The organism is Pseudomonas sp. PWP3-1b2, assembly GCF_049896045.1.
Lineage (GTDB): Bacteria > Pseudomonadota > Gammaproteobacteria > Pseudomonadales > Pseudomonadaceae > Aquipseudomonas > Aquipseudomonas antarctica_B.
In genome coordinates this window covers 54,617-109,796 of record NZ_JAFCTN010000016.1, presented here as the reverse complement: position 1 = coordinate 109,796, position 55,180 = coordinate 54,617, and the positions used below count along the sequence as shown (strand labels likewise).

The window sequence follows — 55,180 nt, the reverse complement described above, 5'->3', positions numbered from 1 at the left end:
CAATCCAGAGCCTGCGCGACAAGCCAGCTACCTCTGAAATTGCTGCTGGTCCTACCACTCTGGGCGACCTGTTGCGTGCACAAATGGAAAAACAGAACTAAGTTCTGTCAGACCATAGAAAAAGGGCGACTTCGGTCGCCCTTTTTTGTGCCTGAAATTCGTTGAATCAACAAGCGAGAACGAAGACGTATAGCTCAGTGTCAGAACTGACTATAGTTTAAGAAAAGCAATTCTCGTGTTGTTGCTTCAATAAGGATTTGAATGAACAGGCTTATTTTAGTGTTTGCGGTGATAGTGCTTACAGGGTGTACCGCCACCAGTGCCAAGACCCACGTCAAGCGAGGCGTCAGTGGCATTGAGGTTGACTGCTCGGGGCTCGGCTCTAACTGGGGGAAGTGCGAAGAGCGCGCCGCTCGTGAGTGCAGGATGCAGGGCTATAAAGTTGTCACCCGGTCCAGCGACGCCAGGGACGAAGAGGGTGATTACCCATTCGGCTGGAACCCCGCTGGTGCTGTCACTCGCACCATGTTGGTGATCTGCAAATGAAGTTGAAACGCGGCCCTTGGGAGCGTTCATGTTCGGCGCAGATAAGTTGTTCGGTGGGCTGTTCAAATTCACCAAGTCATGCTAAAACCTTTGAAGCGCTTTTCCTAGCTGCTTGAAAAAGAAGGGAAAAATATGACGAAGTCGGAGTTGATCGAACGAATTGTCACCCATCAAGGGCTGCTCTCATCCAAGGATGTGGAGCTGGCTATCAAGACCATGCTTGAACAAATGTCCCAATGCCTGGCGACTGGGGATCGAATTGAGATCCGTGGCTTTGGTAGCTTTTCCCTGCACTACCGCGCGCCGCGTGTAGGTCGTAATCCGAAAACCGGACAGTCCGTCAGCCTCGACGGCAAATTTGTACCTCACTTTAAGCCGGGTAAGGAATTGCGAGATCGGGTGAACGAAGAAGAGGAAGAGGGCGTCTGAGTGATTTTGGTGGGAGGAAAGCTTATGCGTGGGATCAAGCGTGTTGTAGCAGCGTTGACGATGTTAGTCGTTGTGCTGTTAGTTGTAGGGTTTGTGCTGGAAAATCAGCAGAGTGTGTCTCTGTCATTTTTCGGGCTCTCCTCTGCGCAGATGCCAATTTCCGTATTCGTCGTGTTGGCTTTAGTTGTTGGAATGATGATAGGTCCGTTGCTGGGTGTCTTGTTTCGCACGCGGCGTCATAGAGGGTTGGCTGCGGGGCATCTTTAACAGACTAAGAAATGACGATCGGTAAATCTGGCGCTACCGTCTGTCAGATAGATTTCAAAAAAAGACATTCAATTGTCTCGCGAGTTTGCGCTGTTGGATCTTAGCAGCCAGCAAATCCAGCGGCATCATTGAGCACCGCATCGCTCATTCAGGCTTTTCTTTTTTTACCCCTGATCGGACAGGCAGCGGGGCCATTTTTTAAGCTTTCTAGGATTCATCCTACAGGCGTGTCAAGACTTGTAATGTCTTAAATAGATGGCAAAATGAAATCTGTTCTCGATAACTGACAATTGTGCGCTTTAAGCTTGGCAGAGACGCTTGGCTTTGGCGATTGGCTGCATAGAATAAAAATATACACAATATGGTCTGCATAACGAGCCCGCAGTTTCTCTTTGAAGGCAGGTCTTTGTTGTGAGTAGTAGCTTCCGCGCTCCACCGGTTCCCCCGTCCGACGAAATTGACATCGTTGCGTTGTTTCAAGCCATCTGGCGGCAAAAAAAACTTGTTATGTTAACCGCTACCGCAGCTGGGTTGCTGGCGGCTGCGTACGCTTTCACAGTTACGCCTGTCTATCAGGTGAGTAGCGTCTTACGCCCCGCTGCGATCAATGAGCTGGATGCGCTGAACCGGTCAGAAGTTTATTCGCTGCCCCCGAGCGAAGCACTTTTGAAAGTCGGGGGCTCGCTTGATTCTTACGAGACAAGGCTGGGTTTCTTTCGAGAGAATCAGCAGTTGTTCAAAGCGTTTGTGCGCCCAGGTCGGACGCTGGAGCAAAGTTTCGAGGAATTTAATCGGAATTCCATCACGCTATCATTGCCTGACCCAAAAAAAGCTGACGCCTTGAGTGCATTCATCAGACTCGACATGAACTACCCTCAGGGAGTGGATGGCGTCAAGATTCTTAATGGTTTCGTGACGTATGCCATTGCAACCGAGCGCAAGCAAGTTGCTGCAGATATAGACGTCATTGTGAAAAATCGGATCAATGAACTCCAAGGAAAGTTAGAGGCTGCACGCTCAAGTTATTTCAATGACAAGCAGAGCAAGATTGCCTCGCTGCGAGAAGCAGATGATTTGCGTCGTGCTCAACTGACCGACGAGCTGAAGGCTTTGCGTGAGCAGCTCAAAACTCAGCGTAACGATCGTATTGCCCAGCTCAACGAAGCTATTGGCATCGCACGTTCACTGGGTATAGATAAGCCGACTACGCCTACATCGCTGGGTGATTCGACGCGCGCTGGCGGTAGTGTCATGCGGACGGAGATTAATAATCAACAGATTCCCCTTTATTTTATGGGGGTAGACGCGCTTCAGGCTGAACGCGCGGCGCTGATGGCGCGTAAGTCTGATGATTTTGCGGCAGTGCGTATAGCTCAGATAGCAAAAGAGTTGCAGTTGCTTAAGTCAAATCGACAAATTGAGGTGCTTAACCAGCGCCAAGATGAAGATCTGTTTCTCGCCGGCGTTGATCCGTTGCGCGCGGAAATTGTCCGATTGAAAAATCTTAATATCAACTTGGACGGTCTCAAGCTCGTCGTTATAGATAAGCAGGCTCTGGAGCCGCTGAGCCCGATGAAGCCGAATAAACTCATGATCGTTCTGCTTGGCTTGATTGCGGGGGGAATTATCGGTGGCTTTATTGCCCTTGCGCGAGCCTGGGCGGCTAGTCGCCCTGTCGAGGTGAGTCTTCCAAAATCGATGATGGTCGAAGGTGCTGAGACCAGGTGAAGATCTGAGGTGCTCGCATCAGGGGCCTTGTAACTGAGTCAATGTCCTGCAGCGTATGTCTTTTTGGCATGCCGGACGCTGTCCGGCGGCCTTGGCTACCTTTGGAACTCACCTGCTGAGCGGCCATCCTATGAGCACCCGAATGAATAGCCTCAACATGCAAAAAAGCCGGCGCTCGGGTTCGAGATAATCCTGGCGGCTTGGCATTTGCTCTTCGGGCTTTTGATGCGCAATAACGTTAAAGGCGGTAAAGTCGCTCGATGATTTTCTGTGCCTTTGCCTCGTAGTGCCTTGAAAAATGGAGTTTCATCGGATGGGTCTCACGTTCAGTCCAATAATTTCTTCTGGAGTACCGGAGACCGCGCGTCGGCTATTTTGGGAGGTCTTTTTCTCTTCCAGGGGAAGAGGGGTTGACTTGCTCACTCATTTCCCGTGGATGTCATGCGACAAAAACGTATTTTGTGTCGAAATCAAGGCTTGCGAGGGCTCCGATGAAACAATCGCCGCGCTGGTTATCAGAGTTCTACCTATCAGTCAAAATTCGTCGGTCGGATTAGTAGGGCTGGTTTGCGTGGATGAGAGCTCACGAGGACAAGGCTTGGCGTCAAACTTGATGAACACCGCTTTAGAATTTGCTGTCAGTCGACGCCTGGCTGCTCTGATCCTTTGGACACAAAAACCGGAGGTTTACGCTGGAAAAGGGTTTGTGACAGATCAGCGCAACCAATTTGGTCATATCGAGTGGGCGCCAGATCAGCACATCGAGTTGGACTATAAAACGCGCAATTGGCCTGACTTATCTCAGTCGGGTGAATATAAGCAGGGCATCCCACCTTTCGCGACCGGTGGGCAGGTGATCTCAAGCGAGAATGCAACGATCATTGTGCTTGTTTCCAGTGGCGGTCATAGCTTGGCGGAGTGGAGTGGTAAGGAAAAAGATGTCGTCGATTTGATCATGGCATCTATGCCGGGGCGATGCGCTCTCACCGTTGGAGAAGAAGACTCTTTAATATCCGAGTTGGAAAAAAAGGGCATCGAATTTAATTTGGGTCCCGCCGCCGTGAGGATGGTTAAATTTTTGGACTCCAGCGCCCCTGTTAAACTACCAAACATTAAATTTCTCGACCGGATCTAAAAAATGTCAAATCAAACGTCACCTATTCCTCTTGTCAAGGTAGCTATGCCCCCACGGGAGGCTTTGCTCCCTGCTCTGGAATCGGTGCTGTACAGCGGCATGATCTCCGAAGGGGAGTATGTTTATCGCTTTGAAGATCTATTTGCAAAGATGTTCAAGCTGAATAATGTGCTAGCGACTAGCAGCGGCACCGCTGCTTTGCACTTGGCGATGCTGTTGTCTGGCGTAGAGGCAGGGCACGAGGTGGTCACTACGTCGATGACCGCAGAGCCGACCAATACGACTATCTTGCAAATGGGCGCCGTCCCTGTCTTCGCTGACGTTGACCGCCTTACCGGAAATCTAAGCCCGGTCGCAGTAGAAGCGGCAATCACGGATAAAACCCGAGCTATATGTGTTGTGCATTATGCTGGCTACCCCGCGCGTCTGAATGAACTGAGAGAGATCGCTGACCGTCATGGCCTTGCATTAATTGAGGACTGTGCGCACGCGTTGGGAGCCGAATACAATGGCAACCCTATCGGAACGATTGGTGATTATGCCATTTATTCCTTCCAGGCCATCAAGCACATGACCACTGTAGACGGTGGTCTGTTGATGATGAAAGATCCAAGCCAAATGGCGGAGGCGCGTAAGTTACGTTGGTTTGGATTGGCTAAAGGTGTCCCTCGCACTGAAGTGGATATTACGAGGGTTGGCTACAAATACAATATGCACAATGTCGCTGCTGTGATTGGCTTGAAGCAACTGGATGTTATTTCGCCTTTGTTGCAAAGGCATTATGAAAACGGACGTTATTTTGACGGGGCTTTTGAAGGTCTCTCTGGCTTGTCGCCTGCCCCTGTGCAGTCAGGCGTTAAGTCTGCGTATTGGCTCTACACGCTGTTGGCAGACGATGCTGACGAAGTGGAAAGGTTGTTGGCAGCGAACGGTGTCATGGCGTCAAAGCTGCATCGTCCAAATCATATGCATTCCATTTTTAAACCATTCGCGGGCGACATGCCGGGTCTTGATGAATTTTATAAGCGTTTGATCCATATTCCATGCGGCTGGTGGGTATCCGATGAAGATCGCGAGCGAATTGTTGACACGTTGAAGCGTGGTTGAAGAGGGAAGTAGTCATGTCCAAGGTATTTCCACTCTACAGTGTCGTCACTACTCCCGAAATGGAAGGGGCGGCGGTTGAAATTTTACGCTCCGGTAAAATTGCGGGCGGAGAATGGGTCGAAAAGTTTGAGCAGGGTTTAACAAGTATTGTTGGACTGCCCTATGTAGTGTCGACCATTGACATGACAAGTGCCCTCTTTCTTGCGCTGCATTTGGCTGGCGTGAGCGAGGGTGATGAGGTCTTGACGACAGCCTTCGCTTGCCTCTCCACAAATTCAGCGATTGCCCATGTAAAGGCTGTACCCGTGTGGGTCGACGTGAGTGTGGGTTCGGTGTCCATGGATATCGCTGATCTCGAGGCGAAGATCAGCAAAAAAACCAAAGCGGTTATTTTGTACCACGTTGCCGGATACCCAGGGCCTGCAAAAGAAATCAGCGAGCTGTGCAGGAGACATAACGTCGTGCTGATTGAGGATTGCGACAACTCGCTGTTGGCTACGCAAGACTCCATGGTGGTCGGATCCCACGGCGATTTTGCAATCTACTCCTTCTATCCCAATCGGCAAATCAACGCCACTGAAGGCGGTGCCCTGGCCTGCCGTACGGAGGAAATGGCTAAAAAAGCACGGCGTTTGAGGCGCTTTGGAATTGATTTCAATACCTTCAGAACGAAGGTTGGAGAGATCAACCCGCAGTCCGATATCCCCGAGATTGGCTGGGGAATGACGATGAACAACCTGTGTAGTGCGTTGGCGTGCGCGCAGTTTTCGACGGTGCAAGCCCGGCATGAGGCGACCCTGGAGAATGCCCGGAGGCTGCAAACTCTTATCTCGGGTATACACGGAGTACAAGCGGTGCCGGTAAAGCCAGGCGACGTACCCGCCTATTGGGTTTTCTTGGTCTTCGTTGAAGAGCAAGAGCGTGTGTTGGCCGAACTAAAAAGTCGGGGGGTAATGGCTTCACGGGTGCATCAACGAAATGACCTGTACAGCGGCTTTAGTGGTCAGGCTGTTGAGTTACCAAACACTGACTATCTGCAGAGCAATATTCTAGGCCTGCCCTGCGGCTGGTGGCTGGAAGAGGCAGACCTAGTCGTTATTGCCAGCGCGTTAAAGGATGCTGTTGCGGCGACTGCTATTGATCAAGTCGACCGACTCCTATGAATTTGCGAGCTCCTGTGATTGGGAGAATGATGATGCTGTACGCGGGAAGGTCTTCCAGTTTGCTGGTGGCCTTTTTGTTTTTACCTTTATATAGCCGTTTACTCGGCAGTTCACAGTTTGGCATTGTCGCAGTAATACTTTCGCTGCAAGCGCTTTTGGTCATGATGGATCTTGGCATGTCTACCCTGACAAGCAGGGAGGTGTCCGTCGGCACTCGTAGCAACCAATCACTGTTGACGCTGGTGCGCACTGCTGAGTTGAGCCTGTCGGGGTTTTATGCGCTGTCGCTGTTGATTGCGCTGACGTTGAAGTTGCTTTATTTTGGAGAGTCGGTCTCTTGGACAGTGGTCGTTGGTGCGGTTCTTCTGTTCTGGCTGCTGGTCATGCAAAACCTCTATTACTGCAGCTTAATAGCGCGTGGTAGTTATACGTTAGGTAGCGGATTACAGATAGTAGGCGTGGTTATACGCGCGTGTATAACCGCCGCCGCATTAAATTGGCTGTCGCCGACGCTTGAGATTTTCATCATCACTCAATTAATCGTGACTGCTTTGCATTGGGGGCTTTCGCGTTATGTTTTAACTTCAGCTCTGGCCGAAGGTGTCGATGGGGAGATATTGATAACGCGCCCTACGGTGTCTGATGCATTGGCGTTGACGAAGATGGGGGGGGCTCTGGTTTTGTTTTCTGCGGCGGGCGCTGCGGTAACTCAACTCGACAAGCCGATCATTTCAATGTTTGCGTCCGCCAGTAGCGTTGCACCTTACTACTTGGCGAGTCTGTTATGCATGACGCCTATTTCCATTCTTGCTGGACCCGTCAGCCAGTATTTCCAACCGATTTTTCTGCGCGAAGCGGCTCGGGACACAGGAGGCGATGGCGCGCAAAAAACGGCACTCAGGTTTGCACTGTCGGTCTTCGTTGTTACCGCAGTGCCTACCTTGATTTTATGGTGGTTTCGCGTGCCAATCATCGATCTTTGGATGGGGGCAGGGGAAAATAATGCCACGATAGCTACCTATGTCGCGATACTGCTACCAGGTTTGGCTATTGGTGCATTTGGTTTTATACCTTACAGTCAGTTGATTTACGCCAAGGACTATCGTTTTCAAGCTGTGATGTCTGCATGCTTGACGGTCGTAACGCTGGTGCTGGCTACCATCGCTGCGGTAGGGAAGAATGTCGAAGCCGTATGCTACGTGTACTCCGCATACCATACGGCTTCCACCGTGGTCTCCTGGGTTCGGGCTTCTACGCTATCTGGCGTGGCCTCGTACGCGAGGAGTACTGCGTTGCTGGTATTGACGTTGATGTTAGGGTCCATTGCGGTTTTCGGTCTGGCTCTATATATACTTATTTGATTGGTGGGTTTGATCATGTTTGACAACAAAGTTTTGATGATTACCGGTGGTACCGGGTCTTTCGGTAATACGGTACTGAATCGGTTTTTAAGTACCGACGTTAAAGAAATTATCGTGTTCAGCCGAGATGAGAAAAAACAGGAAGACATGCGGATTGCTTTGAACAATCCCAAGGTCAAGTTTCACATCGGTGACGTGAGAAATTACGAGAGCATCAATCGCGCTATGGCGGGCGTAGATTATGTTTTCCATGCCGCAGCGCTGAAACAAGTGCCGTCGTGTGAGTTTTATCCGATGGAAGCCGTGCTGACCAACGTTAATGGAACCGAAAACGTTCTTAATGCGGCCATTGATAATAATGTTCAGCGCGTTGTTTTGTTGAGTACCGACAAAGCGGTTTACCCCATCAACGCGATGGGGATTTCCAAGGCAATGGGTGAGAAAGTTCTAATCGCTAAGTCTCGGACGGTTCGCGAAGGCGGCCCTGTGCTGTGTGCAACTCGATACGGAAACGTCATGGCCTCGCGTGGTTCGGTTATTCCGCTTTTTGTGGAAAAAATCAAGGCAGGCGTGCCGCTTACTGTGACTGACCCGAAAATGACTCGATTCCTGATGAGTCTCGAAGATTCGGTTGATCTGGTCCTGCATGCATTTGAGCACGGAGAGCAGGGAGATATCTTTGTTCAGAAAGCGCCCGCCAGTACCATTGGTGATTTAACCTTCGCTCTGAAAGAGCTATTTTCCAGCGATGTGCCGGTAAACATAATAGGCACTCGGCACGGTGAGAAGTTGTACGAGTCTCTCGTTTCCCGCGAAGAAATGGCAAAGGCCAAAGACATGGGGCGGTACTACCGAATCCCCGCAGATAACCGTGACTTGAACTATGATAAGTTCATTATTGAGGGCGATCTTGAGGCCAATGCCGTCGATGACTATACGTCTCATAATACCGATCTGCTTAATATCGAGCAAATCAAAGAATTGCTTATGACGTTGGCTTATATCAAGCACAGTATCGGCTGATAAGTATGACATTACTAAGTGTTATTATACCCACTCATAATCGCGCTAAATACGCGGTGCAGTCGATCAGGTCGATTCTGGAACTCTCAGATGAGATACAGGTTGTTGTCTGCGACTCCAGCCCGATAGATGATATTGCCCCTCAGTTTTCTGATGCGTACCCAGAGTCACGACTGAAGTTCGTGAGGTCGGGTGAGGGTATCAGTGTCGTTGATAACTTTAATCTTGGTCTGCGTTCCGCGGACGGTGATTATTTGGCGTTCATCGGCGATGACGATTTCGTATCAGCAGAAATTGTAAAGGTCGCGGCATGGGCAAAATCCAAGAATGTTGATTCGTTGAAGTTTAACTTCCCGGCGCTGTATTACTGGGATGATTTCAAACATGCGACCCGAGGGGATTCTTATTTTGGAACGTTGCATCTCGCTCCCTTCAATGGCAGCGTAGTTCCTCATGATTTGAAAGGTTCCATGAACTATGCGCTTGATAACTTTGGCGGTGGCGTGTTCAACATGCCACGTGCCTACGCTGGGATGATCTCTTCTGATCTGGCACGCAGGATTGAGCGTAAGTACGGTGGTTTATTCGGAGGTGTCAGTCCGGATATCTACAGCTCGTTCCTCATCGCCAACGAGTCGCAAAGCTGCTTCTTGATTGATTACCCGGTCATCATTCCAGGCGCCTCAGGTGTGAGTACTTCCGGACAAAGCAGCTCCGGCGGGCATTATGGCAAGTTGCGAGAAAACGCACATATCGCACCGTTCAAAAATCTTGTGTGGGACAGTCGAGTGCCGGAGTTCTATTCAGTACCGACGGTATGGTCTTTCTCGCTATTGAAGGCGGTGGAGAAGGTCGAAGCTCACAGTGGTGTTAGTCTGAACCCAAATTTCGGTCGACTCTTGTTGAAGTGTTTTGTCTACTTTCCACGCTCTTACAGAGAAACGTTATTTTCGTTCAGGAAGTTGTGTTCCTTGCACGGTGCAGGAAAGGTAATTGGTCAATTGGTGTGGTCTGTCTGGGGCGAGTTTTTATGGGGGGCTTCCCGAATCGTCAATAGGTTTCGTGCTCGCCATGTGACTAACACAATAGAAGTTATTTCGGGTCTTGATACCTCCTATTTGGCAAGTCAGGAACTTGAGCGACAATTACGTTCGCGTAAAGTAGATATGCAGCTTCCAGACTGATTTCTGCGGAACTGGGCGACAATTTATCCTTAATGGCTACAGCGCTGCTGTAGCTAGGTTATTTGTAATTGGAAGCGTTAAATGGTTACTGAATCGGATGTGCCAAGTTCAAGCGCTGCACGGGTAAGCGTGGTTATCCCGTGTTATTGCTGTAAGGATACCGTACGACGTGCCGTTGACTCCGTCTACCAGCAATCATTGCGTCCTGCTGAAGTTATCCTGGTTGATGATGCGAGTCCGGATGACACGCTGGCTCTCCTCACAGCGCTTGCCGGAGAATATCCCAGAGGCTGGATAAATATCGTATCGCTGGCTGCGAATGCCGGGCCAGGAACTGCAAGAAATGAAGGCTGGAACGCGGCCAGCCAGCCGTATGTTGCGTTTTTGGATTCTGACGATAGTTGGCATCGCCAGAAGATCGAAGTTCAGTATGGCTGGATGCAGCGTAATCCAACGGTCGCGTTGACAGGACAGACCGGGCTGACCATTGAGGCTTCATCGGTTGTGGCCACAGAATACTACGCTGAAGAAGACGTGGTTTTTTCATCGGTTTCAAGTCGTGAGTTGTTGTTATCCAATCGTTTTTCCACGCCCTCAGTCATGGTGCGCAAAGCGTTGCCATTTCGCTTTCCGGAAGGCAAAAGATTTTGTGAAGACTATGAACTCTGGTGCGATCTGTGTTGTTCCGGTTATTCATGCTACTCGATGAATAAACCGCTGACTTTTTGCTATAAACCTCTCTATGGGCATGCTGGGTTAAGTGGGAACCTGTGGAAGATGGAGAAGGGTGAGTTGGGGGTGTACCGGGCGTTGCGCGGCAAGAAAAAGATTGGGTTTATGTCTTATTGCTCACTGACGTTCTGGTCGCTGGCTCGCTATGTTCGTCGGGCAATGAAGTTAATGTTCGGTCGTGGTTCAGCATGATATATATATTTGGCTGGGTTTTCGTGCTCGCGATGTTGCTGTTAACGGCACTGTCTGGTTACAGAACTCGCCTGTTTGCATCTATCGCGTTATTGTTTTTTCTATTTATCGCCGTCTTCCGCGGTGCGGTGGGCACTGACACCGATACCTATGAAACCGTTGTCAGCCGCTTGATGGATGGGCTTTCCTGGACGGGGATGGAGCCTGGCTTTGTCTTCATGAGTTGGGCACTGGTGTCGCTTACCGGTTCAGCCGCGGTCGCTGTCAGGCTGGTAAGTGTCATTATCTTTGTCATCTTGTTTCTTTACCTTTTTCGCTCCGATAAGAATGAAAAATTTCTATTGCTGTCTTACATGTTGCCCGCCTTCGTTTATCAGTACACGATGAACGGGTTGCGGATTGGTATCGCCGCTATGTTGCTCCTGCTAGCCATGCAGAGAATTAGGCAATTACACAGGCTCTCAGGACTGGTTTTAGCGCTGTCCGCCTTGATGTTTCATTATTCATCGCTGGTTTCCCTGGTCTTCATTTGGGCTTCACAGGCACGTTGGGCAAGGGCGTCTAATATTCTGATTGTCCCCTTTGCAAGTGCGGTAGTGCTGGCTATCTTCAGTCTCAATGGCGACTATTTCTCCGCCAAACTGCTTTCTTATCAAGGCTCCGAGTCCCCCAGCCCGTTCTCAGGATTGGGCAAAATCGCCGTATTGTTGGTGCTCCTTGTGGGGGTCGCGCTGTCAAAATTGCCTCGTGCGGAGCGCGCCAAACTCATGTTTCTAGGAGGCGGATTTACCGCTTTTTTTTGGTTGGTCTCAAGTATTTCCTACGCAGGCTTAAGATTTCTGGATTTGATTTCATTCGCCTATCCTCTTGCAATATTGCTTACCTACGGCAGATGTCAGCTGGATTTTGATCGTGCTATGAAGGTATTTTTGATTTTTGCAGGATTGCTAGCGGCGTTTAGTAGCTACAGGAATTTTGTGTTTGAAGAAGGCGAGGGGCCCTCGCCCTTCTTGCCTTATCATTTGAGCGAACCATTTGCGGAGTTGTAGTCGAATGAACCTTCGCAATTTACCCAATGTCAGATTTGCTGGTGCCACGCCAAGTGGATTTTTGAGTATTCAGCAGCTGTTGGTTTTGTCCAGAGGTGGCGTGTGAACGTGTGTGTAACTGGTGGCACTGGCTTTATCGGTGGCCCGCTTTGTGCTTTGCTATTAAGCCAGGGTGATAGGGTCAGAATACTCTCACGCAAAGAACAACCGGCAGTGCCGGGACGTGAAGTGTTCGCTGGTGATTTGCTCCAGCCGCATGGCGAGCTTCGTGGCTTTCTCGAGGGCTGCAATCTTTTGTATCACTGCGCGGGCGAAATCAACGACACTGATTTGATGTATGACCTGCATGTTCGCGGCACCTCCAATTTGCTGAAAGCGGTAAGTGAAAAAATAAGACTTACCGGGGAGGCTTTTCACTGGATTCAGTTGAGCAGCACCGGTGCCTATGGCAAGCGGACACTTTCAAATCAAGAATCTGCCGTTTCAATTGATGAGACCTTTCCTCCTGCGCCAGTGGGAGAATATGAGGTCACCAAAACTATTTCCGACGAATTGATTATCAGCTTTGCTGAAATCGAGCCTCTTTTCACCTACACGATCATACGCCCCTCAATTGTGGTAGGCCCGGAGATGCCTAATCAGTCATTTTTCCAGTTGTCCGCCATGGTGCGAAAGCGCCTGTTTTTTTATATGGGCTCGAAACAGGCACTGTCGACTTATGTTCATGTCGATGATGTCGTACGTGCCCTGGTGATGTGCGCGTCGGATGCGAGAGCAACAGGGCAAATCTTTATTCTGTCCAATGATTGCCTGCTTTCCGAGGTCATTGATTCCATGGCAGACACTTACAACGTATCAAGGCCTACCTTTAGGGTACCGGAGCAAATCGTCAGGCTGTTGGTGAAGCTGGCTTCGCCGTTTGTCAGATTGCCGCTGACGGACGATCGCATTGATGAACTTGTAAAAAAAGTGGGTTATAGCTCGGTCAAAATTGAAGAAACTATCGGTTTTAAGTATCAGGCGTCAATACCACAAGCGATGCCCGCATTGCTAAGCCAATACATTAAAAAATCAAATCTCAAAGCTGTGGTTGTTCATGACTAAACAAAAGAAAATATGTGTGGTGGCTACGGTACCTGTCGCGTTGAAGGTGTTCATGGTTGAGCATATCAACAAGCTCGCGGAGACGTACAGTGTCACCGTTATGGCTAATGCTGCGGCCGACGATGTCTACCAGTTTTTGGATAAGCGTATAAAGTTCATCCCGCTACCTATCCAACGCAAGGTTTCGATGTTTAGCGATGTGGTGTCTTTAATTAAGTTGTTCAGAATTTTCACGGTTGAGCGGTTCGATTGTGTGCTATCGATTATGCCTAAGTCTGGTCTTCTGACGATGCTGGCAGGTTACTTTGCACGCGTGCCCTGTCGCATTCATATTTTTACTGGGCAAGTATGGTACACCAAGCAAGGTTTTTCGCGTTTTGCGCTAAAAAAATTGGATCAGCTTCTGGCATTTGCAGCGACCCACCTGTTGGCAGACAGTCCCTCGCAGCGCGACTTTCTGATAGCTGAAAATGTGGTGAAGCCCGCAAAGATAGAAGTGCTCGGTAAAGGCTCTATCAGTGGGGTGGACCTGGAGCGCTTTAAACCGAATGCCTTGGCGCGCGCGCGAATTCGCAGTGAGTTGGGGCTTGATGAATCGGCAGTGGTTTTTTTGTTTATGGCGAGATTGACTCGCGCCAAGGGCATTGTCGATTTGGCCCGAGCGTTTACCGATGTCGGCTCGCGTGCGCCCAACGCGCATCTGTTGGTCGTCGGACCTGATGAAGAAGGTGTCGAAGGCGTGATTACTGAGTTGAGTGCAAGGTTCAGTGGGCGGTGTCATCGCATTGGGTTTACTAACGATCCTGAGGGCTACATGGCGGCGGCCGATATTTTCAGTTTGCCCAGTTACCGCGAAGGCTTTAGTTTGGCGACCATTCAGGCGGCCGGTGTGGGGCTGCCTGCTATCGCATCTCGAATATATGGTCTGAGTGATGCAGTTCAAGACGGTGTAACAGGTATTCTTCATCGCCCTGGGGCGATTGATGAGATGAGTGATGCAATGGTAAAGCTGTATTCCGATAGAGAGTTGAGGGCTTCGTTATCTGAGGCTGCTCGCCATCGAGCGCATACTGAGTTCGCCCAGCCGCTAATTATCGAAGAAATGTCGTTATACATTAACAAGCTGTTGGCTTGATTTTAAAAATTACATTTTCCAGCTAATCCGTTAGCACTGTAAGTTCAAGCTCTGAATTTTGCACTGGGGTATTATTGATGCATGTATTAGTTACGGGAGCGTCCGGGTTCGTAGGCACTCGATTGGTCGAGGTTTTGAACGCTGAAGAGGGTGTTCAAGTAACCGGCGCTGTAAGACGCCAGTGCGCCGGCGGCAATGATGCGGTGAAACAAATTAATGTGGGTGAACTCTCCCCCGAGACTGATTGGTCCGAGGCGCTTAAAGGCGTTGACGTGATCGTGCACGCGGCCGCGCGCGTCCACGTGATGAATGATACGGCGTCTGACCCTCTCACTGTCTTTCGAAAAGTCAATGTTCAGGGAACTTTGAATCTGGCCCGCCAGGCTGTGGCCGCAGGCGTCCGTCGCTTGGTTTTTATCAGTTCCATCAAGGTAAATGGTGAAGGAACAGATACTGGACACGCCTATACCGCGGAGGATGTTCCCGCACCCGCAGACCCCTACGGTGTTTCAAAAATGGAGGCTGAGGTCGGACTGCGAGAGATCGCGGCCTCGAGTCGTCTGGAAGTCGTCATCATTCGTCCCGTTTTGGTATACGGGCCCGGCGTAAAAGCAAACTTCCTGAATATGATGCGCTGGCTGGATAAAGGAATTCCGCTTCCGTTTGGTGCGATTAACAACAGGCGTAGTCTGGTTGCACTGGACAATCTTGTCGACCTTATCGTCGTTGCAACTGCCCACCCATCAGCGGCTAATCAAACATTTTTGGTGAGTGATGGAGAGGACCTTTCCACGACTCAATTACTGCGCAGAATGGCAGCAGCCTTGAACAAGAAAGCGTTGTTACTGCCGGTGCCAAGCGCACTCCTGAGTGCTGGCGCCACTGCATTAGGCAAAAAATCGCTGTCTCAGCGCTTGTGCGGTTCATTACAGGTCGATATTGAAAAGACGCGTTCATTGCTGTCTTGGGTACCGCCCGTATCGGTTGACCACGCGCTGAAGTTGGCCGCCTCGCATTATATGAAAAGAGATAATTAATGAACACGTGGTGGTTGATAGTCGTAGCGGTCCTGTTGTCGTTTTCGTTTACGGCGGGCATGCGCCGATATGCGTTGGCAAAAAGTATCATTGACGTCCCTAACGCTCGCAGTTCCCACTCCATTCCAACCCCTCGCGGGGGCGGTGTTTCGATCGTTATCACCTACCTCTTGGTGCTTGCTTTATTCGGCATCACGAAGTTTGTGCCTTCGTCCAGCGTGATCGCGTTGGGTGGTGCGGGCGCTTTAGTCGCGCTGATTGGTTTTATGGATGATCATGGGCATATCGCCGCCAGGTGGCGGTTGCTCGGCCATTTTATCGCTGCCATCTGGGCACTGTTCTGGTTGGGCGGTCTGCCTCCAGTAAATTTTTTCGGGGTCGTGGTTGATCTCCAATGGGTGGGGCATTTAGCGGCCGCTTTGTACCTTGTATGGATGCTCAATCTATATAACTTTATGGATGGCATTGATGGCATTGCCAGTGTTGAGGCCATTAGTGCATGCCTGGGCGCGTGCTTGCTCTACTGGTTGGCCGGATTCGAAAGTTTGATCTGGCTCCCGTTATTTCTGGCGGCTGCCGTTACAGGTTTTTTGTTTTGGAATTTTCCCCCCGCTCGGATATTCATGGGGGATGCTGGCAGCGGCTTTCTCGGTGTTATTCTGGGGGTACTCTCGATTCAGGCTGCCTGGGCATCTTCTCAATTATTGTGGTCTTGGCTGATTTTACTTGGCGTCTTCGTTGTTGACGCGACCTTTACACTAATCCGTCGTCTGTTGCGTGGCGACAAGGTGTATGAGGCGCATCGCAGTCATGCCTATCAATTTGCTAGCAGGCGATATGGCCGTCACCTGCCGGTGACATTAGCCGTTGCAGCTATAAATGTATGTTGGTTGCTGCCCGTATCTCTGTGTGTGGTCTACCTCGGGCTGGACGGCGCATTGGGTTTGATTTTGGCGTATTTTCCCCTTGTTGTTCTTGCTGTTAAGTTTCAGGCGGGTACGCTGGAGCGGCCAGTGAGCAGCTAATCCTCCAAGGAATTGATTTTTAGTGAACCATGATGTGCTTAAAAACGTAGAATGTTGCCTGCGTTGAAAAATCTATGGGGGAAGTCTGAGGTGGGTGAAGGGGCTATGGACAGATTGCGAGCTTTTTTGGTCGGGTTGCCACGTCGCAAGAAGCGATTGATTCAAGTTGGCACTGACGTATTTGTCGTCTGGGCTGCATTATGGCTTGCTTTCGTCGTGCGACTCGGAGTGGATGAGCTGGTTAACCCTTTTCAAACCCATGCCTGGCTGTTTCTTGCCGCGCCCGTTGTGGCCATTCCTTTGTTCATCCGCTTCGGGATGTACCGTGCCGTCATGCGTTACTTCGGTAACGATGCTTTTATTGCAATCATCAAAGCTGTAAGCCTTTCGTCGCTCATCCTTGGCGTACTGGTGTACTGGTACAGCAACCACCAAGCTGTGGTTCCGCGCTCCATCATTTTCAACTACTGGTGGCTCAGCCTGGTTATGGTGGGGGGGCTACGCTTAGCGATGCGACAGTACTTCCTGGGCGACTGGTTTGCTGCGGCGCAACATGTGCCCTTCACCAGTCGTGAAGATGGTCTTCCCCGGGTTGCCATCTATGGCGCTGGTGCCGCCGGCAATCAGTTGGTCGCCGCATTGCGGATGGGCCGAGTGATGCGTCCTGTCGCATTCATAGACGATGACACCAGCATTTCCGACCGAGTCATCTCAGGCTTGCAGGTCTACAAGCCCAAGCATATCCAGCGCATGATCGACATCACCGGCGCTCAGGAGATCCTGCTGGCGATTCCTTCATCCAATCGCGGGCGTCGTCGGGAAATCCTTGGCTACCTTGAGGGCTTTCCACTCCACGTGCGAAGTGTGCCCGGCTTCATGGATCTGGCGAGCGGTAGAGTCAAGGTAGACGACATTCAGGAAGTGGACATTGCTGACCTATTGGGTCGCGATACGGTCCCGGCCCAAGCGGAGTTGTTGGAGCACTGCATCAAAGGTCAGAATGTCCTCGTAACGGGGGCTGGCGGTTCTATCGGCTCCGAGCTTTGTCGGCAGATTCTCGCCTTGCGCCCAACGACGCTGCTGTTGTTCGAGCACAGTGAATTCAATCTTTACAGTATTCTCTCGGAACTCGAACAGCGGGTTACACGTGAGTCGCTGCCTGTGAAGTTATTGCCGATTCTGGGGTCTGTTCGAAATCAGTCCAAGCTTTTGGATGTTATGAAGACTTGGCGCGTCGATACGGTCTACCACGCCGCGGCCTATAAGCATGTGCCGATGGTTGAGCACAATATTGCCGAGGGTGTACTGAACAACGTGATTGGCACACTGAATACAGCGCAGGCAGCGTTGCAGGCAGGCGTGGCGAACTTCGTACTGATTTCCACCGACAAGGCCGTACGCCCTACCAATGTAATGGGTAGCACCAAGCGCCTCGCCGAATTGAGTCTTCAGGCCCTGAGCCGTGAATTGGCGCCGGTATTGTTCGGTGATAAGTCGAACGTGTCGCGGGTCAATAAAACTCGCTTTACCATGGTACGTTTTGGCAATGTACTGGGTTCTTCCGGCTCGGTGATTCCGCTATTTCACAAGCAAATCAAGTCCGGCGGTCCATTAACGGTTACGCACCCGAAGATCACTCGCTATTTCATGACCATTCCCGAAGCGGCCCAGCTGGTGATTCAAGCCGGTTCCATGGGGCAGGGTGGCGATGTATTCGTGCTGGACATGGGCGAGCCGGTAAGGATCGTCGAATTGGCCGAGAAGATGATTCATCTGTCAGGCCTGAGTGTTCGCTCTGAAAAAAACCCACACGGTGATATCGCCATCGAGTTTTCGGGTCTGCGCCCTGGCGAAAAACTGTATGAAGAGCTGTTGATTGGCGACAACGTGGTCGCGACTCAGCACCCGATGATCATGAGCGCGAATGAAGATTACCTTGCGTGGGATGTGCTCAAAGACAAACTGACGGAGCTTTTGACCGCCGTAGAGCAGGATGACTACACGCGCGTTCGTCAAATGCTGCGCGATACCGTCAGCGGCTATACGCCTGACGGCGAGATCGTTGACTGGATTTACCAGCAACGCCGCCTCGAACCCTAAGCGCAAATCTTATTTGTTGGTTCACACAAGCCCAAAGTGCCATGTGTGAAAAGGCGTTAAGCATGCATTGCTGCCTATTATTCGTAAGACAGTGCCGGGTTTTTCGAGTCATAGCGTCTGGGCTTTACTCGGCTCATTGGCCGAACTTCTACTGGTCGGGCCCTGGGCTATTATTTTTCAAGAGAGTGCCAGATGACGTTTTTCCCTTGTTTTTTATCTGTGGTCTTCGTCATCCGTAATAGAGCTGATGGTATCGAACAGCTCCTTTGCGAGGCTGCCTCGGCCATCGCCCCCATCGTCAGTGACTACGAGTTGATTGTCGTGGACAACGCTTCGGATGACGACAGTATCCGCGTACTCAAGCGATTGACCAGCGAAACCGGATTGGCGAATTTGCAGGTTTATGCCTTGACCAAGGAAGTGGATATAGACACTGCATTCTGGGTGGGACTGGAGAACGCGCTGGGTGACTTCGTTGCAGTAATTGATCCTCTTTCTGATGACATCCGATTCGTTCCTCAGATGCTTGACCAAGCCGTCAGTGGAGCAGACGTCGTATTTGCCAACAACGCACAAAAGTCCAGGCAGAGCCTGGCTTATCGTTGGGCGAACACTGCTTTCCATAGTCTTTACAATCGGTTTAACGGCGTGCACCTGGCCAGAGAGGCGCCGCAGTATCGAATCGTCAGCAAGCGTGTCATTAACTTCATCCTGCAGCATCCTCAGCCAGCGATTACCTATCGACACCTTCCTGCGACGGGCGGCTTCGCACGTGCTTATTTGGATTACAGCGCCACGCCCATCGCGTCAACTCCGAAACGTTTAGGGGACAGTATTGATCGGGGGATGCGCCTGCTTGTATCCACGACTCGTGCGCCGATGCGGCTGGTGACGTCACTCTCTCTGTTTGGTGCAGTTGCCAATATACTGTACTGCGTCTATGTAGTTTGCATTGCTATTTTAAAAACAGATGTTGCACCTGGCTGGATCAGTTTCTCGTTACAGTTGTCGGGAATGTTTTTTCTGATTTCCCTGGTGTTGCTTGTGTTAGGGGAATACATCCTGAACATGGCGAGCTTATCGAATGAAGGTCCGCTTTATCATGTCGGCCAGGAGTTCACCAGTGCGCACATTACCCGTCTTGAGAAGTTGAACCTGGAAGAGGTAGCGTCGGATTCATCCGGGGCAAAGTCTGGCGTCAATGAACGTACGTTGTGATGCAGGCCAGTAGTCATGATGCGATCATCATCGGAGGTGGCTTTTATGGTGCAGCCATAGCTGCCTACCTTGTAAAACAAAGGGGGCTCAAGCGTGTTGTGCTCATTGAGCGTGAGTCTGCCTTGTTAACCCGTGCCTCTTATAATAACCAGGCGCGCGTGCATAACGGCTACCACTACCCACGAAGTTTTACCACCGCTTACAGAAGCCGCATTAATTTGCCCCGGTTTGTTCAAGACTGGTCATCTGCAGTGAAGCAGGATTTTACCAAGCTGTACGCGATTGCTCGTCGAAATTCAAAAGTCACGGCCCGGCAGTTCGAGCGCTTCTGTCGAGACATCGGTGCTGATTTTCGAGTGGCTGACCCCACACTGCGGCGCTTATTTGAGCCTCGGCTAATTGAAGAAGTCTACATCGTAAAAGAGTATGTATTTGACGCCACCAGGCTTGCCAGTTTGGCCGAGCAGGAGTTGACGCAAGGCGGGGTTGAGATTCTCTACGACACTTGTGTGACAGCCGTTTCAAAGGGGCTGGATACACCGCTGCAAGTGGCCATACGCGACCAGCAGGGCTCAATGAGACTCCTCACAGGCCGGTTCGTCTTCAACTGTACTTACAGCGGTCTCAACCAGCTCTTTGGCGATTTTTCCGGTGTGTGCAGTGGGCTCAAGCAGGAGATAACAGAAATGGCATTGATGCAAATGCCTGAAGCACTCTGCGGACTGGGCGTGACGGTGATGGACGGACCATTTTTTTCACTGATGCCGTTCCCGGCCTGTGGGCTGCACACATTATCGCATGTCCGCTATACCCCTCACGTGCACTGGCATGATCAACGAGGCACTGACCCCTACGAAAAACTAAAGCGTTATCATAAAGAGACGCGAGTTGATCGCATGGTGAGAGACGCTGCTCGTTATATGCCTGAGCTGTTGAACGCGGAGTATAAGAAGTCTCTATTTGAAGTTAAGACTGTGTTGACCAAAAATGAGAGTGATGATGGTCGGCCAATTCTTTTCGAAAAACATATGGACTTGCCTGGGTGTTACTCTGTCCTTGGCGGGAAGATCGATAATATATATGACGTCTTGGAGAAGTTGGATGAGGTCATTTGACGCGCTGGCGGTCGACACCGTATTGAGTCCTGTGGTTGCCGAGTGTGGGGGTTGAATTGGACGCGTTGATTGGGTTCTCGGGTTTTGTCGGGGGCACGCTGCTTAGGCAACGTACGTTCGAACATCTATTTCGATCAACCAATATCGGTGATATCGACAACAAACCTTTTGGCGTGGTGGTATGCGCGGGGGCGCCGGCGCAAAAATGGATTGCCAATAAAGATCCTGAGGGTGATCGTCAGAAAATTGAAGCGCTAATTGCTCACTTGAAAACCATTAACTGCAAAGTGTTTATCCTGATCAGCACGGTTGATGTATTTAAGCAGCCCATCGGTGTTGACGAAGATTCAGTAGTTTCGGAAGAAGGGTTGCATGCCTATGGGCTGCATCGCAGAATGTTGGAGAAATTTGTTGAAGAGAACTTTGAAAATCATTTGATCGTTCGTTTGCCTGGCTTGGTGGGCCCCGGGCTACGAAAAAATGTCATTTTTGATGTTTTGAACAATAATAATCTTGATGCTATCGATAGCCGCGGAGTCTTTCAGTTTTACCCTATGGTTAATCTGTGGTCCGACGTTCAGTGCGCACTTGCCGCAGGTTTGAAGTTGATTCACCTGACGTCGGTGCCGATCAGCGTGAGCGATATTTCGTCTCTTGGATTTGGACAGTCGTTTTCCAATCACTTGCCTGCCGGTCCGGTAAAGTATGATTTCCAGAGCAAACATGCTGAAGTATTTGGCGGGGTGGGACGTTATCAGTACAGTCATCGCGAAACTGTCCAGGCTATTCGGTCCTATGCCCAATCTGAACCGCTTGCGGGCAAGGGCGGTACTTTATGAGACTAGCAATTTCAAATATTGCATGGGACGTTCCCGAAGACGAAGTCATTGCGGCGCTTTTGAATCGCTACGCTATCGATGCGATTGACATTGCACCGGGAAAATACTTTGCGCACCCCGTTGCGGCAACCGATGCGGATATTGCACGAGTTAAAAAGTGGTGGGCTGATCGAGAGATCGACATCACAGGTATGCAAGCACTGCTATTCGGTACTACCGGTTTGAATGTATTCGGCTCAACCGAGAGCCGCGCAAAGTTGCAGGCGCACTTGGCAGCGGTTTGCCGCATAGGTTCGGGATTGGGGGCGACTCGAATTGTCTTCGGCTCGCCTAAAAATCGGGATCGTACAGGTTTGGATGATCAGCAGGCGCTGGAGGTAGCGATACCTTTTTTCAGGCAGTTAGGAGATGTTGCTCAGGCCTACGGTGTAACGATCTGTCTGGAACCAAACCCGGTCTGTTATGGCGCAAACTTCATGGTTGATAGTGTTGAAACCGCCCAAGTCGTAAGAGCGGTCGCGCATCCGGCGATACTCATGCAGTTGGATACCGGTGCGCTCACTATAAATGGTGAGGACCCTTCCGTTATTCTTCGGGACTTTTCTGCTTTGATCGGCCACGTCCATGCCAGTGAGCCCGATTTATTACCCTTGGGCGATGGCAAATCCGTTCATGGGTTGATGTCACTGGCAGTGGGCCAATACTTACCGAATCACGTCTTAACGATTGAAATGGTTGCGACTTCAAACGAGCGGCATGAGGTGTCTATCGAAAGAGCCATTCAAGTAGCGATTCGCCACTACCGGAGTGCTGTGGCGGGGGACGTCGTATGAGTATCAAATGGTTAATACTGATCCTCGGGATTCTATCCAATGCATCTGCCAGTGTGCTGGTAAAGATGGCGATGATGTCCCCAAGAAAGTTTCCCTCCCTCGACGATCCCGTCGCAGCGCTCGGCAACTGGCCTTTTTGGCTGGGGCTGGGAATGTATGGGTGTGCTTTTTTACTGTACGCGGCCGCCTTGGCGCGCCTACCGTTGAATGTGGCGCATCCGGTACTGACCGCCGGGGCGATAGCGACAGTGGCGTTGTCTTCGGTTTTATTTTTCCGTGAACCCTTCCACTGGACAACAGCGGCCGGGATCGTATTGGTGATTATTGGAGTCGGTTTAATTACTGCTCGCGTGGCGTGAAGGTAGACAACATTATGAACTTCTCTGATATTCCAGCCCCGGCGCGTGAAAGCTGGCAGGTTCCATCGTATGACGTACCTCTGTGGCTTGGGCGTCGGCATCCTTGGTGCGTGGTAATTCCGGTAATTAACGAGGGTGATCGCATCAAGAACATGTTGGGCAAGATGGCATCGCTCAACATCTCCGATAAGGCTGATATTTTAATTGTCGATGGGGGAACGACCGACGGCTCTTTGGATATTCACGCCTTGCAAGCGGTAGAGGTAAGAGGGCTTTTGGTCAAGACGGCGGTTGGTAAACTGAGCGCGCAACTTCGTTGTGCTTATGCGTTCGCACTTGATCAAGGTTATGAAGGGATTATCACGATTGACGGAAATGATAAAGACGACCCGCAAGCCATTCCACAGTTTATAGAGGCTTTGAAAAGCGGGGTTGATTTCGTCCAGGCCTCTCGTTTTGTGCCAGGCGGCGTGGCGGAGAACACGCCCATGTCTCGGGATTTTGCCATTCGTTTCATACACGCGCCGGCGCTTAGTCTGTTTTCAGGGTTCAACTGGACTGATACCACACAAGGCTTCCGGGCCTACAGTCGTGAACTCTTGCTTGATTCAAGAGTCGCTCCGTTTCGTGATGTGTTCATGACCTACGAGCTGTTGGCTTACCTTTCGTATCGGGCTCCAAAGTTAGGGTATCGCTGTGTTGAACTGGCAACGGCAAGGCGCTATCCGAAAGGTGAAGTGCCCACGAAGATCAGTAGTGTAAGGGGGAATCTTTCAATTTTGTCTGTATTGTTCAAGACATGTTTTGGGCATTATAACCCGCCACTGTGATAGCAAGGGTGGCGCGGTTATATGGATTCAGCAGCCCCTATTGCTCCGTATTTTAAGTATGGAAATAGGGGCGCTTGAAATGGCAATAGGATTGGATTTAAATAAATCGCTGGTGTGTTTTTCCTTGAAATCGAATGTTCACGAAAGCAAAGAGTGAGAGCGTTGCGATGAAGCACAGCCAATAAGCATATCGCAAATCTGCGGCGGGTGTAATCGGGAGATAGGCCAGTACATAGGACAGCCCCGACATCGGTAGTAACCAAAATGAAGTGCCGCGAAAGACAGTGCTCAGCTGGAAATAAATCATCAAGGTGATTGAGACGATCAGCCAGGTGTAAGGTTTAAACAAGCCGGGAATCAGTTTGGCAGAAGAAGTAACAAATTTGTTCACCAAGTGCTCACTTTTTGACGTCTCCCTGTTTTCTGTACCTACAGAGAACGGTGGTTTTTTTACAGTGAATTCGGTGTAATAGTAGGGCGGTAATGAAGGCAAACGGATCAGGTTCAGGAAAGCATTCCATCTGAACGAGGCGTAGACGGAAATGTGCCGAGGTACGGTTTCAAGCCAGGCAGCTTTCAAGTCAGGAAAACGTTCTTGGGTGATGGAGGTAAACTGCTCATCGCTTAAGCAAAAAGCCGCTCCCATTTCATGGGTGTTGAGGTATTCACAGTGCTCAACAGCGGTTAATTCCTCAGGGGTCAGAAAGTTGACGGGGACGTTAACTCCCCTCAGTTTCAGCGCTATCACATCATCGAACATAACATAGGCTACGGAGTGGGTCTTTTTAGCTTGTAATAACGCGCCTGCTGATAGGTGGGCCAAAACAGTGATTACGCCGCCCAGGACCATAAACGCAACAGTGCTTTTTATTGTATTGATTTTAAATATGCTGATTGCCAGGAACGGCATCAGGAAAACGCCCGCGCTCAGTGAGTTTGAGCGAACAACGGAGCCATAGATGAATAACGCCATTACCAACGCCGCAGCGGCTTTGGGGAATTTTTCCTGGCCCCTGAAGTAAATACATATCGCAATAGCGAGTCCCCAGGCATAGGCCATGCCAACGTCTTTCCAAATTGTGAACTGGAAATTTAAAATCCATGGAAGAACCGGTAAAAGTAAAAACAAAAAACCAAAGCGATACTCTTCCCTGGCACACCACTTGAATAATATCAGTGCAGTGGCCCATAACAACATGAAGTGAAATATCAACATCCCACCCGGCCCATCGCTTAGGTTGAGTAATAGACTCCAGACAAAAGCCATCGCGGGAGGTTGCCAGTCAGTGTACTCACCCGTTCTGGCTTGTCTCAACTGATCCATACTATCCCACGTCATCGCGCCCGGATAAAAAGCAACAAGAGAGGCGACCGAAAAGATAATCGACGCGAGGCCAATCAGATTTAAATAGCGTTTATGCACACTCTGACCTTTCAATGTCGTAATGGAGTTCTTCATTTTACCACTCATCGCCCCAGCAGAATCTACTCATATACGCGACGGGTCTATGAGCGTACACACCCTGTAATGCTCCCCATTTTGACAGGCGTCAGACATGACCTATGTTTGAAAAGCAGCTTCGGAAAGCTGCTTTTCTCACTGATGTTATGGAGCGTCTCTTTTATGCGTAGAACTACTTTTTCCTCCCTCTGTTTCGCCTTCCTGGCCACCGTTTCGTTAGCGACTACCGCTGCGCCTGCCGTAAAGCCCGAGGTTGCCGTACCCCTTGCTACTCAAATGACCAAGGTTGAGCAGGCCAGCAAGGTCAATCTCAACTCAGCGGACGCGGAAACGCTCAGGCGTGATCTGTTTGGGATCGGAGCGGCTAAAGCCAAGGCGATTATTGCTTACCGTGAGAGCAACGGACCGTTTTCGGCGGTGGATGAGCTGCTGGAAGTAAAAGGAATAGGCAAGGCGCTACTGGAAAAAAACCGGGACAGGCTGCAACTTAACTAAGGATCGAAGGATAAACCAACAGGCCGGTCATTGACCGGCCTGTTTTGTCGCCAGCGTTCTGTGGGGTTACTTTGGCTTTCAGACCCCAGCGCAGGAAGTCTCGCTGAACCTGGCGTTCAGACGGGGCTAATACCAATGTGTTGCGTGTGACCAAAAGGCATCTAAAAAGTCTACGCCTGCCGCGACCGCGAAAGGCTCCAATTACGTCGGCCAGACCTGCTAAATAATCGGAAAGCGCAGGACAAGCCCCCATAAAGACGAAGACGTGCTCATGGTTTGTATGATGCGCGTTTGAATTCAAGCTTCATGCTCCTTTGCACAGCGCAAAGGCCTGCCCCGCACTGTCACGGCATGTCATCCAGGCCTGGCTTCCCGCGCCATGTTTTTTGCTCATTGGCGTCGATTTGCGCGTACCGTTATCAGAGTTGGCATGGATAGTGGTTACCCCTAGCGGATAGATTGTTGAACAATCAGGGGGAGCGATGGGCAGTATTTTAACTTTGGCCGATCAGATTGCCTTGGAGCTTCGAGCTGACATTATCGGTGGTCGACTGTTGCCTGGCATGGCGTTGGTCGAAGCAGATTTGGTGAAGGTCTATAACGCTTCACGCAACACCATCCGTGAGGCTTTGCACCGCCTCGGTCACGAAGGGCTGGCACGGTACGTGCGCAACAGAGGGGTGATCGTCCGACGATTGGTGCCTGACGAGGTTCGCGACTTGTTCGTCGTGCGCCGCACCCTTGAATTACAAGCCATCGCCGGCAGCCGCGCCTTGACGAATGACCAGTCCGAGCGCATGCAAAACGCCATTGACGCCACGACCCTGGCCCGAGAACGGGAAGACTGGCGTGCCGTGGCCACCCACAGCCTGCTGTTTCATCAGCAGATTGTCGGGTTGATAGGCAGCCCATTGTTCGATGAGTTTTTTGCGCAGGTCATTGCCCAGTTGCGCCTGGTGTTTTGCGCCGCACCTGATGAACGACGTTTCCAGTCGCCCTGGCTGGAGCGGGACTGCGAGATTTACACCCTGCTGGCAAACGGTAACAAGCTCGCCGCGCAAGAGGCGATGAGCCTTTACCTGCACGATTCGGAACGCCTTTCCCTGGCTCTGTTTGATCACCCTTGATGGAGGTTTGCCCATGTACAAAGACTATCCAGCTGCTTATCAGGTCAGCAAAGGTTCGGCCCTGCAAGTCGACACTGCGTTCTATGAACGCATTCGTGACCAAGCCGATAAACGCACGTTGATCGAGCAGTTCGAAGTACCGATTCGCACCGGCAGGGCTTGGAAAGTGCCGGCCGGGCATGTGTTCCGCGTCACCACGCCAGTGGGCCCGCAGGTGGGTGACTTCAACGTGTGGAATGCCAATGACCCGCGTGAACGTCTTTGGGCAGCCCGTACGCGCCAGTTGCAGGGCGCCCATGTCAGCACCCATGACCGGCTGTGGTCGAATCTGCCGTTTCTGAGGCCACTGGTGACTATCACCGATGACAGCCTGGCGGGTTACGGCATTGATGAACACGGTGGCCGCTTGCACGACTTGCTTGGCACGCGGTGCGATCCTTATGTGAATCGCATGCTGACGGGGGAAGATTTCCACCATCATTGCCATTCAAACCTTACGCGTGCCGTTCTGCCTCACGGTCTGACGGAGTTTGACGTGCACGACGTGCTGAATATCTTCCAGTGCACTGGCCTCAATCATGACGACATGTATTTCATGAAAGCCTGCCCGGCGCAGAAGGGCGACTACCTGGAGTTTTTTGCCGAGATTGACTTGCTGTGCGCGCTGTCGACCTGCCCGGGTGGCGATCTGTCGCTGCCGATGTGGGGGCCGGACGCGCAGGACCCACTGACGGTGTGCCGTCCGTTGGGCGTCGAAATCTACAAATTGGAAGAGGCGTTGCTCAGCGGCTGGAGCTCGCCGGCACGTGCTGCCTATAACGGGCAGCACGGTTTGCATATTGCCAAGGCGGCATGGGAGTAAGCCCGCCTAGCGGTCCTGTGCGTCCTTGGCATCCGCCTGGACGTTGCGCTCGGCCACGCGCTTGCGTTGTTCGTCGGTGAGTTCCACCTTGTTGGCGCTGTCACGCAGCATCATCAGCCCACCGACGATCGACCCGATCGCAACCACCATAATCAACCACGCATACCACGGCATAAGGCTCTCCTTGAGGCAGATCGCCGTGGGAGAGTTTTCCCACGGTAATAACTGCTTTGAGTTACAGGCTTTCTGAGTAGTTCAGTGTAGGCCTGTTCTGCCTCATTAACCTTAGAGTCCGGTCAGCATCGCATCCGCCGGCGCATCGGCGCGGTCTTGCGCGGTCAGTTGGAAATAGATGAAACCTACCACCATGAAGCCGAGGAAGATCAAGCCGATCAGCGCGTTGAACCAGGCCATGGCGACCAGGCACACCACCGCCAGTACCAGTGCGATACCCGGCACAATCGGATAGCCCGGCGCGCGGAAGGTGCGTTCCAGCAGCGGCTCGGTCTTACGCAGCTTGAACAGGCTAAGCATGCTCATGATGTACATGACGATGGCACCGAACACCGCCATGGTGATCATCGCCGCGGTCAAGGTCATGCCGCCCAGATTAATCAGCCCGTCGCTGTAGATGGCCGCGATACCGACCACGCCACCGGCGATGATTGCCCGGTGCGGTGTCTGAAAACGCGACAGCTTGGCGAGGAAGGAGGGCAGGTAACCGGCGCGGGCCAGCGCGAAGAACTGGCGCGAGTAGCCAAGGATGATCCCGTGGAAACTCGCCACCAGGCCGAACAGGCCGATCCACACCAACATGTGCAGCCAGCCGGAGCTTTCACCCACCACGGTTTTCATGGCTTGCGGCAATGGGTCGTTGATGTTTGCCAGGGTGCGCCAGTCGCCCACGCCGCCAGCGAAGAACATCACGCCCATGGCCAGTATCACCAGGGTCAGGATGCCACTGATGTAGGCTTTTGGAATGGTGCGCTTGGGATCTTTCGCCTCTTCAGCTGCCATGGCCGCGCCCTCAATGGCGAGGAAGAACCAGATAGCAAATGGAATGGCGGCAAACATCCCTGCAATCGCCGGGGCGCCAAAGGTGTCGGCACCGGCCCAGCCATTCAATGCAAAGTTGTTGAAGCTGAACGCGGGGGCGACCACGCCCATGAACACCAGCAACTCGGCGACGGCGAGCACGCACACCACCAGCTCGAAGGTGGCGGCGAGTTTCACGCCGAGGATGTTCAGGCCCATAAACACGATGTAGGCACCGACGGCTGCGTGTTTGGGGTCCAGTGCCGGAAATTGCACATTCAAATACGCGCCGATGGCCAAGGCGATGGCCGGTGGCGCGAAGACAAATTCAATCAGGGTTGCCAAACCCGCGATCAAGCCACCTTTCTCTCCAAAAGCGCGACGGCTGTAAGCGAACGGCCCGCCAGCGTGAGGAATGGCGGTGGTCAGCTCGGTGAAGCTGAAGATAAAGCAGGTGTACATCGCCGCGACCATCAACGAGGTCACCAGAAAGCCCAAAGTCCCTGCGACGCCCCAGCCATAGCTCCAGCCGAAGTATTCGCCGGAAATCACCAGCCCGACGGCAATGCCCCACAAATGCAGAGTGCCCAAAGTGGGTTTGAGTTGTGTGTTCATCTGTTGCTCTCCCTGAACCGGTTGGAATGATTCAAGGTGTTGCAGCGGCCATGCCAGCCTGAGAATCATTGTCGTAAAGCCGCGCAACTGTCGCGTGCGGGATGGTTTGGCGTTTGAACATTTTCAGGATTGCACCAGTTGAGTGCGGCGCAGCCCCAGCCGACGCTATCGCGGGCAAGCCCGGCTCGCACATTCAATACATGCCAGCCCAGCCACCTCAGCCACCTGTGGGAGCCGGGCTTGCCCGCGATGAGGCCCTCCATGCCCCTGCAAGTCCCTCTGTAAACCCCGCATAAACCCACTCTTTACGCCGTCTTTACGCCCGGCCCATACCCTCGCTCTCGTTCCTTTACACCACTCCTGCCGACAATTGCCCCACACGCGGCAATCGCCGTAATTCGGAGAGACTTCCATGAGCGTTCTGGACGGGGTGTCACTGCTATTGGCCGTGGCGCTGTTCATTTATCTGCTGGTTGCGCTGTTACGCGCGGATCGGAACTAGGAGCAGGCTATGCACAGTTATGACTATTGGCTGATCATCGCCTTCTTTGCCGTGGTGCTGGTGCCAGCACCCTTTCTGGGGCGGTTCTACTACAAGGTGATGGAAGGCCAGCGCACCTGGCTCACGCCGGTGCTTGGCCCCGTTGAGCGCGCGTGCTATCGCCTTTCGGGCGTGGACGAGCATCAGGAACAAAGCTGGCAGAAATACACGCTGGCATTGTTGGCGTTCAACCTCGCCGGTTTTGTGCTGTTGTTCGCGGTCCTGCTGTTCCAGGAATACCTCCCACTGAACCCGCAGAAGTTGCCGGGTCAGGAATGGACCCTGGCGTTCAACACGGCGGTCAGTTTCATGACCAACACCAACTGGCAGAACTACAGCGGTGAAGCGTCCCTGAGCTACCTCAGCCAGATGGCCGGCCTCACCGTGCAGAACTTTGTCAGCGCAGCCACCGGCCTGGCAGTCCTGGTCGCTTTTTGCCGTGGGATCGGTCGTAAATCCACCAAGACGTTGGGTAACTTCTGGGTCGACATGACCCGTGCCACTCTCTACGGCTTGCTGCCAATGTGCCTGGTGTTTGCGCTGTTCCTGGTGTGGCAGGGCGTGCCACAAACCTTCGCTCATTACGTGAGCGCGGTGACCCTGCAGGGCGTTGATCAGGTGATCCCATTGGGCCCTGCGGCCAGCCAGATTGCGATCAAGCAATTGGGCACCAACGGCGGCGGCTTCTTCGGTGTCAACTCGGCGCATCCGTTTGAAGACCCGACGGCGTGGGCCAACCTGTTCGAGCTGAGCGCGATCATCCTGATCCCCGTCGCGCTGGTGTTCACCTTTGGTCACTACGTAAAAGACCTGCGTCAGAGCCGCGCCATCCTGGGTTGCATGCTGGCCTTGTTCCTGATCGGCGGCGCGACCTCGCTGTGGGCCGAATACCAGCCCAACCCGACCCTGAACAACCCGGCCGTTGAGCAAACTGCGCCGCTGGAAGGTAAAGAAGCGCGCTTCGGCACCACCGGCACCGTGTTGTGGTCGGTGGCCACCACGGCGGCGTCCAACGGCTCCGTCAACGGCATGCAAGACAGCCTCAACCCGCTCACCGGGATGGTCTCGCTGGTCAACATGATGGTCGGCGAAGTGATCTTCGGCGGTGTCGGCGCCGGTATGTACGGCATGTTGCTCAACGTGTTGATCGCCGTGTTCCTTGCCGGGCTGATGATCGGCCGCACGCCGGAATACCTGGGCAAGAAGCTCCAGGCCAAGGAAGTGCAGTTGCTCGTGGTGACCTTGCTGGTGATGCCGGTCGGCACTCTGGTGCTGGGCGCCATCGCGGCCAGCTTGCCAGGCCCGGCAGGCGCCATCAGTAACCCTGGCCCTCACGGCTTCAGCCAGTTGCTGTACGCCTATACCTCGGCCAGCGCCAACAACGGCTCGGCGTTCGGCGGCTTCAGTGCCAACACCTCGTTCCACAACCTGATGATGAGCCTGAGCATGTTGCTCGGTCGCTTCGGATACATCCTCCCGGTACTGGCCCTGGCTGGCAGCCTGGCGATGAAGAAGACCGCACCGATCGGTCAGAACAGCTTCCCGACCCATGGCCCGCTGTTTGTGACCCTGTTGACCGTGACCATTTTGCTGGTGGGCGGCCTGACCTTCCTGCCAACACTGGCACTGGGCCCAATTGCTGAACACCTGAGTATGGGCTTCTAAGGGGATATGAAAATGAATATGCCTGCAAAAAATGCGGCCCCTGTAACCACCCAGGAGCCTGCCAAAACCGCCATCTCCGCCCTGTGGCGCCCGGCGCTGGTCCAGGCGTTCGTTAAGCTGGACCCGCGTCAACTGCAACGCTCGCCGGTGATGCTGGTGGTGGAACTGACCGCCATCCTCACCACCGTGCTGTGCTTTGTGCCGGACACCTCGGTGCCGACCTTTGTCTCCGTACAAATCGCCGTGTGGCTGTGGTTCACCGTGCTGTTCGCCAACTTCGCCGAAGCCTTGGCCGAAGGCCGTGGCAAGGCCCGCGCCGACAGCCTCAAGGCGGGCAGCGAAGGCCTGAGTGCGCGTCGCAAGGAAGCCGACGGCACTTTCAAGGTTGTGCCGGCTACCAGCCTGCGCAAGGGTGATGTGGTTCGCGTCGCTTCCGGGGAAATGATCCCGGGCGATGGCGAAGTCATCGAGGGCATCGCGGCCGTCAACGAAGCGGCGATCACCGGCGAATCCGCACCGGTGATCCGCGAGTCCGGCGGCGACCGTTCGGCCGTCACCGGCAACACCCGCCTGGTCTCGGACTGGTTGCTGATCCGCATCACCGTCAACCCCGGCGAATCCACGCTGGACCGCATGATCGCATTGGTGGAAGGCGCCAAACGCCAGAAAACCCCCAACGAAGTCGCGCTGGATATCCTGCTGATCGGCCTGACCCTGATTTTCCTGCTGGTGGTGGTCACCCTGCAGCCGTTCGCCCACTTCGCCAATGGCAGCCTGCCGCTGGTGTTCCTGGTCGCACTGCTGGTGACGCTGATTCCTACAACCATTGGCGGTTTGTTGTCGGCCATCGGTATCGCCGGTATGGACCGTCTGGTGCGCCTCAATGTGATCGCCAAATCCGGGCGCGCCGTGGAAGCAGCAGGGGACGTGCACGTGTTGCTGCTGGACAAGACCGGCACCATCACCTTCGGTAACCGTCGCTGCGCGGCAGTGATCGCGGCGCCGGGCGTCAGCGGTCGTGACCTGGCCGAAGGCGCGTTGCTCGCGTCCCTGGCAGACGACACGGCGGAAGGTAAATCCATCGTTGAATACCTGCGCGCCCTGCACCCGCAGGCCGAGCCGACGCTGGACCAGCTGACTTCCGTGCCCTTCAGTGCCGAAACCCGTTTGTCCGGTGTCGACTATCAGGGCCGCGTGTTCCGTAAAGGCGCCGTGGACTCACTGCTGGCGTTCATCGGTCAAAAACGCAGTGACCTGCAACCGGCGCTGTCGCGTGAAATCGACAAGATCGCCCAGAGCGGCGGCACGCCCTTGCTGGTGTGCGCCGATGGCAAATTGCTCGGTGCGATTCACCTCAAGGACGTGGTCAAGCCCGGCATCCGCGAGCGCTTCGCCGAGCTGCGCAAACTGGGCATCCGTACCGTCATGGTGACCGGCGACAACCCACTGACCGCCGCTGCGATTGCTGCCGAAGCGGGCGTGGATGACGTGCTGGCCGAAGCCACCCCGGAGAAAAAACTCGCGCGCATTCGTCACGAACAGAACGATGGTCGCCTGGTGGCGATGTGCGGCGACGGCGCCAACGACGCCCCGGCGCTGGCCCAGGCTGACGTCGGCATGGCGATGAACGACGGCACTCAAGCCGCTCGCGAAGCGGCCAACATGGTCGACCTCGACAGTGACCCGACCAAGCTGCTGGACGTGGTGCAGATCGGTAAAGAGTTGCTGGTAACCCGAGGCGCGCTGACCACGTTCTCCATCGCCAACGACGTGGCCAAGTACTTTGCGATCCTGCCGGCACTGTTCGCCTCGATCTACCCGCAACTGGGTGTGCTTAACGTGATGCACTTGCAGAGCCCGCAGAGCGCGATTCTCTCGGCCATCGTGTTCAACGCCCTGATCATCGTGGTGCTGATTCCCCTGGCGCTGCGCGGTGTGCGCGTGCAGGCCGCCAGTGCGGCGGCGTTGCTGCGTCGCAACTTGCTGATCTACGGGCTGGGCGGGATTGTGGTGCCGTTCGTGGGCATCAAGGCGATCGACATGCTGCTGACCGCGCTGCACCTGGTTTGACCCGATCCCTGTGGGCCCTGATCAACCGGGCCCACAGGTTGCAATGACCGAATTGAGGAATTTGAAATGTCCAACATGATCCGCCCGGCCTTGAGCCTGCTGGTACTCATGACCCTGATCACCGGCGTTGCCTACCCGCTGGTGGTGACCGGCGTGGCGCAAGTCGCCTTTCCGGACCAGGCCAACGGCAGCCTGGTGCGCGATGCCAGCGGCAAAGTGCGTGGCTCCAGCCTGATCGCCCAGGATTTTACCGGTGACAGCTGGTTCCATCCGCGCCCATCGGCCGGTGCGTTTGCGACGGTTTCCAGCAGTGCGAGTAACCTAAGTCCAAGTAACCCTGCGTTGGCGACGCGGGTGTTTGATGACGCCAGCAAACAGCTGGTCCCAAGCCAGGGCCCGGTGCCTTTGGCGTCGCTGACTACCTCCGGCAGCGGACTTGATCCACACTTGCCACCGCAGGCGGTTGCCTATCAACTGGCGCGTGTAGCGGCGGCGCGGAATGTGCCGGTGTCTACACTGCAGCGTTTGCTGGATGCGCACATCGAAAGCCCGCTGGTGGGGCCGCCGGTAGTGAACGTACTGGCATTGAACATGGCCCTGGAAAAACTGTAACCGTGGTGCTGCCAATCGCGGGCAAGCCCGCTCCCACACTTGGACTGCGTACAACCTGTGGGAGCCGGGCTTGCCCGCGATGGCGGCCTGAAAGACTTTAGATAAACCCCTGAAGGAACCGTAAAGCATGAGCGACTCCGGCCGCGCCGATGCCCTGTTAGCCGAACTGCCACGGGATGGCCGTGGCCGGCTCAAAGTCTTCCTCGGCGCCGCGCCGGGCGTGGGCAAGACCTACGCCATGCTTCAGGCCGCCCACACCCAGCTGCGCCAGGGCGTCAAGTTGATCGCCGGCGTGGTCGAAACCCACGGTCGCGCCGAAACCGAAGCCTTGCTCAGTGGCCTGCCGCAGCAACCCTTGTTGCGCAGTGAATACCGTGGCGTGATGCTCGAAGAGATGGACCTCGACGGCCTGCTCGCCGCCAAGCCCAAGCTGGTGCTGGTCGATGAACTGGCCCACAGCAACGCGCCCGGCAGCCGCCATGAGAAGCGCTGGCAAGACATTCAGGAACTGCTCGCCGCCGGCATCAACGTGTTCACCACGGTCAACGTCCAGCACCTTGAAAGTCTCAATGACCAGGTGCGCGGCATCACCGGTGTGCACGTGCGCGAAACCCTGCCGGATTGGGTGCTGCAGGAGGCCGACGAACTGCTGCTGATCGACCTGCCGTCCCGCGAGCTGCTGGAGCGCCTGCGCGACGGCAAGGTCTATGTGCCGGAACAAGCCCGCGCCGCCATTGACGCATTCTTCACCCAGACCAACCTCATGGCCCTGCGCGAACTGGCGATGCAGACCGCCGCTGCCCACGTCGACGACGATTTGGCCCAGGGTTATCGCCAACTTGGCCAAGCCGCGCCAGCGGTGCGCGGCCGTTTGCTGGTGGGCGTAGACGGCGACGCGCAAGCCGAGCGCCTGGTGCGTCACGCCAGCCGCGTGGCTCAGCGTCGGCATTTGCCGTGGAGCCTGGTGCATATTGATAACGGCCACGCGCGCGATGAGCAATCGCGCCTGCGCCTGCAAAACGCCCAGCAACTGGCCGAACGATTGGGCGGGGAAGTGGTGTTGCTGCGGGCCGGGGAAGTGGCGAAGACGCTGATCCAGCATGCCGCCGAACGCCGCGCCAGCCTGCTGCTTGTGGGGCAGTCGCGGATGCGCCTGCGCCGTCGACTGTTCGGTGGCGGTTTGGCGGCGCGCTTGCTGCGTAATGCGCGCGGTTTGGAAATCAACGTCCTCGACAGCGATGAGATTCCTGCGCCGCCACGCTTGCCGGATGTGCGCGGGCTGGTGTGGTTCGACTACGCACTCGCGGTGCTGGCGACGGTGGTGGCTGCCGCCGTGGCCTGGGCGGTGTCCAGCGTATTGCCGTTGCCGAATATCTCGCTGGTGTTTCTCGCCGCCGTATTGCTGGTGGCCGTGCGCAGCAGCCTGGGGCCATCCCTGGCGTGTGCGGCACTGTCGTTTCTGACCTACGACTTCCTGTTTATCCCGCCGAGCTTCTCCTTTGCCATTCAGCGTGAAGAGGACGTCTTGACCCTGTTGTTCTTCCTGCTGATGGCGGCGCTGACGGGCAACCTTGCCGCGCGCCAACGCCGGCAGTTACAGGCCTTGCGCGATACCCAGGAAGAAACCAGCGAGCTGCTCGACCTGTCGCGCAAACTCACGGCCGCCACCGATCGCCAGGCCGTAATCAGTGCGGCCGCCCATCATCTGGAAGGCTGGAGCGACTTGGACTTGTGCCTGGTCAACCGCGACAGCGGCGGTGAATTGAAGGTCGAAACCGGCGGCCCGCTGACGTTTACCGAAGCCGAACGGGCCGCCGCCGACTGGGCCTGGCAGCACGATCAACCGGCCGGCATGGGCACCGGCACCTTGCCGTTCGGGCGCTGGTGGTGGTGGCCGTTGTCGGGTGAGGAAGGGCCGCTGGGTTTGCTTGGCGTCAGCCCCAAACCGGGTTTGGAACTGAGTGGTCAACGCCGTCGTTTGCTCACCGCCCTCAGCCAGCCGCTCGCCCAGGCCCTGGCCCGGGCACAACTGGGGCAAGAGCTGGAGTCCGCGCGACTGCACGGCGAAACCGAGCAACTGCGCAGTGCCTTGCTCGCCTCGGTGTCCCATGATTTGCGCACACCGCTGACCTCCATGCGCGGCAGCATCGACAGCCTGCTGGCCCTCGGCGAAGCGATTCCGCTGGAGGATCGCCGCGAATTGCTCGAAGGCACCCGCGATGAAGCCGAGCGCCTGGACCGCTATATCCAGAACCTGCTGGACATGACGCGTCTCGGCCACGGCGCACTGAAGCTGGCGCGGGATTGGGTCTCGCCGGGCGATATCGTCGGCAGTGCCCTGGGCCGTTTGCGCGCGGTGCTGGCGCCGTTGCAAGTGACCACTGATGTGCCGCCCGAATTGCCGTTGCTGTATGTGCACGCGGCGTTGATCGAGCAAGCGCTGGTCAATGTGCTGGAAAACGCTGCACGGTTTTCACCGCCTCAAGGTCGCTTGCAGTTGAGCGCCGGTGTGGCGGATGATCAGCTGTTTTTCGCCGTCGCCGACGAAGGGCCAGGGATTCCCGAAGACGAGCGCGCGAAGATTTTCGATATGTTCTACACCGCCGCCCGTGGCGATCGGGGCGGGCAGGGCACCGGCCTTGGGCTGGCGATTTGTCAGGGCATGGTCGGCGCCCATGGCGGGCGAATCAGTGTCGCCGACGGCATCGATGGGCGCGGCACCTGCATCACGTTGTTCCTGCCGTTGCCGACTCAGCCTGGCCTGGAACGCGAGCCTTGAGCTACCCTCTTTTCTCCACGGATTTTGATTGGACACCATGAGCCAGACCGCGACGATTTTGGTCATTGATGACGAACCGCAGATCCGCAAATTCTTGCGCATCAGCCTGGCCTCCCAGGGCTACAAGGTGATCGAGGCCGGTACCGGCAACGAAGGCCTGGCCCAAGCGGCATTGAGCAAACCGGATTTGCTGGTGCTCGACCTCGGCCTGCCCGACATGGACGGCCAGCAAGTGCTGCGCGAATTTCGCGAATGGTCGACCGTGCCGGTGTTGGTGCTGTCGGTGCGCGCCAGTGAAGTGCAAAAAGTTGAAGCCCTCGACGGCGGCGCCAATGACTATGTGACCAAACCGTTTGGTATCCAGGAGTTTCTCGCCCGCGTGCGCGCATTGCTGCGCCAGGCGCCAGCGGGGGAAGCGCAGGAAGCCGCGTTACGGTTTGGCCCGTTGACGGTGGACCTGGCCTATCGGCGGGTGTTGCTGGACGGGGCTGAAGTGGCGCTCACCCGCAAGGAGTACGCGGTGCTGGCACAACTGGCGCGGCATCCGGGGCGGGTGATCACCCAGCAGCAATTGCTCAAGGATATCTGGGGGCCGACTCACACCGAGGACAGTCACTATCTGCGGATTGTGGTGGGGCACTTGCGCCAGAAGCTGGCGGATGATCCGACTCAGCCGCGGTTTATCGTGACCGAGGCGGGAGTGGGGTATCGGTTGTTGAGCGCTTAGGTTTTTGGCGTCTGACCCGACGCCATCGCAGGCAAGCCAGCTCTCACATTTGAAGGTACTCACCATTCAAACTGTGGGAGCTGGCTTGCCTGCGATGAGGCCATCAGCAACACCCAAAATTTCAGCGCTGCTCACTCTCATACCTATCCAGCGTATCGCGGGCAATCTCGCGTCCGAGGGCGATCAACTCCGGTGCCTTGTAAAACTCGAAAAACCGGCACACCCGCTTTGGCACGTTGATCAGCACGTCTGGCGGGTAGCCAGCGATCTTGTACTGCGCCAATGACGTCTGCATCACCTCGAAACTCTGGTTGATCAAGTCCAGCAGTGACGCCGGCCCCACGTTGTCGATGATGAACGAGCCGGTCGCCGATTTCGGTGCCCCGGGCTTTTCGGGGGCTGCGGCGGGTTGCTGGGATTCCGGCGCGGCTGATTCGAGCCACGGGTTGATGTGTGCCGCTTGGGCCTGCAAGGCCTCTTGCTCCAGCTTCATTAACTGCTCAGCTTGCTTGCGGCGAAACGGCAGGTGCGAACCCAATGATTTCGCCAGGCTGTTGAAGCGACTCTTGAACGCCGGCGGGCGCTGGATCACCGGCAATTGGTAGTGGTTCTGGTTGGTGGCGTTGAGGTTGACCGCGATGATCAAGTCGCAATGGCTCGACACCACCGGCACGATGGGCAGCGGGTTAAGCAGGCCGCCGTCGACCAGCATGCGGTTGCCTTGCATCACTGGGGTGAACAGGCTGGGAATTGCGGCCGAAGCGCGCATGGCCTGATGCAGGCAGCCTTCCTGGAACCATATTTCCTGCTGATTGGTAAGGTCGGTGGCCACGGCGGTGTAGGGAATGCGCAGCTCTTCGATATTGATCTCGCCCACGATCTTGCGGATTTGCCCGAAGACCTTCTCGCCGCGAATCGCTCCCAGGCGAAAGCTCACGTCCACCAGGCGCAATACGTCCAGGTAGTCGAGGCTTTCAATCCAGTTGCGGTACTCGTCAAGCTTGCCGGCGGCGTAGATCCCGCCCACCACCGCGCCCATGGAGCAGCCGGCGATACAGGCAATGTCATAACCGCGCCGTTCGATTTCCTCGATCACGCCGATATGGGCGTAACCCCGCGCTCCGCCCGAGCCCAGCACCAAGGCAACACGTTTACTCATAGTCAATGTCCTTCCCAAGGCAGGTGCCCACAATGCACCCATAAAGGGGGGCGCTTCAATCTTCGCCGAGGTCCGTAATATTTTTCGAGGATAGCCCGTGTGCTCGGGTATGCTCTGGCTATTGGCGCTTTAGATTTGAGGCTGAGTGACAAGGCACTTTTCTTTGTAGGCAACGTCTACTCCGTACGACTGTTTTTCTTTTTTTGAGGTGTCATCGATGAAAGCCTGGATGTGTGTGCCTGTGATCGTGTTGGCCCTGGCCGGTTGTGCCGGGAAGACCGCGTACCGCGACAGCTGTGGCACGCAACTGGATGCCGCCTGGCACGAACTTGACTTGGCCAAGGCCGAAGGTTTTGCCGGCACCGTGAGTTACTCCAAGGCCCTGTCCCTGTTGACCGGCGCCAAGACCCAGCAGCAATTCGAAGCGTTTGAAGGCTGCTCCAACAAGGCCGAAAAAGCACGGTTTTATATTCGCGAGTCACGCGCCGGGCGTTAATCATCGCGTAGCGACGTGTAGGGTTTTTCAACGTCAGGGGAGAAAGGGATGTCAGCTTTGGTCGATCACTTAGTCGCTCAGGTCATTGGTCTTGAGGTAGGGATACTGAGCTGCCAGGCTCGCCTCGCCGCCGTCACCGACGATGAAGCGTTGCACGACCTGCGTACCACTGTGCGACGCCTGCGCAGTTTGCTGCGCCCCTTGCGCGGGCTGCCGGGTGTCGAGCAACTTGAATTGGCCGCCAGCACGGTCGGCCAATTGACCACACCTTTGCGCGACCGTGAGGTGCTGGCGGCGTACCTGCACCAACACGGCTATCACGAAGCTGCCGACCGCCGGCTGCGCCTGCAACCCGTGGCTTATCGCCAAGTGGCGCAAAGCGCGGAAGTGGTGCATCTGCTGCTCATCCTCGATGCCTTCCCACGTTTCATTCGCGCCTCCCAGCACCAGAAATTGTTGAAGGGCATGCGTTCGCGCATCGAGAAACGACTGGCCAAGCAATGGCAGAAGCTCAATGACGCCCTCCAAGACCCGAGCCACGATCGCCACCGTCTGCGCTTGCTGATCAAGCGCGTGCGTTACGCCGCCGAGGCGTATCCCGAACTCGACAAACTTTCCGATGATGCCTTGTCGCACCTGAAAAAGGCCCAGGGCGCCCTGGGCGATTGGCATGACTGCTGGCAGTGGCTGGCTCAAGCCGAGCACCAGGCGGATTTGCAACCTTGTGTCGCGGTATGGCATCGCACCATGGCAGACGCCGAAGAGCAGGCGGATCGAGTGCTGGAAAAGCTCGCCAAGCGTTGTTTCTAAAACGGTCCGGCTTTTGGCCGGAATGGGCGCTGTACCTTGCCTGTCCTATGGTTAAGCTCCCAGCGTCTGTTTTCTTGATGTGAGGTTGCCATGCGCTTCTGTGATTTGCTCGACGCCGCCCGTAGCAATCCGCTGGATGTCACCATCCCCTCCGAGTGGGCTCAGGGTCGCGCAACCTTCGGTGGCCTGGTGGCTGCGCTGCAATACGAAGCCTTGCGTGCTCACGTGCCGCAAGGTCGGCCCTTGCGCTCGCTGGCAGTCACTTTTGTAGGCCCGGTTACTCCGGATGTACCTGCCAGTTACCAGGTCGAAGTGCTGCGCGAAGGCAAAGCCGTCAGCCAGTTGCTTGGCCGTGTAGTGCAAAACGGTGAAGTCGCGACACTGGTGCAGGCCAGTTTTGGCGCGTCCCGTGAGTCAGAGATTGAGGTCGCCAGCGAAGCGCCGCCGACGTTCAAACACTGGGATGAGTGCCAGGAGTTACCCTACATCAAGGGCGTCACCCCTGAATTCATGAAACACGTGGCGATGCGCTGGAGCGTCGGCGGGCTGCCGTTCACCGGCAACAAGTCTCGCGACATGGGCGGTTGGGTTCGGTTGCGTGGCGATGTGAAAGAAGAACCGCTGACCGAGGCACATATCCTCGCACTCGTCGACGCCTGGCCTCCAGCTTTGCTGCCACACCTGAAAAAGCCTGCTCCGGGCAGCACGCTGACCTGGACCATCGAATTCATTCAACCGCTGCAAAACCTGACCACCCTCGACTGGTGCCAGTACTACGTCAATATCGAACACGCCCGCGACGGCTATGGCCACGCCGCCGCTGCACTCTGGAGCCCGACCGGCGAACTGATCGCCATCAGCCGCCAGACCGTAGTGGTCTTCGCCTGACGCTCAGTGACGGTGGCGCTGGCACCAGGAGTGCCGTAGGCCACTGCTCACTGCAGGGGCGTAAAGATCAATAATTGCTAGATCACCAGACGCTGAACGGCATTTTTGCGATCACTAAACGGCTCACTGGCTTGTGCTTCCAGGCGTTGGCCCTGACGCTTGAGTGCCACGCCAGCGAAAATGCCGACGATGCCTACGGCGACGCTCGCCAGGCTCAAGCTGAACGCACCGGAGATAATCAACAGAAACCCGATGATGAACAGCGGCACTGCAATCAGCTGCAGCGCGAGGTTAGTCGGGTGCTGGTGATTTTGTGGGTAGTTGCGCCATTGCCAGGCGGGGTGATTGGGGTGACGTTTGCCCATGATGGTGAATCCTCTGTCCGTTTGATTAGCATGGTCAGAGTCTAGGTGGGAGCGTGTGGGGCGGCGAATTGAGGTTGGCTATGGAGGGCATAGAGGGCAATTTGTGGCAAACGACTGTCATGCCCAAATTACACAGTCGTGGTCATCCATGTGTACCAGGAATGTGAGCTCGTTATCGGTTACCCAAGATAATCTGACTGGCGTGGGTTAATCAGATTATTCGCGCTTCTTCTCGTATCAATAGCAAGCTCAGTCCGGATCGTTGATATACACCGAGGGTCCGCAAAGCGAGATATACTTTGCTTTGAATTCAATGGCTGATGTTTTGGAATTGGCTCGTAAGTCATAAAAGTTTTCGTATTTGGTTATTACCATTTTCAGCGGTTCGCCAGTTGGGATATTAATAATCTTTACATCGCTTAGGCCTCCGCAATCCAAACCTATCCTGCATGTATTGAATCCCTCCGTGATCCATTTCTTTGGTGGGGCATCGGGAAGCTCGGAAATATCGAAACCTAAACCAATATTGGGTCTGTCATTGTCAATGGTTACAGAGAAAAGTGTTATTTTTCCTATCTCTACTGGATAGGTAAATACTTTATTAAAAAAAATAGCGTTCTCTAGTTCATTCCAAAATTTCATTTCTTATCTCGAAAGTAATAGTGGTCTTTGGTACCTTCCAGTTTTCCATTTTTTGGCCTTTCTTTTGGTCGAAGGTTGAAATGTGATGGTTGATCGCCATGGCCTTCAGATGCAAAATACTTATGTCCAGCACCGTGATCTTGAATCAAGATTTTAGTGCCGTTAGCGCGTGTGAACTCATACTCTCGCGTCATTACTGGTATGCCTCGCTCATTGAGAACTTCGTTATTTTGCTTGTCCCTCATAGATACCATTGAATATTGCCTTGTTTTCCCCAGTCTGGGGTCAAATGCCGGGTCAGGGTGTTGCGTACGCGGAATTCCTGCATCGGCCTTAGCTTGTTTGAATGCACCATTCCTTGAAACCTCCGGTGCAGAAAGTTCTGCAGGTTTATCACATTCTAGGTTTGTCCTACCTTTCGGTGGGCAGTTCGCGCTCAACCCTAGTGGGTCTACCCATCCTGTTGGATTGGGCACGTATTGGTACGCGTTGATCCCACCCGCCAGCTTCACCGGGTCCGGCGTCAGGTAGCGACCAATATCCGGATTGTAGTACCGATGGCGGTTGTAGTGCAGGCCGCTTTCCGCATCGAAGTATTGGCCCTGGAAGCGCAGCGAGTTGTTGATTTTGCCTACGTCCAATCGGCTGATTTTGCCGTAGGCCTTGTAATGCGCAGACCAGACGATTTCGCCGTTGGGATCGGTGAGTTCCTGCGGCGTGCCGAGGTGGTCGAGTTGGTAGTGGTAGGGCTTGGTTTCTTTTGGGCCAAAGCCTTCCAGCATTGCCAGCGGGCGAAAGCTGTCGGGTTCGTAGATGAAGCTGCGATGGCAGTCCGCGTGATGCTCGGCGATCAGCTTGTCGCCTTGCCAGAAGAATTCCGTGGTTATGTCGTCAACGGTTTTGCTGATGCGCCGACCAAACGGGTCGTAGCGGTAGCTGGCGGTTTGTCCGTCTGGTTGGGTAATGCCAATCAACCGATGCTGGCAGTCGTAGCGGTATTCGGTGACCAGCCGATGTTCGCGCCCACTTCGTTCACGGATCAAATTGCCGAAGGCGTCGTAGTCGTACTGATGATCGCCCTGAATCATCAACCGATTGCCGGCCACGATGTCCGGCCCTGGCCGGTCGTGCATCAGCACGTTGCCTGCTGGCGTGTGGCTGAAACGCTCTTGCTCGTCCTGCGAATGATCGGCGCGAATCAGGCGGGCGAGGGGGTCGTATCGGTAGTGATGGTCGCCTTTTCGGGTGTCGATGAGGCGGGTGAGGTTGCCGATTTTGTCGTAGGTGTATTGGCGGCGGGAGAGGGCGCCGTCGACGTCGCTGATGCCTTGGTTGAACAGGCGCCCATGGTTGTCATATTGGTAGCTGCTGAGGAGTTTCCCCTGGCCGCGTTGGTGTTCTCGGCCGGCTTCGAATATATGGGTGGTGAGGACGCTGCCGTTCAGTTCAACCGTTTGGAGGTCGCCGCCTTTTTTGTGGTTGAAGGCCAACCGGTTGTTGTCCGGCAGTCGCAGGTTTTTAAGCTGACCGCAGGCGTCGTAGCCGTAGCGCAGGGTGCCCCACCCCTGGTGTTCGGCGGTGAGGCGGTTTTGCTGGTCGTACTCGTAAGCGAGCGCCCAGTGACCATCGTTGACGCCAAGTAGATTGCCTTGGCGGTCGTAGCTGTAATCGACGCTTTTGCCATCGGGGAGGGTTTTTCGTACGAGGCGCCCGGCGTGGTCTCGCTCGTAACGGGTGATTAGCTGGCTGCCGTCGTCGCCGTGTTCGGTCTTTTCCTGCAGGTTGCCGTTGAGGTCGTAGACGTAGGCGGTGCGCTGGCCGTCAAAACCAACCTCTTGCTGGATCAGGCCGTTGGGATGGTATTGCAACGCATAGGTCTCGCCGACCTCGTTCTCTATCTCGGTCAGCAACAACCGCGCGTTGTCGTAGCGATACTTAACCTGGCTGCCGTCGGCATTGATGCGACGACTGATCAGGTGCAGCCCATCTGCATAGTCGTAGCGAGTAATGCGGCCCAGTTCATCACATTCAGCAGTGATTTTTCCGTAGGGGTTGTAGCTGTATTCCCGCGATACGCCACCTGGCTGGGTGAGTTTCAGTAAACGTCCTACAGCATCCCAGCGGTATAGCGTGAGCTCCCCGCGCTCGTCTTCGCGAGTCACCTGCCGGCCCAGATCGTCGTACCGATAACGCCGTTCACAGCCGTTCGGTAGTTGTTCCTTGATGAGCTGGCCGCGCTCATTCCAGATCAGGCGGTGGCAGCTGTGATCCGGGAGAAATACAGCCGTCAGTAACCCATGTTTGTTGTAGCTGTAATCCGTGATGCTGCCGTCAGGATTGGTCTTGCGCGTGATATCGCCCTGATCATTGCGCTCATACTTCCAAATCGCGTCACCACGACGTACAACCCGTACGAACCCGTTGTCATGCTCGTAGGACGTCGGCTCATCGTCTCCGGGAAACAACGCCACGAGGCGTCCGGCTTCGTCGTACTGATACGCCGTCACCGCCCCCAGCGGGTCTTGCTCAACCGTCAGTCGGCCTTTGTCGTCGTAGGACTTGAGGTGCTGCGCGCCATCAGGGTCAACACGCTGCACCAGCCGCGCCCGCTGGTCATGCACGTAAACTTCTTGGCTGCCATCAGCGTTATGAACCGTCACACTGCGGTCATCACCCCACACATACCGCGTATCCATCTGCGAAAAACTGGCCCAGTGCCGAACACACCGCGCCGCCTTTCCAGAGCGCTCCCACTCCCAAAAGAAGCTCGCCCCACCGGCCAACTGGCGTTCAAGAATGACGTGCTGCTCGTCGTACCGATAAACCTCACTTTCGCCTACGGCATTGGTCGCCGACGTTAGTCGTCCAATGTCGTCATAGCTGTAGGAAACAACGTTCTGCTCAGTAACCCAAACAAGCGGCCCAGGCCCTTCTGCCCGATGAACCTGATAGTCCACCGCAACAATATGGCCATGCTCATAGCGCAAAAGCAGCGAACGACCCACGCCGTTATCGAGCCGCTCAACCCGTCCCAACAGGTCCCGAAAAATCCGCAGCCTGTTGTCGTATGTGTCGCTGATCGCTGTTAGCGAACCATCGCGAAAGTGGTAGAACCGCGAGCCCTGAGCCAGCACCAACTCATCAGGCAACGAACCCAAATAAATCGCAGCTTCAGCGAGACTGTTGGTGATCGCAGGCCGGGAAACAGTAGGAAGCGGAAACTCGGTAATCCGATTCTCGTGATCCGTCCAAACCACCGAATCGCCCACCACCGCCAGCCGCTGCGCCAGCGAATGACTCCAGCCAAACCCCAACCCGCAATCCACTTCCACCGCACTGGTGCGATACAACCGCGTCCACTCAAACGGCAAAATCCCGTCCAAAGTGCCGTCAACCAGTGTCAGCAGTTCCTCCCCGGTCACCATCGACACCGGGCAACCGTTGGTAGCGGTCTTATCCGCAGAAGCCGCCGCATCTCCGTTGGGGTTCTTACCAGTCGAGGGCACATCGTCGACATGCTCTTGCCTGACCAACACCGTCCGCTGCGTCTTGCCACGAACCGCCGGCACCGGGTTCGAAACCACCTGATCCCCAGCCTTCAACGACGCAGCCGGAATCGTTTTGATCGTCGTCGCCTTACTGCCGAGCAACAACGGCTTGGCCGTTTCGGTATGTGCATCCAGCTTTGGCCCCGCAAGCTGATCGGCCAGTGCCTCCAGCCACTTGCGCACTCGCCCGGACTTGATATGCCCCAGCACCTGCACGCCCAGGCGAATTTTCACTCCCATGCCCCGTGTCGCCCGAACCAGCAACAGGCTGATCAAGACCTCACCGGTGATTTCCCCGAGCAGTTCAAACATTTCTGGCGGCGGCAGCATGCGTATCCGGCCGACAATTGCAGACAGGTAGATAAACAGCAGTGGCTCATCGCTGAGCACAAGCAGACCCTGCGCAATCGCGTCGCTACCGAGTTTCAGCAGTTCGTCGAGTTCGCCCTGGGAGATGTACTGGAGCAATCTCTCGCTGTTGGGTTTGATGTTCACCAGAAGGTCAACCAGTTGCGTGATGTTGTCCCAAAGGTTGAACAGCGCCTGAATCATCCCGGCTGAAAACGCAGCGCCCTGCATGAGTCTGCGTTCGAGAGGTTTGGCTTTTGAATAGTCGTCCCATTGGCCGCTGTAGGTCGTCGCCCACTCCTCACGCAGGCGAACTTCCAGCCCGGCAATCACCGACTGATAAGACGCATACAGCGCCTTGATGTGGTCCCTGGAAACGTTGGGGTAGAAAGTGATTTGGTAGCGTTGGTCGCGGGTGCATTCCTTCACTTCAAGAATGCCGCTCGGACCGATGGTGTGATGAATCGGCGCCCCGGTTGGGGTGCCATCCATGGCGATGGCTTGGAGCATCACCGGCGTATTGCCGATGGGCACAAATTGCGTGCTTTCAAACATATGCACCAGGGTCAGCGAGCCCTGGTCTTTGCACGTGGCAACGGTAGCGCTTGGCGCGTTGGAGGAAGCCGGCGTCACGAGCGCGACCTCATCCCCAACCTTGAACACTTGCTCGACTTCCAGTGCCGAGCCAGTCCAGAAGCTCTCGGCCCAATCATCGAAGGTGTTCAGGCACTCCCGGAAATCACGAAAGACACTTTCAATGTCTGGCGCTTCGGAGTTCATGGGGGTCAAGACGAACGTGCCGATGACCGGCATCAAAAGGCAGCCCTACAGGGCAAAGTGATAACTGAGAAGTACATCGGCGTTCCCTCGCACTGATTGATCAGGCGAAAGACTTTGGAGAGGTTCGTCAGGAAAAGAAGTCGGCGCTATTCGCCAGAAGGGGTAGGGCGTTTCGCCAAAGCCCTCGGAAAATCGAGGGCTTTGGGTAGGCGTTGGATTACAGAGTAAGAGGCCTTACAACTTTAACTGCCCAATCGCCTTGCTCAACTCCCCAGCCAGCGTCGCCAGTTCGTTGCTGGTGGTCGCCGAGCCCACGGTTTGCTGCACCGTGTTTTCGGTCACATCACGAATGCTCACCACCGCGCGGTTCATCTCTTCGGCGACATGGCTTTGCTGTTCGGCGGCGACCGCGATTTGCGTATTGCTTTCACGCATTTGGGCCACGGCGCCGGTGATTTCGGCGAGGGCGGCGCCGGCTTCCTGGGCTTGTTTTACGCAGTCGTCGGCCTTGAAGGAGCTTTCCTGCATGAAGTCCACCGCGTCGCGGGTGCCGGCTTGCAACGCGGTGACCATCCGGGTGATTTCGTCGGTGGAGCTTTGCACGCGTTTGGCGAGGTTGCGCACTTCGTCGGCGACTACCGCAAAACCACGGCCCATTTCCCCGGCGCGGGCGGCTTCGATGGCGGCGTTGAGGGCGAGCAGGTTGGTCTGTTCGGCGATGCTGTGGATCACGCCGACGACGCTGTTGATTTTCTGGCTGTCTTCGGCGAGTTTCTGGATCATTTCGGCGGTTTGCTGCACGCCGGTGGACAACCCGGCGATCGAGCGTTGCACGCGGGTTACCACTTCCTGGCCGCTGCCGGCGAGGGTGTCGGCGGTCTGGGAGAGGTCGCGGGTGGCGCCGGCGTGTTGCGCGATGTGGTGGACGGTGGCGGTCATTTCGTTGATCGCGGTGGCAGCCTGGTCGGTCTCGCTTTGCTGGCCGAGCATGCCGTGCTGCACTTCGTTCATGCTGCTGGCCAGGCGCGCGGCGCCCTCATCCAACTGTTTGGCGGTGTGTGCGACGGTGTTGACCACGCGCTGGTAGCCGGCTTGCATGGCGTTGAACGCGCTGGCCATCTGGCCCACTTCGTCCTTGCAGGCCAGTGGCACGCGGGCCGACAGGTCGCCGGTTTTTTCCACGTGCAGCATCACGTCCTTGAGGGTGTTGAGTTGGCTGAGCAGAAAGCGGATCAGCAACTGCGAGGCGCCCAGCATCGCCAGCATCAGAATCAGCACCGCCACGGCGTAATTGGCAAAGCGCTCGCCAAACACCTGGCTCACGCTGCGCCCGTAGGCCAGCACGGCGATGTGTTGGCCGTCAGCCCGGGCGATCACCTCGGCACCGATGAGTGGGTTTTCACCCAACAGGGGCCTGTGATTGAGTTCGACCCAGCCGCTGGCTGTGCTCAAGGCTGACAGATCATGACTTTCAAGCTGTGGGATTTGGCCGCGTGCGAATGTCAGCCATTGCTCGCTCTTTGGCAATGCTGTGGCAGCAGGCCAAGCGCTGAGCAAACGGCCTTGCGCTTGGGCCGAGGCCTGCGATGCCTCGTTGCGCGCTTGTTGTTCGAGTTGCACGGCGTACAGCACCAGCAACAGCGTGGTGATGAAGGCGACCGCGTTGACAGCCCAGAATTTGTATTTCAGCGAGATATTGCTAAGCCAGGCACCCATGGAAGGTTTTCTCTGATAGCGGAAACAGCATTGGCAAGGTGCTATTATTGTGCCGCTACTCAGGAAGGCGGTTTTGACATGGGTCAATGCGCCGCGTCAATCCACGTGGGGTAACCCAAAAAAGGTGCGGGCGCAGGCAGTGCTGTGTTCAGCCAGGTCTTCTACGGATTCGTTGCGGTGCAGGGCAACTTCGCGCAGCACTTGCGGCAGATAGGCCGGTTCATTGCGGCCATTTTTCGGCTTGGGGCGCAGGGTGCGTGGCAGCAGGTAGGGCGCATCACTCTCCAGCATCAGGCGGCCCCGTGGGATTTCGCTGACCAGCGGATGCAGGTGCGTCCCACGACGTTCGTCGCAGATCCAGCCGGTGATGCCGATGTGCAGGTCCAGGTCGAGGTAGCTGAACAGCGCGTGTTGCTCGCCGGTGAAGCAATGCACCACGGCGGCGGTCAGGTGGTCGCGGTAGCCCTTGAGAATGTCCAGCAAGCGCTGGTTGGCGTCGCGCTCATGCAGGAACACCGGCAATTTGAGTTCAACGGCCAGGGCCAAGTGTTCTTCGAGCACCTTCTCTTGTTGTGGGCGCGGGGAAAAATCCCGGTTGAAATCCAGCCCGCATTCGCCCACCGCTCGCACGCGGCTTTCAGTGAGCAAACCGCGCAACCGCTTGGCGCTGTCACCGTTCCAGTCGCTGGCGGAGTGGGGGTGAATGCCGGCGGTGCTGAACAGGCGTTGGCCGCTTTCATCGAGTTTTACGCACAGTTCCAGGGCCTGTTCGCTGCCCTCGACACTGGTGCCGGTGAGCACCAATTGTTGCACCCCGGCAGCGTAGGCACGGTCGAGAACGGCGTGGTGCCTCTCGTCGAAACTGGGGTTGGTCAGGTTGACGCCGATATCAATGAGTTGCATGGTGCTATCTCCGCCTACGGTCGGAAAGCATATCAGAGCTGTAGATTTATAAGAAAAACTAAGAACTACAACAAGTTATAGCTGTCTTTGAACGTCGCAAGTGACATTGTGGTGAGTCGTTCGCCTTCCACCCTGCCGCCGTTGCACGCAAAGCCTGCGCATAAAGCGCTCTGTTTCTGACCCCCAGTACCGCGTCTTTCGCGACGGCGCTGGCCAGTATTCTTTCCGGAGAGCGGATGATCCGACCCTCGGCGTTGCTTGTGTTGTGCCTGACGTTACTGCTGCCCATGGCGGCGGTTGCACGGTTGGACGGGCCGCTGGAAGTGACCAAGCCCGGCAAAGTGCGTGACCTGGCGCAGATTCGCTCCAGCCGCACCCTGCGCGTACTGGTCAACCAGAGCCGAAACAGTTCCGGTGAAGTCCAGGGCCAGGCCATCGGAGTCGAATACCATCGACTGCGCGCCTTCGAGCAATACCTGAACGGCCACGCCCGCGATGGTGAGGAAATTACCCTCAAGATCATTCCCAAAGCCAAGGACCAACTGCTCGGCGCGCTGGCCCGTGGCGAGGGCGACCTGGTGGCGCCCGGTGAATTGCTGGATGTGAAGGCCGCGCACAAAATCAGCGCCAGCGACCCGATTGCCAGCGATGTGCCGTTATGGCTGGTTGGCGTCAAGGGTGAGCGACGCTTTACCAGGCTGGAGCAGCTGTCTGGCCGCACCCTGGCGCTGACCACCGGCAGCGCGGCCGCAGATGCGATCAGCCAGGTCAACCAGAAGCTGGCGCTGCACAAGCAGCCGCCGATAAAGGTGGAGTGGGTCGACCCGACGCTGGCAGTGGAAGATGTACTGGAGATGGTCCAGGCGGGCATTTTCCACCTCACCATCGTCGAAAAACCCATCGCTGAACGCTGGTCGAAAATCTTGCCCAAACTGCGTTTTGATCGGCAGGTGGTAATCAGCGAACCGGGCGACGAATACTGGTTCGTGCGCCAGGACGCTTCGATGTTGCGCGCCAGTATTGATCGGTTCCTCAAGACTTACCGAACCCCCTCCGACCAGGACGTGGCGTTCCAGCGCATTTACCGACGCCTTTACCAGGTTCGCAACCCACTGGCCCGCGCCGACCGTCAGCGCCTGGAAAAACTGCGCCCGGTCCTGCAAAAGCATGCACGCGAGCAGGGTATGGACTGGCTGAACCTTGCTGCGCTGGCCTTCAAGGAGTCCGCGTTCGACCCCGGCGCGCGTAACAGCGGTGGCCCAACCGGCCTGATGCAAATCACCCCGTCTGCGGCGCAACGGGTGGGCGTCAACAATATCGAGAGTCTGGACAGCAATGTGCAGGCGGGCGCCCGCTACCTGGCGATGATCCGGCGCAAGTTCTTTTCCAGCCCCAAACTCAATGAGCGCGAGCGCATGGCCTTTGTGCTGGCGGCTTACAACATGGGGCCTGAACGCGTGCAAGGGATGCGCGCGGAGGCTCGTCGCCGGGGGCTAAACCCGAACCAGTGGTTCTTTCAGGTGGAGCGCATTGCCATGGAACAGGTAGGAATGGGCGGCGTCAGTTATGTGAACAGCGTCAACAAGTATTACCTGGCGTTTGATCGGGAGCGAGAATCCCTTGAGCCTTCAGCGTCCAAAGTTGCCTCACGTAAATAATCGAATTAATCGATATTTATAAGGCGATTTTTCGGCTTTTATCATTGTTTAATCTGATTAATATAGCGGCCAACAGACCCCTACTTTGAAAGGATTAGCACCATGAGCCCACTGATCAACCGCATGTTGTCCACCCGCGCCAGCTACGGCCTGGCCGTTTTGCGGATTTTCATCGGCATCATCTTTGCGGCTCACGGTTCGCAAAAACTCTTCGGCTGGTTTGGCGGTGGCGGTCTGGCCGGCACTGCACAGTGGATGGAAAGCATCGGCCTGGCGCCAGGCACCTTGATGGCGCTGTTGTCGGGTGGCACTGAGTTCTTCGCAGGCCTGGCTCTGATCATCGGCCTGCTGGCGCGCCCTGCGGCACTGGGCTTGACCATCTTGTCGCTGGTAGCGATCTTCTCGGTGCACATCCATAACGGCTTGTTTATGGCCAACAATGGTTACGAGTTTGCCCTGGCCTTGCTCGGCGGCTCATTGGCGGTGTTGTTTGAAGGCGCCGGCAAACTGTCCGCCGACCGCGCCATTACCGGCTGAGCCTCTCACGAAAGCCTGACGCCAGACCTGAAAAGGCCCGCCATGAGCGGGCCTTTTCGTTAATCGGGATTCTTGACACGGCCCTATTGGCTTCTCTAGGATGCTTCCCATGCGCCGATTTAAACAGCTAATTGCGGGGCGCCACTGGGACTCAATGCAGCCCGACAGAAACATGCACTCCTCCAGGAGGCAAGTTTCGAAATTCCGCTAAAGCGCTGGTTCGGTGTTGCCTCTCACCTGCCCGCAGACTTTTGAGGCAGAGACACGACACGATGAATGCACTAAGCCCCCTCATACGCCTGGCCCCGATTACTGCGGACCTGACTCAACGCAATCCGAAAATCCTCTTGGGCGGCAAGCACCAGCCGACGCTGCTGCGTTACCTGGACGGCTGGCCGCGTCGCACCGGGCGGCCTTCGGCGTTTCTGATCCAGTTTGTTGAAGATGGCGATTCCCTGGCGCGCTTTGCCAGCGACAGCTTTGACCTGGCGGTTATCCAGGCGCCAAGTGCCAGCGAGGCCGGCGAAGTGATTCGCCAACTGACGCGCATTGCCCGACAAGGGCTGATTGCTCGGCGTTGATCGCCGCCCCTGAATGATCAGTGAAAAGCGACGCCTGCTGCTGATCGACGCCTGCGTTGATGCAGAAACAGCGCCAACGCGATCAGGCATAACAGCAACGGCACCGGCACAATCATGAGCAACGTCAGGTTTCGCTGGGTGCGATGCGTCTGTGCGTAAGCCTCGACCTTGAGCGCGTGTAACTCCATGGGCAGTCGCAGGCGTTCTTTGTTGAGTGCCTGCAACTGGGTATTGGTGTCCACCGCTTGTGAGCCGAAACCGCTGTTCTGCGCACGGGTCTCTTGCCACGCCTGTTCTGTTCGTTCAAGGCGTCGTTCCAGCTCACGCGCTTTTTGCGTGTAGGCGAGCGCGGCGGCCTCGCGCAGTTGCTCCAGCGGGTTCAGCGACTGGCTTGGCAGGGGACGGGGCCGGATGCTCGCAAGCACCTCGGAGGAGGCCAGGTTATCCAAAGTGTTCAATACAAACAGCGCGTTAGTGTTCGGGGCCGACTGGGTTACGTCATCGGCGAGCAGGTCTGTGTCGGCGACAACCACCATTTGTATGTGTGCGGCTTTTTGCAAGCCGGGTGGCTGTCCTTCGATGCCGTCGGGAAATGCAGAGTAGGCAGGTCCTTCGATGCGAGCGGCCACCGTGTAGTGTTGAGCAGGTGTGGACGTCTGCGTGAAGAGTGAATCAAGCGCGGTCGCCGGTGAAAACTGTGCGTCATCCAACAGGGCAGATTGCCTTGAACTTTGAAGCAATGGCGTGAGCGTGATGCGGCTTTTCTTGACGCGTCCCAATGCGCCACTGCTCGACAGGATCACCGAACTCAGCTTCCAGGTGCTGATATCGTTGGTCGTCATGGCCTGGCGCGGCAGGTTTAACCTGGCCGGATGCACGACAGGGGGCCCACTTGAGCCAAGGGTGGCCGATGCGACATAAAGGTTGTCGATAAGCAGTTTATCGGCTGGCATCTGTATGCCCCATGCGGAGAGCAAGCCGTCCAGCGGCGAATCTGCTTTCGTGGCGCTGGCGTCCATCTCGCTCAGCGGGTCGATAAAGATCATCAGCTTGCCGCCCCTCAGCACGAACTGTTCAATCGCATAAAGCGTTTGTTCGGGCAGTGCACGCGGATGCACGACCATCAAGGTCGCCATCGAAGGCGGCACCTCTTTGAGAGTCGATGCCAGTTCAACCAGGTTGAAATGCTCGCGCAGTTGCTCCAGCACATCGCCCGCAGATTCATCCAGCACCAGCCCGGACAGCAAGCCGACCGTGGCAGGTTCAGGGTGAATCAACTTGTAGATCAGGTGGCTGATTTCATATTCAAGCAAGGGTTCATCGTCTGGGCTAAAGGCCTCGATACGTTGCGCGCCCTGGCCCGCACGGGTGCCGATGAGACCCAGGAACCCTTGTGTGTCGTCGAGGCCGAACAAGCCGGCTTTATAGGCGTCTTCTGAATAGGGTGCGGGGTCGATAAGGTGCAGGTTAATCATGCCCCCTGCGGCTTTTTCATACTCCTTGAGCAGGTCTTCCACTCGGTCGCCATAGCGCTTCAACGCTGTGCTTTTTGATGGGTCGCTGCTGGCGTTGAAGTAATACAAATCCAGCGGACTTTCGAGGGTGGTGAGGAGTTGCCGCGCCTGGGGCGACAAAGTGTGCATTTTTTGCTTTGAAAAGTCCCAGCGCACATCGGGGACGTTAGTTATCCAGACCAGGTTGAATGCCAGAAAGAGTAGCGATATGACAATAAGTGTCATCCCCGTACGAAGAGCAGATCGCATAAGTTGATCTCCTTATCAACGCACTTTGTAGTTGAGGGTGACAATCGTCGCTGAAAGAAAAGCAACGATCATGCTGACGAAGTACAGTCCGTCACGCAGCGTCAGCTTGCCATTATCGACTGTGTCAAAGCGAGAAATGGGGTTCAGCGAGATAATGCAATCTATTACCCAGACCGGCGCCTGATGCTCCAGCGCATCGAGGGTAGAGGACAACGCGCTGACGCTCAGCAATAACCCCAGCGTCAACACGAAAATAACGACACGTTGGCGCGTCAGTGCGCAAACAAAACAACCGACCGATAAGTAACTTCCTGCCAATAACAGGCTGGCCAGGAACTGTGAAGCGATCACGCTATTGTCGGCGCTGCCGAAGTAATTGGCGACGAGCACGATTGGAAACGTCAGCGACAGTGCAAGGCAACACACAAGCCATGCCGCCAGAAATTTCCCGATCACCTGTTCCGACGCGGTGAGCGGCAGCGTTTTCATCGTATTGAGGAAGCCGGCGTTGTGCTCGTCCGACCACAGTTGCGTCGACAGCGTTGGAATCAGCAGTAAATACAGCCAGGGATGCAGTTGGAAAAACACCTGTAAGTCACTGCTGCCCCGTTCCATCCACTGGCTGGTGTACAACCCGAGTGCGGCACACAGCAACAGGAATGCGATTACGCTCAGGTAGGTGCCTGGCGCACAAAAATAGCTGGCGAGTTGACGCCTGAAAATGACCGGCAGCAGTTTCAAAGGGGTACCTTTTGGCTCAGGTGATGAACGACTTCGTTCAGGCGACCTGGCTCCAGACTCAGTGAAGTTATGGCCCAGCCGCGGCTGGCGATGAGTGCACTTACATGGGGAAAGATCGTGTGCCCGGGCATGGCGAGTACGGTTACGGTGCCGGGCGCATGACGGTCTTCCTCAATGCCGGCGACACCGGGTAATACTGCAAGCGCCAGTAGATCCACTGGCGTCTCGGCAGCCAGGGTGACGGAGCGGTAGTGCCGTGAGTGGCGTTGCAAGTCGGGCAGTGGCGTGTCCGCCACCAACTGGCCGCTGGCGAGAACCAGTGCACGGGTGCAGAGAGTGGACAGTTCGTTGCAATGGCGGGAGGCAATGATCACCGTCATTTCTGTGAGCAACGACTGAATCAGTGTCTTGAACTTGAGCAGTTGATCAGGCGACAGCCCCTCTGTCGGCTCGTCCAGCAACAGCAGGCTGGGGGAGTGCAGGATTGCCTGGGCGATGGCTACCTTGCGCCGGGTTTCGACAGAAATCACGTCCATGGGCGCATCGAGCACTGGCAGTAATTCCAGGCGTGTGGCTGCCCGCTCTACCCGGTTGCGTTTCTCGGCCCCGCTGAAACCCCGAATGGCGGCAATGAAGTTGAGTACGCCTTTGACCGACATCCGATCATGGCTCAGGCCGCCCTGGAGTTGATAGCCGAGCATGTGTTGTGCTTGAAGAGGGTGGGTCTGGGAATTGAATCCCTCA

49 protein-coding genes and 1 pseudogene (1 of these 50 only partly in view) are annotated in these 55,180 nt (G+C 55.3%); 38 read left to right on the top strand and 12 right to left on the bottom strand.

Translation table 11 applies throughout. From position 1 onward, the window contains the following. The first annotated feature begins 261 nt into the window (after nucleotides 1-261). From ACP7A2_RS13140 to ACP7A2_RS13030, 23 genes are all read left to right on the top strand, one after another. Nucleotides 262-546, top strand: a complete 285-nt coding sequence (locus tag ACP7A2_RS13140; RefSeq protein WP_426134534.1) for a hypothetical protein — start codon at nucleotides 262-264, stop codon at nucleotides 544-546. 132 nt (nucleotides 547-678) lie between these two features. Next, a complete protein-coding gene (ihfB, locus tag ACP7A2_RS13135; protein WP_003189779.1) occupies nucleotides 679-975 on the top strand; it encodes an integration host factor subunit beta in 297 nt (98 codons plus the stop codon). A gap of 24 nt (nucleotides 976-999) precedes the next feature. Beyond that, on the top strand, nucleotides 1,000-1,242 hold the full coding sequence (locus tag ACP7A2_RS13130) for a LapA family protein (RefSeq protein WP_426134533.1): 243 nt from the start codon (nucleotides 1,000-1,002) through the stop codon (nucleotides 1,240-1,242). A 411-nt stretch (nucleotides 1,243-1,653) separates the two neighbouring features. Further along, nucleotides 1,654-2,970, top strand: a complete 1,317-nt coding sequence (locus ACP7A2_RS13125; protein ID WP_426134532.1) for a Wzz/FepE/Etk N-terminal domain-containing protein — start codon at nucleotides 1,654-1,656, stop codon at nucleotides 2,968-2,970. Nucleotides 2,971-3,283: 313 nt separating this feature from the next. Continuing rightward, nucleotides 3,284-4,105 (top strand): GNAT family N-acetyltransferase, encoded by an 822-nt coding sequence (locus ACP7A2_RS13120; RefSeq protein WP_426134531.1) that lies wholly within the window; start codon nucleotides 3,284-3,286, stop codon nucleotides 4,103-4,105. A gap of 3 nt (nucleotides 4,106-4,108) precedes the next feature. Continuing rightward, on the top strand, nucleotides 4,109-5,212 hold the full coding sequence (locus ACP7A2_RS13115; protein ID WP_426134530.1) for a DegT/DnrJ/EryC1/StrS family aminotransferase: 1,104 nt from the start codon (nucleotides 4,109-4,111) through the stop codon (nucleotides 5,210-5,212). Between the two features lie 14 nt (nucleotides 5,213-5,226). Next, nucleotides 5,227-6,375: a DegT/DnrJ/EryC1/StrS family aminotransferase gene (locus ACP7A2_RS13110; protein WP_426134529.1), complete on the top strand. Its 1,149-nt coding sequence runs from the start codon at nucleotides 5,227-5,229 to the stop codon at nucleotides 6,373-6,375. A gap of 29 nt (nucleotides 6,376-6,404) precedes the next feature. Next, a complete protein-coding gene (locus ACP7A2_RS13105; RefSeq protein WP_426134528.1) occupies nucleotides 6,405-7,736 on the top strand; it encodes a lipopolysaccharide biosynthesis protein in 1,332 nt (443 codons plus the stop codon). Between the two features lie 15 nt (nucleotides 7,737-7,751). After that, a complete protein-coding gene (locus ACP7A2_RS13100) occupies nucleotides 7,752-8,759 on the top strand; it encodes a polysaccharide biosynthesis protein (RefSeq protein WP_426134527.1) in 1,008 nt (335 codons plus the stop codon). A 5-nt stretch (nucleotides 8,760-8,764) separates the two neighbouring features. Continuing rightward, nucleotides 8,765-9,943, top strand: a complete 1,179-nt coding sequence (locus tag ACP7A2_RS13095) for a glycosyltransferase family 2 protein (protein WP_426134526.1) — start codon at nucleotides 8,765-8,767, stop codon at nucleotides 9,941-9,943. Between the two features lie 81 nt (nucleotides 9,944-10,024). Further along, nucleotides 10,025-10,867 carry a glycosyltransferase family 2 protein gene (locus ACP7A2_RS13090; protein WP_426134525.1) on the top strand — a complete coding sequence of 281 codons (843 nt, stop codon included), beginning with the start codon at nucleotides 10,025-10,027 and terminating at the stop codon, nucleotides 10,865-10,867. Between the two features lie 32 nt (nucleotides 10,868-10,899). Then, nucleotides 10,900-11,916 carry an EpsG family protein gene (locus ACP7A2_RS13085; protein ID WP_426134524.1) on the top strand — a complete coding sequence of 339 codons (1,017 nt, stop codon included), beginning with the start codon at nucleotides 10,900-10,902 and terminating at the stop codon, nucleotides 11,914-11,916. A gap of 102 nt (nucleotides 11,917-12,018) precedes the next feature. Further along, nucleotides 12,019-13,020 carry an NAD-dependent epimerase/dehydratase family protein gene (locus ACP7A2_RS13080; RefSeq protein ID WP_426134523.1) on the top strand — a complete coding sequence of 334 codons (1,002 nt, stop codon included), beginning with the start codon at nucleotides 12,019-12,021 and terminating at the stop codon, nucleotides 13,018-13,020. After that, nucleotides 13,013-14,155, top strand: a complete 1,143-nt coding sequence (locus ACP7A2_RS13075) for a glycosyltransferase family 4 protein (protein WP_426134522.1) — start codon at nucleotides 13,013-13,015, stop codon at nucleotides 14,153-14,155. Before ACP7A2_RS13080 ends, ACP7A2_RS13075 begins: the two co-directional genes overlap by 8 nt. A gap of 77 nt (nucleotides 14,156-14,232) precedes the next feature. After that, nucleotides 14,233-15,192, top strand: a complete 960-nt coding sequence (locus ACP7A2_RS13070) for a UDP-glucose 4-epimerase family protein (protein WP_426134521.1) — start codon at nucleotides 14,233-14,235, stop codon at nucleotides 15,190-15,192. After that, complete coding sequence (locus tag ACP7A2_RS13065) at nucleotides 15,192-16,217, top strand: MraY family glycosyltransferase (RefSeq protein ID WP_426134520.1); 1,026 nt, start codon at nucleotides 15,192-15,194, stop codon at nucleotides 16,215-16,217. The genes ACP7A2_RS13070 and ACP7A2_RS13065 overlap by 1 nt, the downstream gene beginning before the upstream one ends. A 105-nt stretch (nucleotides 16,218-16,322) precedes the next feature. Continuing rightward, nucleotides 16,323-18,317, top strand: coding sequence for a polysaccharide biosynthesis protein (locus ACP7A2_RS13060; protein WP_426134519.1), 1,995 nt, complete (start codon nucleotides 16,323-16,325; stop codon nucleotides 18,315-18,317). Nucleotides 18,318-18,509: 192 nt separating this feature from the next. Then, nucleotides 18,510-19,535 carry a glycosyltransferase gene (locus ACP7A2_RS13055; protein WP_426134518.1) on the top strand — a complete coding sequence of 342 codons (1,026 nt, stop codon included), beginning with the start codon at nucleotides 18,510-18,512 and terminating at the stop codon, nucleotides 19,533-19,535. Next, nucleotides 19,535-20,650, top strand: coding sequence for an FAD-dependent oxidoreductase (locus tag ACP7A2_RS13050; protein ID WP_426134539.1), 1,116 nt, complete (start codon nucleotides 19,535-19,537; stop codon nucleotides 20,648-20,650). The genes ACP7A2_RS13055 and ACP7A2_RS13050 overlap by 1 nt, the downstream gene beginning before the upstream one ends. 56 nt (nucleotides 20,651-20,706) lie before the next feature. Beyond that, nucleotides 20,707-21,489 (top strand): pyridine nucleotide transhydrogenase, encoded by a 783-nt coding sequence (locus ACP7A2_RS13045; RefSeq protein ID WP_426134517.1) that lies wholly within the window; start codon nucleotides 20,707-20,709, stop codon nucleotides 21,487-21,489. Beyond that, nucleotides 21,486-22,322: a sugar phosphate isomerase/epimerase family protein gene (locus tag ACP7A2_RS13040; protein WP_426134516.1), complete on the top strand. Its 837-nt coding sequence runs from the start codon at nucleotides 21,486-21,488 to the stop codon at nucleotides 22,320-22,322. The genes ACP7A2_RS13045 and ACP7A2_RS13040 overlap by 4 nt, the downstream gene beginning before the upstream one ends. Nucleotides 22,323-22,324: 2 nt before the next feature. Beyond that, nucleotides 22,325-22,681, top strand: a complete 357-nt coding sequence (locus ACP7A2_RS13035) for an SMR family transporter (RefSeq protein WP_426134538.1) — start codon at nucleotides 22,325-22,327, stop codon at nucleotides 22,679-22,681. Nucleotides 22,682-22,695: 14 nt separating this feature from the next. Further along, entirely contained in the window at nucleotides 22,696-23,511 is an 816-nt protein-coding gene (locus ACP7A2_RS13030; protein WP_426134515.1) for a glycosyltransferase family 2 protein, read from the top strand. 97 nt (nucleotides 23,512-23,608) lie between these two features. Here ACP7A2_RS13030 and ACP7A2_RS13025 read toward each other — a convergent pair whose 3' ends face one another. Beyond that, nucleotides 23,609-24,970, bottom strand: a complete 1,362-nt coding sequence (locus ACP7A2_RS13025; RefSeq protein WP_426134514.1) for a hypothetical protein — start codon at nucleotides 24,968-24,970, stop codon at nucleotides 23,609-23,611. Nucleotides 24,971-25,135: 165 nt separating this feature from the next. On the opposite strand from ACP7A2_RS13025, the gene ACP7A2_RS13020 reads away from it, so the two are divergent. The 3 genes from ACP7A2_RS13020 to ACP7A2_RS13010 all read left to right on the top strand — a co-directional run bounded on the left by ACP7A2_RS13020 (nucleotide 25,136) and on the right by ACP7A2_RS13010 (nucleotide 27,457). Beyond that, a complete protein-coding gene (locus tag ACP7A2_RS13020) occupies nucleotides 25,136-25,468 on the top strand; it encodes a ComEA family DNA-binding protein (RefSeq protein ID WP_426134537.1) in 333 nt (110 codons plus the stop codon). Between the two features lie 482 nt (nucleotides 25,469-25,950). Next, nucleotides 25,951-26,595, top strand: coding sequence for a GntR family transcriptional regulator (locus ACP7A2_RS13015; protein ID WP_426134513.1), 645 nt, complete (start codon nucleotides 25,951-25,953; stop codon nucleotides 26,593-26,595). A 13-nt stretch (nucleotides 26,596-26,608) separates the two neighbouring features. Further along, nucleotides 26,609-27,457 carry an urea carboxylase-associated family protein gene (locus ACP7A2_RS13010; protein WP_348056309.1) on the top strand — a complete coding sequence of 283 codons (849 nt, stop codon included), beginning with the start codon at nucleotides 26,609-26,611 and terminating at the stop codon, nucleotides 27,455-27,457. A gap of 6 nt (nucleotides 27,458-27,463) precedes the next feature. Here ACP7A2_RS13010 and ACP7A2_RS13005 read toward each other — a convergent pair whose 3' ends face one another. Then, nucleotides 27,464-27,631 (bottom strand): DUF2897 family protein, encoded by a 168-nt coding sequence (locus tag ACP7A2_RS13005; RefSeq protein WP_348056311.1) that lies wholly within the window; start codon nucleotides 27,629-27,631, stop codon nucleotides 27,464-27,466. A gap of 111 nt (nucleotides 27,632-27,742) precedes the next feature. Further along, nucleotides 27,743-29,107 carry an ethanolamine permease gene (gene eat, locus ACP7A2_RS13000; protein WP_426134512.1) on the bottom strand — a complete coding sequence of 455 codons (1,365 nt, stop codon included), beginning with the start codon at nucleotides 29,105-29,107 and terminating at the stop codon, nucleotides 27,743-27,745. A gap of 412 nt (nucleotides 29,108-29,519) precedes the next feature. Here eat and kdpF point away from each other — a divergent pair, with 412 nt between their 5' ends. The 6 genes from kdpF (at nucleotide 29,520) to ACP7A2_RS12970 (ending at nucleotide 37,501) form a co-directional block, all read left to right on the top strand. Then, nucleotides 29,520-29,609, top strand: a complete 90-nt coding sequence (gene kdpF / locus ACP7A2_RS12995) for a K(+)-transporting ATPase subunit F (protein ID WP_003218754.1) — start codon at nucleotides 29,520-29,522, stop codon at nucleotides 29,607-29,609. A 9-nt stretch (nucleotides 29,610-29,618) separates the two neighbouring features. Next, the gene (gene kdpA, locus ACP7A2_RS12990) at nucleotides 29,619-31,313 is read left to right on the top strand and encodes a potassium-transporting ATPase subunit KdpA (RefSeq protein ID WP_426134511.1); all 1,695 of its coding nucleotides are present in this window, start codon (nucleotides 29,619-29,621) and stop codon (nucleotides 31,311-31,313) included. Between the two features lie 12 nt (nucleotides 31,314-31,325). Then, complete coding sequence (gene kdpB, locus ACP7A2_RS12985; RefSeq protein ID WP_426134510.1) at nucleotides 31,326-33,383, top strand: potassium-transporting ATPase subunit KdpB; 2,058 nt, start codon at nucleotides 31,326-31,328, stop codon at nucleotides 33,381-33,383. 66 nt (nucleotides 33,384-33,449) lie between these two features. Next, the gene (gene kdpC, locus ACP7A2_RS12980; protein ID WP_426134509.1) at nucleotides 33,450-33,995 is read left to right on the top strand and encodes a potassium-transporting ATPase subunit KdpC; all 546 of its coding nucleotides are present in this window, start codon (nucleotides 33,450-33,452) and stop codon (nucleotides 33,993-33,995) included. Between the two features lie 127 nt (nucleotides 33,996-34,122). Next, entirely contained in the window at nucleotides 34,123-36,774 is a 2,652-nt protein-coding gene (locus ACP7A2_RS12975; protein ID WP_426134508.1) for a DUF4118 domain-containing protein, read from the top strand. 37 nt (nucleotides 36,775-36,811) lie between these two features. Continuing rightward, entirely contained in the window at nucleotides 36,812-37,501 is a 690-nt protein-coding gene (locus tag ACP7A2_RS12970; protein ID WP_028619501.1) for a response regulator, read from the top strand. Nucleotides 37,502-37,622: 121 nt separating this feature from the next. On the opposite strand, the gene ACP7A2_RS12965 is transcribed toward ACP7A2_RS12970, so the two are convergent. Beyond that, nucleotides 37,623-38,660: a patatin-like phospholipase family protein gene (locus ACP7A2_RS12965; protein WP_426134507.1), complete on the bottom strand. Its 1,038-nt coding sequence runs from the start codon at nucleotides 38,658-38,660 to the stop codon at nucleotides 37,623-37,625. 217 nt (nucleotides 38,661-38,877) lie between these two features. On the opposite strand from ACP7A2_RS12965, the gene ACP7A2_RS12960 reads away from it, so the two are divergent. From ACP7A2_RS12960 to ACP7A2_RS12950, 3 genes are all read left to right on the top strand, one after another. Next, entirely contained in the window at nucleotides 38,878-39,156 is a 279-nt protein-coding gene (locus tag ACP7A2_RS12960; RefSeq protein ID WP_010176194.1) for a hypothetical protein, read from the top strand. Between the two features lie 48 nt (nucleotides 39,157-39,204). Then, nucleotides 39,205-39,966: a CHAD domain-containing protein gene (locus ACP7A2_RS12955; RefSeq protein ID WP_426134506.1), complete on the top strand. Its 762-nt coding sequence runs from the start codon at nucleotides 39,205-39,207 to the stop codon at nucleotides 39,964-39,966. A 90-nt stretch (nucleotides 39,967-40,056) separates the two neighbouring features. Continuing rightward, a complete protein-coding gene (locus tag ACP7A2_RS12950; RefSeq protein ID WP_426134505.1) occupies nucleotides 40,057-40,854 on the top strand; it encodes an acyl-CoA thioesterase in 798 nt (265 codons plus the stop codon). Between the two features lie 3 nt (nucleotides 40,855-40,857). Here the strand turns inward: ACP7A2_RS12950 and ACP7A2_RS12945 are convergent. The 5 genes and pseudogenes from ACP7A2_RS12945 to ACP7A2_RS12925 all read right to left on the bottom strand — a co-directional run bounded on the left by ACP7A2_RS12945 (nucleotide 40,858) and on the right by ACP7A2_RS12925 (nucleotide 49,156). Then, nucleotides 40,858-41,219: pseudogene (locus ACP7A2_RS12945) on the bottom strand (terminase). Nucleotides 41,220-41,468: 249 nt separating this feature from the next. Next, nucleotides 41,469-41,861 carry an Imm50 family immunity protein gene (locus ACP7A2_RS12940; protein ID WP_426134504.1) on the bottom strand — a complete coding sequence of 131 codons (393 nt, stop codon included), beginning with the start codon at nucleotides 41,859-41,861 and terminating at the stop codon, nucleotides 41,469-41,471. Next, a complete protein-coding gene (locus ACP7A2_RS12935; RefSeq protein WP_426134503.1) occupies nucleotides 41,858-46,573 on the bottom strand; it encodes an RHS repeat-associated core domain-containing protein in 4,716 nt (1,571 codons plus the stop codon). Before ACP7A2_RS12935 ends, ACP7A2_RS12940 begins: the two co-directional genes overlap by 4 nt. Nucleotides 46,574-46,771: 198 nt before the next feature. Next, nucleotides 46,772-48,253 (bottom strand): methyl-accepting chemotaxis protein, encoded by a 1,482-nt coding sequence (locus tag ACP7A2_RS12930; RefSeq protein ID WP_426134502.1) that lies wholly within the window; start codon nucleotides 48,251-48,253, stop codon nucleotides 46,772-46,774. A 96-nt stretch (nucleotides 48,254-48,349) separates the two neighbouring features. Then, nucleotides 48,350-49,156 carry a TatD family hydrolase gene (locus ACP7A2_RS12925; protein ID WP_426134501.1) on the bottom strand — a complete coding sequence of 269 codons (807 nt, stop codon included), beginning with the start codon at nucleotides 49,154-49,156 and terminating at the stop codon, nucleotides 48,350-48,352. 236 nt (nucleotides 49,157-49,392) lie between these two features. On the opposite strand from ACP7A2_RS12925, the gene ACP7A2_RS12920 reads away from it, so the two are divergent. From ACP7A2_RS12920 to ACP7A2_RS12910, 3 genes are all read left to right on the top strand, one after another. Next, complete coding sequence (locus ACP7A2_RS12920; RefSeq protein WP_426134500.1) at nucleotides 49,393-50,814, top strand: transglycosylase SLT domain-containing protein; 1,422 nt, start codon at nucleotides 49,393-49,395, stop codon at nucleotides 50,812-50,814. Nucleotides 50,815-50,916: 102 nt separating this feature from the next. Beyond that, the gene (locus tag ACP7A2_RS12915) at nucleotides 50,917-51,351 is read left to right on the top strand and encodes a DoxX family protein (RefSeq protein WP_426134499.1); all 435 of its coding nucleotides are present in this window, start codon (nucleotides 50,917-50,919) and stop codon (nucleotides 51,349-51,351) included. 272 nt (nucleotides 51,352-51,623) lie between these two features. Then, nucleotides 51,624-51,932, top strand: a complete 309-nt coding sequence (locus ACP7A2_RS12910) for a class I SAM-dependent methyltransferase (protein ID WP_426134498.1) — start codon at nucleotides 51,624-51,626, stop codon at nucleotides 51,930-51,932. A 17-nt stretch (nucleotides 51,933-51,949) separates the two neighbouring features. On the opposite strand, the gene ACP7A2_RS12905 is transcribed toward ACP7A2_RS12910, so the two are convergent. The 3 genes in view from ACP7A2_RS12905 to ACP7A2_RS12895 are tightly spaced (at most 15 nt apart) and all read right to left on the bottom strand, a layout consistent with a single transcriptional unit that may run on beyond the window. Further along, nucleotides 51,950-53,695: a Gldg family protein gene (locus ACP7A2_RS12905; protein WP_426134497.1), complete on the bottom strand. Its 1,746-nt coding sequence runs from the start codon at nucleotides 53,693-53,695 to the stop codon at nucleotides 51,950-51,952. Between the two features lie 15 nt (nucleotides 53,696-53,710). After that, entirely contained in the window at nucleotides 53,711-54,436 is a 726-nt protein-coding gene (locus tag ACP7A2_RS12900; RefSeq protein WP_426134496.1) for an ABC transporter permease, read from the bottom strand. Further along, nucleotides 54,433-55,180: the 3' portion of an ABC transporter ATP-binding protein gene (locus ACP7A2_RS12895; protein ID WP_426134495.1), read on the bottom strand. 179 nt of this gene lie beyond the right edge of the window; the window shows 748 of its 927 coding nt (coding positions 180-927); its start codon lies beyond the right edge, outside the window — the gene reads right to left on this strand; its stop codon occupies nucleotides 54,433-54,435. The genes ACP7A2_RS12900 and ACP7A2_RS12895 overlap by 4 nt, the downstream gene beginning before the upstream one ends.

What these genes read in the sequence shown, in the direction of transcription:
- ACP7A2_RS12915 (WP_426134499.1), top strand. Translation starts at nt 50,917, where the DNA reads ATGAGCCCACTGATCAACCGCATGTTGTCCACCCGCGCCAGCTACGGC.
- ACP7A2_RS12960 (WP_010176194.1), top strand. Translation starts at nt 38,878, where the DNA reads ATGAAAGCCTGGATGTGTGTGCCTGTGATCGTGTTGGCCCTGGCCGGT.
- ACP7A2_RS13030 (WP_426134515.1), top strand. Translation starts at nt 22,696, where the DNA reads ATGAACTTCTCTGATATTCCAGCCCCGGCGCGTGAAAGCTGGCAGGTT.
- ACP7A2_RS13075 (WP_426134522.1), top strand. Translation starts at nt 13,013, where the DNA reads ATGACTAAACAAAAGAAAATATGTGTGGTGGCTACGGTACCTGTCGCG.
- ACP7A2_RS12905 (WP_426134497.1), bottom strand. Translation starts at nt 53,695, where the DNA reads ATGCGATCTGCTCTTCGTACGGGGATGACACTTATTGTCATATCGCTA.
- ACP7A2_RS13130 (WP_426134533.1), top strand. Translation starts at nt 1,000, where the DNA reads ATGCGTGGGATCAAGCGTGTTGTAGCAGCGTTGACGATGTTAGTCGTT.
- ACP7A2_RS13070 (WP_426134521.1), top strand. Translation starts at nt 14,233, where the DNA reads ATGCATGTATTAGTTACGGGAGCGTCCGGGTTCGTAGGCACTCGATTG.
- ACP7A2_RS13055 (WP_426134518.1), top strand. Translation starts at nt 18,510, where the DNA reads ATGACGTTTTTCCCTTGTTTTTTATCTGTGGTCTTCGTCATCCGTAAT.
- ACP7A2_RS12965 (WP_426134507.1), bottom strand. Translation starts at nt 38,660, where the DNA reads ATGAGTAAACGTGTTGCCTTGGTGCTGGGCTCGGGCGGAGCGCGGGGT.
- ACP7A2_RS12975 (WP_426134508.1), top strand. Translation starts at nt 34,123, where the DNA reads ATGAGCGACTCCGGCCGCGCCGATGCCCTGTTAGCCGAACTGCCACGG.
- ACP7A2_RS13010 (WP_348056309.1), top strand. Translation starts at nt 26,609, where the DNA reads ATGTACAAAGACTATCCAGCTGCTTATCAGGTCAGCAAAGGTTCGGCC.
- eat (WP_426134512.1), bottom strand. Translation starts at nt 29,107, where the DNA reads ATGAACACACAACTCAAACCCACTTTGGGCACTCTGCATTTGTGGGGC.
- ACP7A2_RS13005 (WP_348056311.1), bottom strand. Translation starts at nt 27,631, where the DNA reads ATGCCGTGGTATGCGTGGTTGATTATGGTGGTTGCGATCGGGTCGATC.
- ACP7A2_RS12920 (WP_426134500.1), top strand. Translation starts at nt 49,393, where the DNA reads ATGATCCGACCCTCGGCGTTGCTTGTGTTGTGCCTGACGTTACTGCTG.
- kdpF (WP_003218754.1), top strand. Translation starts at nt 29,520, where the DNA reads ATGAGCGTTCTGGACGGGGTGTCACTGCTATTGGCCGTGGCGCTGTTC.
- ACP7A2_RS13040 (WP_426134516.1), top strand. Translation starts at nt 21,486, where the DNA reads ATGAGACTAGCAATTTCAAATATTGCATGGGACGTTCCCGAAGACGAA.
- kdpB (WP_426134510.1), top strand. Translation starts at nt 31,326, where the DNA reads ATGAATATGCCTGCAAAAAATGCGGCCCCTGTAACCACCCAGGAGCCT.
- ACP7A2_RS13095 (WP_426134526.1), top strand. Translation starts at nt 8,765, where the DNA reads ATGACATTACTAAGTGTTATTATACCCACTCATAATCGCGCTAAATAC.
- ACP7A2_RS13085 (WP_426134524.1), top strand. Translation starts at nt 10,900, where the DNA reads ATGTTGCTGTTAACGGCACTGTCTGGTTACAGAACTCGCCTGTTTGCA.
- ACP7A2_RS13105 (WP_426134528.1), top strand. Translation starts at nt 6,405, where the DNA reads ATGATGCTGTACGCGGGAAGGTCTTCCAGTTTGCTGGTGGCCTTTTTG.
- ACP7A2_RS13090 (WP_426134525.1), top strand. Translation starts at nt 10,025, where the DNA reads ATGGTTACTGAATCGGATGTGCCAAGTTCAAGCGCTGCACGGGTAAGC.
- ACP7A2_RS13025 (WP_426134514.1), bottom strand. Translation starts at nt 24,970, where the DNA reads ATGAAGAACTCCATTACGACATTGAAAGGTCAGAGTGTGCATAAACGC.
- ACP7A2_RS13020 (WP_426134537.1), top strand. Translation starts at nt 25,136, where the DNA reads ATGCGTAGAACTACTTTTTCCTCCCTCTGTTTCGCCTTCCTGGCCACC.
- ACP7A2_RS13115 (WP_426134530.1), top strand. Translation starts at nt 4,109, where the DNA reads ATGTCAAATCAAACGTCACCTATTCCTCTTGTCAAGGTAGCTATGCCC.
- ACP7A2_RS12910 (WP_426134498.1), top strand. Translation starts at nt 51,624, where the DNA reads ATGAATGCACTAAGCCCCCTCATACGCCTGGCCCCGATTACTGCGGAC.
- ACP7A2_RS13100 (WP_426134527.1), top strand. Translation starts at nt 7,752, where the DNA reads ATGTTTGACAACAAAGTTTTGATGATTACCGGTGGTACCGGGTCTTTC.
- ACP7A2_RS13065 (WP_426134520.1), top strand. Translation starts at nt 15,192, where the DNA reads ATGAACACGTGGTGGTTGATAGTCGTAGCGGTCCTGTTGTCGTTTTCG.
- ACP7A2_RS13140 (WP_426134534.1), top strand. Translation starts at nt 262, where the DNA reads ATGAACAGGCTTATTTTAGTGTTTGCGGTGATAGTGCTTACAGGGTGT.
- ACP7A2_RS12940 (WP_426134504.1), bottom strand. Translation starts at nt 41,861, where the DNA reads ATGAAATTTTGGAATGAACTAGAGAACGCTATTTTTTTTAATAAAGTA.
- kdpA (WP_426134511.1), top strand. Translation starts at nt 29,619, where the DNA reads ATGCACAGTTATGACTATTGGCTGATCATCGCCTTCTTTGCCGTGGTG.
- ACP7A2_RS12950 (WP_426134505.1), top strand. Translation starts at nt 40,057, where the DNA reads ATGCGCTTCTGTGATTTGCTCGACGCCGCCCGTAGCAATCCGCTGGAT.
- ACP7A2_RS13015 (WP_426134513.1), top strand. Translation starts at nt 25,951, where the DNA reads ATGGGCAGTATTTTAACTTTGGCCGATCAGATTGCCTTGGAGCTTCGA.
- ACP7A2_RS13120 (WP_426134531.1), top strand. Translation starts at nt 3,284, where the DNA reads ATGGGTCTCACGTTCAGTCCAATAATTTCTTCTGGAGTACCGGAGACC.
- ACP7A2_RS12955 (WP_426134506.1), top strand. Translation starts at nt 39,205, where the DNA reads ATGTCAGCTTTGGTCGATCACTTAGTCGCTCAGGTCATTGGTCTTGAG.
- ACP7A2_RS13050 (WP_426134539.1), top strand. Translation starts at nt 19,535, where the DNA reads ATGCAGGCCAGTAGTCATGATGCGATCATCATCGGAGGTGGCTTTTAT.
- ACP7A2_RS12970 (WP_028619501.1), top strand. Translation starts at nt 36,812, where the DNA reads ATGAGCCAGACCGCGACGATTTTGGTCATTGATGACGAACCGCAGATC.
- ACP7A2_RS13110 (WP_426134529.1), top strand. Translation starts at nt 5,227, where the DNA reads ATGTCCAAGGTATTTCCACTCTACAGTGTCGTCACTACTCCCGAAATG.
- ihfB (WP_003189779.1), top strand. Translation starts at nt 679, where the DNA reads ATGACGAAGTCGGAGTTGATCGAACGAATTGTCACCCATCAAGGGCTG.
- ACP7A2_RS13060 (WP_426134519.1), top strand. Translation starts at nt 16,323, where the DNA reads ATGGACAGATTGCGAGCTTTTTTGGTCGGGTTGCCACGTCGCAAGAAG.
- ACP7A2_RS12930 (WP_426134502.1), bottom strand. Translation starts at nt 48,253, where the DNA reads ATGGGTGCCTGGCTTAGCAATATCTCGCTGAAATACAAATTCTGGGCT.
- kdpC (WP_426134509.1), top strand. Translation starts at nt 33,450, where the DNA reads ATGTCCAACATGATCCGCCCGGCCTTGAGCCTGCTGGTACTCATGACC.
- ACP7A2_RS12925 (WP_426134501.1), bottom strand. Translation starts at nt 49,156, where the DNA reads ATGCAACTCATTGATATCGGCGTCAACCTGACCAACCCCAGTTTCGAC.